Origin of the sequence: Nitratireductor kimnyeongensis, from assembly GCF_019891395.1 — a bacterium.
Classification (GTDB): domain Bacteria; phylum Pseudomonadota; class Alphaproteobacteria; order Rhizobiales; family Rhizobiaceae; genus Nitratireductor; species Nitratireductor kimnyeongensis.
Window position 1 is genome coordinate 2,504,714 of sequence record NZ_CP078143.1, and the last position, 55,767, is coordinate 2,560,480.

56 protein-coding genes and 2 tRNA genes (1 of these 58 running past the window's edge) are annotated in these 55,767 nt (G+C 60.0%); 24 read left to right on the top strand and 34 right to left on the bottom strand.

All coding sequences use genetic code 11. The features are described 5' to 3' along the window. Positions 1 to 85 precede the first annotated feature (85 nt). Both folD and KW403_RS11840 read left to right on the top strand, forming a co-directional pair. Positions 86 to 982, top strand: coding sequence for a bifunctional methylenetetrahydrofolate dehydrogenase/methenyltetrahydrofolate cyclohydrolase FolD (folD, locus tag KW403_RS11835; protein WP_223019684.1), 897 nt, complete (start codon positions 86 to 88; stop codon positions 980 to 982). 69 nt (positions 983 to 1,051) lie between these two features. Then, a complete protein-coding gene (locus KW403_RS11840) occupies positions 1,052 to 2,014 on the top strand; it encodes a GlxA family transcriptional regulator (RefSeq protein WP_223022542.1) in 963 nt (320 codons plus the stop codon). Here the strand turns inward: KW403_RS11840 and KW403_RS11845 are convergent. From KW403_RS11845 to zwf, 4 genes are read right to left on the bottom strand one after another with little or no spacing between them, the layout of a single operon-like run. Then, the gene (locus KW403_RS11845; protein WP_223019685.1) at positions 2,008 to 3,315 is read right to left on the bottom strand and encodes a DUF2254 domain-containing protein; all 1,308 of its coding nucleotides are present in this window, start codon (positions 3,313 to 3,315) and stop codon (positions 2,008 to 2,010) included. The genes KW403_RS11840 and KW403_RS11845 overlap by 7 nt on opposite strands. Before the next feature lie 51 nt (positions 3,316 to 3,366). Further along, positions 3,367 to 5,181 carry a phosphogluconate dehydratase gene (edd, locus tag KW403_RS11850; protein WP_223019686.1) on the bottom strand — a complete coding sequence of 605 codons (1,815 nt, stop codon included), beginning with the start codon at positions 5,179 to 5,181 and terminating at the stop codon, positions 3,367 to 3,369. A 36-nt stretch (positions 5,182 to 5,217) separates the two neighbouring features. Then, a complete protein-coding gene (gene pgl / locus KW403_RS11855; RefSeq protein WP_223019687.1) occupies positions 5,218 to 5,931 on the bottom strand; it encodes a 6-phosphogluconolactonase in 714 nt (237 codons plus the stop codon). A 2-nt stretch (positions 5,932 to 5,933) separates the two neighbouring features. After that, positions 5,934 to 7,406, bottom strand: coding sequence for a glucose-6-phosphate dehydrogenase (gene zwf / locus KW403_RS11860; protein WP_223019688.1), 1,473 nt, complete (start codon positions 7,404 to 7,406; stop codon positions 5,934 to 5,936). A 211-nt stretch (positions 7,407 to 7,617) separates the two neighbouring features. Here zwf and KW403_RS11865 point away from each other — a divergent pair, with 211 nt between their 5' ends. The 3 genes from KW403_RS11865 to KW403_RS11875 all read left to right on the top strand — a co-directional run bounded on the left by KW403_RS11865 (position 7,618) and on the right by KW403_RS11875 (position 11,763). After that, positions 7,618 to 9,093, top strand: a complete 1,476-nt coding sequence (locus tag KW403_RS11865; RefSeq protein WP_223019689.1) for an aldehyde dehydrogenase family protein — start codon at positions 7,618 to 7,620, stop codon at positions 9,091 to 9,093. Between the two features lie 20 nt (positions 9,094 to 9,113). Beyond that, complete coding sequence (locus KW403_RS11870; RefSeq protein ID WP_223019690.1) at positions 9,114 to 9,863, top strand: SDR family oxidoreductase; 750 nt, start codon at positions 9,114 to 9,116, stop codon at positions 9,861 to 9,863. Positions 9,864 to 9,990: 127 nt separating this feature from the next. After that, a complete protein-coding gene (locus KW403_RS11875) occupies positions 9,991 to 11,763 on the top strand; it encodes an SLC13 family permease (RefSeq protein WP_223019691.1) in 1,773 nt (590 codons plus the stop codon). Positions 11,764 to 11,934: 171 nt separating this feature from the next. Here the strand turns inward: KW403_RS11875 and KW403_RS11880 are convergent, their stop codons facing one another. The 5 genes from KW403_RS11880 to aceA form a co-directional block, all read right to left on the bottom strand. After that, on the bottom strand, positions 11,935 to 13,221 hold the full coding sequence (locus KW403_RS11880; protein ID WP_223019692.1) for an NAD(P)/FAD-dependent oxidoreductase: 1,287 nt from the start codon (positions 13,219 to 13,221) through the stop codon (positions 11,935 to 11,937). A 9-nt stretch (positions 13,222 to 13,230) separates the two neighbouring features. After that, on the bottom strand, positions 13,231 to 14,664 hold the full coding sequence (locus KW403_RS11885) for a glutamine synthetase family protein (protein ID WP_223019694.1): 1,434 nt from the start codon (positions 14,662 to 14,664) through the stop codon (positions 13,231 to 13,233). 72 nt (positions 14,665 to 14,736) lie between these two features. Further along, positions 14,737 to 15,195, bottom strand: a complete 459-nt coding sequence (locus KW403_RS11890; RefSeq protein ID WP_223019695.1) for a response regulator — start codon at positions 15,193 to 15,195, stop codon at positions 14,737 to 14,739. 281 nt (positions 15,196 to 15,476) lie between these two features. Then, positions 15,477 to 15,722 (bottom strand): SMc00767 family acetate metabolism repressor, encoded by a 246-nt coding sequence (locus KW403_RS11895; RefSeq protein ID WP_223019696.1) that lies wholly within the window; start codon positions 15,720 to 15,722, stop codon positions 15,477 to 15,479. 36 nt (positions 15,723 to 15,758) lie between these two features. Further along, positions 15,759 to 17,051, bottom strand: a complete 1,293-nt coding sequence (aceA, locus tag KW403_RS11900) for an isocitrate lyase (RefSeq protein WP_281425691.1) — start codon at positions 17,049 to 17,051, stop codon at positions 15,759 to 15,761. Between the two features lie 287 nt (positions 17,052 to 17,338). Here aceA and KW403_RS11905 point away from each other — a divergent pair, with 287 nt between their 5' ends. After that, complete coding sequence (locus tag KW403_RS11905) at positions 17,339 to 18,784, top strand: helix-turn-helix domain-containing protein (RefSeq protein ID WP_223019698.1); 1,446 nt, start codon at positions 17,339 to 17,341, stop codon at positions 18,782 to 18,784. Positions 18,785 to 18,789: 5 nt separating this feature from the next. On the opposite strand, the gene KW403_RS11910 is transcribed toward KW403_RS11905, so the two are convergent. After that, the gene (locus tag KW403_RS11910; protein WP_223019699.1) at positions 18,790 to 19,767 is read right to left on the bottom strand and encodes an NADPH:quinone reductase; all 978 of its coding nucleotides are present in this window, start codon (positions 19,765 to 19,767) and stop codon (positions 18,790 to 18,792) included. Between the two features lie 109 nt (positions 19,768 to 19,876). Here KW403_RS11910 and KW403_RS11915 point away from each other — a divergent pair, with 109 nt between their 5' ends. The 5 genes from KW403_RS11915 (at position 19,877) to KW403_RS11935 (ending at position 25,469) form a co-directional block, all read left to right on the top strand. Next, positions 19,877 to 21,343: a glutamine synthetase family protein gene (locus tag KW403_RS11915; protein ID WP_223019700.1), complete on the top strand. Its 1,467-nt coding sequence runs from the start codon at positions 19,877 to 19,879 to the stop codon at positions 21,341 to 21,343. A 104-nt stretch (positions 21,344 to 21,447) separates the two neighbouring features. Continuing rightward, on the top strand, positions 21,448 to 22,560 hold the full coding sequence (locus KW403_RS11920) for a polyamine ABC transporter substrate-binding protein (RefSeq protein ID WP_378596310.1): 1,113 nt from the start codon (positions 21,448 to 21,450) through the stop codon (positions 22,558 to 22,560). 24 nt (positions 22,561 to 22,584) lie between these two features. After that, entirely contained in the window at positions 22,585 to 23,724 is a 1,140-nt protein-coding gene (locus tag KW403_RS11925; RefSeq protein WP_223019702.1) for an ABC transporter ATP-binding protein, read from the top strand. 6 nt (positions 23,725 to 23,730) lie between these two features. Further along, positions 23,731 to 24,642 carry an ABC transporter permease subunit gene (locus KW403_RS11930; RefSeq protein WP_223019703.1) on the top strand — a complete coding sequence of 304 codons (912 nt, stop codon included), beginning with the start codon at positions 23,731 to 23,733 and terminating at the stop codon, positions 24,640 to 24,642. A 2-nt stretch (positions 24,643 to 24,644) separates the two neighbouring features. Then, the gene (locus KW403_RS11935; RefSeq protein WP_223019704.1) at positions 24,645 to 25,469 is read left to right on the top strand and encodes an ABC transporter permease; all 825 of its coding nucleotides are present in this window, start codon (positions 24,645 to 24,647) and stop codon (positions 25,467 to 25,469) included. A 17-nt stretch (positions 25,470 to 25,486) separates the two neighbouring features. Here the strand turns inward: KW403_RS11935 and KW403_RS11940 are convergent, their stop codons facing one another. Continuing rightward, entirely contained in the window at positions 25,487 to 27,334 is a 1,848-nt protein-coding gene (locus KW403_RS11940) for an AsmA family protein (protein ID WP_246637764.1), read from the bottom strand. 305 nt (positions 27,335 to 27,639) lie between these two features. Between KW403_RS11940 and KW403_RS11945 the strand changes: the two genes are divergently transcribed. Continuing rightward, positions 27,640 to 29,598, top strand: coding sequence for an acetoacetate--CoA ligase (locus KW403_RS11945; protein ID WP_223019705.1), 1,959 nt, complete (start codon positions 27,640 to 27,642; stop codon positions 29,596 to 29,598). 301 nt (positions 29,599 to 29,899) lie between these two features. Here KW403_RS11945 and KW403_RS11950 read toward each other — a convergent pair whose 3' ends face one another. The 3 genes from KW403_RS11950 to KW403_RS11960 form a co-directional block, all read right to left on the bottom strand. Continuing rightward, positions 29,900 to 31,597, bottom strand: a complete 1,698-nt coding sequence (locus KW403_RS11950) for an ABC transporter permease (protein ID WP_223019706.1) — start codon at positions 31,595 to 31,597, stop codon at positions 29,900 to 29,902. Between the two features lie 90 nt (positions 31,598 to 31,687). After that, complete coding sequence (locus KW403_RS11955) at positions 31,688 to 32,746, bottom strand: Fe(3+) ABC transporter substrate-binding protein (RefSeq protein ID WP_378596306.1); 1,059 nt, start codon at positions 32,744 to 32,746, stop codon at positions 31,688 to 31,690. A gap of 179 nt (positions 32,747 to 32,925) precedes the next feature. After that, a complete protein-coding gene (locus tag KW403_RS11960; protein WP_223019707.1) occupies positions 32,926 to 36,342 on the bottom strand; it encodes a PAS domain S-box protein in 3,417 nt (1,138 codons plus the stop codon). A 351-nt stretch (positions 36,343 to 36,693) separates the two neighbouring features. Between KW403_RS11960 and KW403_RS11965 the strand changes: the two genes are divergently transcribed. From KW403_RS11965 to KW403_RS11980, 4 genes are all read left to right on the top strand, one after another. Next, positions 36,694 to 37,149: a phasin gene (locus KW403_RS11965; RefSeq protein ID WP_223019708.1), complete on the top strand. Its 456-nt coding sequence runs from the start codon at positions 36,694 to 36,696 to the stop codon at positions 37,147 to 37,149. Between the two features lie 207 nt (positions 37,150 to 37,356). Continuing rightward, positions 37,357 to 37,433 (top strand) — tRNA-His (locus tag KW403_RS11970). Positions 37,434 to 37,576: 143 nt separating this feature from the next. Further along, positions 37,577 to 38,191, top strand: coding sequence for a hypothetical protein (locus tag KW403_RS11975; RefSeq protein ID WP_223019709.1), 615 nt, complete (start codon positions 37,577 to 37,579; stop codon positions 38,189 to 38,191). 74 nt (positions 38,192 to 38,265) lie between these two features. Beyond that, entirely contained in the window at positions 38,266 to 38,550 is a 285-nt protein-coding gene (locus KW403_RS11980; RefSeq protein WP_223019710.1) for a hypothetical protein, read from the top strand. Between the two features lie 21 nt (positions 38,551 to 38,571). On the opposite strand, the gene KW403_RS11985 is transcribed toward KW403_RS11980, so the two are convergent. From KW403_RS11985 to KW403_RS11995, 3 genes are all read right to left on the bottom strand, one after another. Further along, positions 38,572 to 39,675, bottom strand: a complete 1,104-nt coding sequence (locus tag KW403_RS11985) for a GGDEF domain-containing protein (RefSeq protein WP_246637765.1) — start codon at positions 39,673 to 39,675, stop codon at positions 38,572 to 38,574. Between the two features lie 86 nt (positions 39,676 to 39,761). After that, positions 39,762 to 41,333 carry an exodeoxyribonuclease VII large subunit gene (gene xseA / locus KW403_RS11990; RefSeq protein WP_223019711.1) on the bottom strand — a complete coding sequence of 524 codons (1,572 nt, stop codon included), beginning with the start codon at positions 41,331 to 41,333 and terminating at the stop codon, positions 39,762 to 39,764. Positions 41,334 to 41,402: 69 nt separating this feature from the next. Then, a complete protein-coding gene (locus KW403_RS11995) occupies positions 41,403 to 42,365 on the bottom strand; it encodes a LysR substrate-binding domain-containing protein (protein ID WP_223019712.1) in 963 nt (320 codons plus the stop codon). 163 nt (positions 42,366 to 42,528) lie between these two features. On the opposite strand from KW403_RS11995, the gene KW403_RS12000 reads away from it, so the two are divergent. Next, the gene (locus tag KW403_RS12000) at positions 42,529 to 42,831 is read left to right on the top strand and encodes a DUF1127 domain-containing protein (RefSeq protein ID WP_223019713.1); all 303 of its coding nucleotides are present in this window, start codon (positions 42,529 to 42,531) and stop codon (positions 42,829 to 42,831) included. A gap of 119 nt (positions 42,832 to 42,950) precedes the next feature. Here the strand turns inward: KW403_RS12000 and yacG are convergent, their stop codons facing one another. From yacG to KW403_RS12040, 8 genes are all read right to left on the bottom strand, one after another. Next, positions 42,951 to 43,148 carry a DNA gyrase inhibitor YacG gene (gene yacG / locus KW403_RS12005; RefSeq protein ID WP_223019714.1) on the bottom strand — a complete coding sequence of 66 codons (198 nt, stop codon included), beginning with the start codon at positions 43,146 to 43,148 and terminating at the stop codon, positions 42,951 to 42,953. Position 43,149: 1 nt separating this feature from the next. Further along, on the bottom strand, positions 43,150 to 43,782 hold the full coding sequence (locus tag KW403_RS12010; protein ID WP_223019715.1) for a Maf-like protein: 633 nt from the start codon (positions 43,780 to 43,782) through the stop codon (positions 43,150 to 43,152). A 26-nt stretch (positions 43,783 to 43,808) separates the two neighbouring features. Beyond that, on the bottom strand, positions 43,809 to 44,027 hold the full coding sequence (infA, locus tag KW403_RS12015; RefSeq protein ID WP_006200926.1) for a translation initiation factor IF-1: 219 nt from the start codon (positions 44,025 to 44,027) through the stop codon (positions 43,809 to 43,811). A 126-nt stretch (positions 44,028 to 44,153) separates the two neighbouring features. Next, positions 44,154 to 44,600, bottom strand: coding sequence for an arsenate-mycothiol transferase ArsC (locus KW403_RS12020; protein ID WP_223019716.1), 447 nt, complete (start codon positions 44,598 to 44,600; stop codon positions 44,154 to 44,156). A 37-nt stretch (positions 44,601 to 44,637) separates the two neighbouring features. Further along, positions 44,638 to 45,123, bottom strand: coding sequence for a UPF0262 family protein (locus KW403_RS12025; protein ID WP_223019717.1), 486 nt, complete (start codon positions 45,121 to 45,123; stop codon positions 44,638 to 44,640). Position 45,124: 1 nt separating this feature from the next. After that, a complete protein-coding gene (locus KW403_RS12030; protein ID WP_223019718.1) occupies positions 45,125 to 45,571 on the bottom strand; it encodes a DUF2948 family protein in 447 nt (148 codons plus the stop codon). Positions 45,572 to 45,590: 19 nt separating this feature from the next. Further along, entirely contained in the window at positions 45,591 to 46,880 is a 1,290-nt protein-coding gene (murA, locus tag KW403_RS12035) for a UDP-N-acetylglucosamine 1-carboxyvinyltransferase (RefSeq protein WP_223019719.1), read from the bottom strand. Between the two features lie 226 nt (positions 46,881 to 47,106). Beyond that, positions 47,107 to 47,310, bottom strand: coding sequence for a hypothetical protein (locus KW403_RS12040; RefSeq protein ID WP_223022546.1), 204 nt, complete (start codon positions 47,308 to 47,310; stop codon positions 47,107 to 47,109). A 242-nt stretch (positions 47,311 to 47,552) separates the two neighbouring features. Between KW403_RS12040 and KW403_RS12045 the strand changes: the two genes are divergently transcribed. Then, positions 47,553 to 47,627: transfer RNA gene (locus tag KW403_RS12045), tRNA-Thr, on the top strand. Between the two features lie 197 nt (positions 47,628 to 47,824). On the opposite strand, the gene KW403_RS12050 is transcribed toward KW403_RS12045, so the two are convergent. From KW403_RS12050 to KW403_RS12090, 9 genes are all read right to left on the bottom strand, one after another. Next, positions 47,825 to 48,055, bottom strand: coding sequence for a hypothetical protein (locus tag KW403_RS12050; protein WP_223019720.1), 231 nt, complete (start codon positions 48,053 to 48,055; stop codon positions 47,825 to 47,827). Then, positions 48,052 to 49,176 carry a tyrosine-type recombinase/integrase gene (locus tag KW403_RS12055; protein WP_223019721.1) on the bottom strand — a complete coding sequence of 375 codons (1,125 nt, stop codon included), beginning with the start codon at positions 49,174 to 49,176 and terminating at the stop codon, positions 48,052 to 48,054. The genes KW403_RS12050 and KW403_RS12055 overlap by 4 nt, the downstream gene beginning before the upstream one ends. A 175-nt stretch (positions 49,177 to 49,351) precedes the next feature. Then, complete coding sequence (locus tag KW403_RS12060; protein WP_223019722.1) at positions 49,352 to 49,774, bottom strand: GIY-YIG nuclease family protein; 423 nt, start codon at positions 49,772 to 49,774, stop codon at positions 49,352 to 49,354. Further along, positions 49,771 to 50,073 carry a hypothetical protein gene (locus KW403_RS12065; RefSeq protein ID WP_223019723.1) on the bottom strand — a complete coding sequence of 101 codons (303 nt, stop codon included), beginning with the start codon at positions 50,071 to 50,073 and terminating at the stop codon, positions 49,771 to 49,773. Before KW403_RS12065 ends, KW403_RS12060 begins: the two co-directional genes overlap by 4 nt. Further along, a complete protein-coding gene (locus KW403_RS12070) occupies positions 50,070 to 50,786 on the bottom strand; it encodes a hypothetical protein (RefSeq protein WP_223019724.1) in 717 nt (238 codons plus the stop codon). Before KW403_RS12070 ends, KW403_RS12065 begins: the two co-directional genes overlap by 4 nt. Next, positions 50,779 to 51,072 (bottom strand): hypothetical protein, encoded by a 294-nt coding sequence (locus tag KW403_RS12075; RefSeq protein ID WP_223019725.1) that lies wholly within the window; start codon positions 51,070 to 51,072, stop codon positions 50,779 to 50,781. Before KW403_RS12075 ends, KW403_RS12070 begins: the two co-directional genes overlap by 8 nt. Continuing rightward, on the bottom strand, positions 51,069 to 51,287 hold the full coding sequence (locus KW403_RS12080; protein WP_223019726.1) for a hypothetical protein: 219 nt from the start codon (positions 51,285 to 51,287) through the stop codon (positions 51,069 to 51,071). The genes KW403_RS12075 and KW403_RS12080 overlap by 4 nt, the downstream gene beginning before the upstream one ends. Before the next feature lie 137 nt (positions 51,288 to 51,424). Continuing rightward, positions 51,425 to 51,589 carry a hypothetical protein gene (locus tag KW403_RS12085; RefSeq protein ID WP_223019727.1) on the bottom strand — a complete coding sequence of 55 codons (165 nt, stop codon included), beginning with the start codon at positions 51,587 to 51,589 and terminating at the stop codon, positions 51,425 to 51,427. A 180-nt stretch (positions 51,590 to 51,769) separates the two neighbouring features. Next, entirely contained in the window at positions 51,770 to 52,432 is a 663-nt protein-coding gene (locus tag KW403_RS12090; protein WP_223019728.1) for an XRE family transcriptional regulator, read from the bottom strand. 431 nt (positions 52,433 to 52,863) lie between these two features. Between KW403_RS12090 and KW403_RS12095 the strand changes: the two genes are divergently transcribed. The 6 genes from KW403_RS12095 to KW403_RS12120 all read left to right on the top strand — a co-directional run. After that, positions 52,864 to 53,076, top strand: coding sequence for a hypothetical protein (locus KW403_RS12095; RefSeq protein ID WP_223019729.1), 213 nt, complete (start codon positions 52,864 to 52,866; stop codon positions 53,074 to 53,076). A 4-nt stretch (positions 53,077 to 53,080) separates the two neighbouring features. Further along, positions 53,081 to 53,260, top strand: a complete 180-nt coding sequence (locus KW403_RS12100; RefSeq protein WP_223019730.1) for a hypothetical protein — start codon at positions 53,081 to 53,083, stop codon at positions 53,258 to 53,260. Then, positions 53,250 to 53,513 (top strand): hypothetical protein, encoded by a 264-nt coding sequence (locus KW403_RS12105; RefSeq protein WP_223019731.1) that lies wholly within the window; start codon positions 53,250 to 53,252, stop codon positions 53,511 to 53,513. Before KW403_RS12100 ends, KW403_RS12105 begins: the two co-directional genes overlap by 11 nt. Then, positions 53,513 to 54,475 (top strand): hypothetical protein, encoded by a 963-nt coding sequence (locus KW403_RS12110; RefSeq protein ID WP_223019732.1) that lies wholly within the window; start codon positions 53,513 to 53,515, stop codon positions 54,473 to 54,475. The genes KW403_RS12105 and KW403_RS12110 overlap by 1 nt, the downstream gene beginning before the upstream one ends. A 180-nt stretch (positions 54,476 to 54,655) precedes the next feature. Next, the gene (locus tag KW403_RS12115) at positions 54,656 to 54,826 is read left to right on the top strand and encodes a hypothetical protein (RefSeq protein ID WP_223019733.1); all 171 of its coding nucleotides are present in this window, start codon (positions 54,656 to 54,658) and stop codon (positions 54,824 to 54,826) included. A 104-nt stretch (positions 54,827 to 54,930) separates the two neighbouring features. Further along, on the top strand, positions 54,931 to 55,767 hold the 5' portion of the coding sequence (locus KW403_RS12120; RefSeq protein WP_223019734.1) for an ATP-binding protein. 21 nt of this gene lie beyond the right edge of the window; only the first 837 of its 858 coding nucleotides appear in the window; its start codon is at positions 54,931 to 54,933; the stop codon falls past the right edge of the window.

A 55,767-nucleotide genomic window follows, 5' to 3' on the forward strand; every position in this document is an offset into this window, starting at 1 on the left:
TTTCCCCATTATGCGGACTCGTATGCGGTCCTCTTTCCGCAATGACAAACTTCGCATCCCTAGATAGCTGCAACCGGGGAAAGACATGGCCGAAATCATTGACGGAAAAGCCCTCGCGGAAGATGTGGTGGCGAAGGTCAAGACCGAGACCGCCAGGCTTGCTGAAAATGGTGTGACGCCGGGGCTCGCCGTGGTGATCGTTGGGGAAGATCCGGCCAGTCAGGTCTATGTCGCTTCCAAATCGCGCCGCGCGAAGGAATGCGGGTTTCATTCGGTGCAGCATTCCTTGCCGAAAGAGACCAGCGAGGAAGAGTTGGTGGCGCTGGTGGAGGACCTCAATGCCGATCAGGCGATCCACGGGATACTGGTGCAATTGCCTCTGCCCGAGCATATCGATGAGGGCCGTATCATTCAGGCCATCGATCCGGACAAGGACGTTGACGGCTTTCATTTCATCAATGTGGGCCGGCTAGGCACCGGCGCGCTGGGAAGCGCTTTCGTGCCGTGCACGCCTGCCGGTGCGATGCTGATGCTGGAACGGATGCGTGGCTGCGATCTTTCGGGGCTTTCGGCGGTGGTGATCGGTCGGTCCAACATTGTCGGAAAGCCGATGGCAAACCTGCTTCTGGCAGCGAATGCCACCGTGACGATTGCCCACAGCCGGACCAAAGACCTGCCCGCGCTTGCAAGGTCGGCCGACATTCTGGTGGCGGCGGTTGGCCGCCCTGAAATGATCAGGGGTGATTGGGTGAAACCGGGCGCGACGGTGATCGATGTTGGTATCAACCGCGTCCCCGCACCGGAAAAGGGTGAGGGGAAAACAAGGCTCGTCGGCGATGTGGCCTTTGCCGAGGCGCAGGAGAATGCCGGAGCGATCACGCCGGTGCCGGGAGGGGTAGGGCCGATGACCATCGCTATGTTGATGGCCAATACGCTGACATCAGCCTATCGCACTGCAGGACTTGAGCCGCCAGCCTTCTAACCCCTGAGACAAACTGGATCATCAGCCATGTCTTTCCTGCCCGACCAGCCTGCTTTACAACTATTGGCCATGGGCGAGGCGCGGCAGGATACCCGGCAGTTTGCCTTTCTGTTGGTAGACAGGTTTTCGATGTTTTCGCTGGCAGCGGCCATCGACACGGTGCGCTCGGCCAATCGTCTCCTGGGACGCGACGTCTACAGCTGGGTCACGGTTTCCGCTGACGGCGAAGCCGTGATGGCCTCCAATGGACTTCCGATCAAGATCGACTATGCGATCGCCGACCTGCCTCCAGTCGACATACTCTTCGTCTGCGTGGGCCTGACGACGGAATTCCCGGGAAAGAGCACTGTGCTGGCAGGTTTGCGTGCGCTTGGTCGTCGGGGCGCGGCCCTTGGGGCGCTGGCGGCCGGCTCATACCTTCTCGCGGAGGCGGGCCAGCTCGAAGGGCATCGTTGTACAATCCATTGGGAAAACCGCGCGTCCTTCATGGAGCGCTTTCCGGAGATCGAGTGCACCGGCAATGTCTATGAGATCGACCGGAAGCGCTACACCTGTGCAGGCGTGACCACATCCATCGATCTGATGCTGGAAATCGTGCGCAACGATCTGGGTGTGGAACTGGCCAACGAGGTGGCCAACCAGTTCCAGCACGAGCGCATCCGCTCGCCAGGCGATCGCCAGCGCACGGGGCCGGAGCGCGATCTCACCGGCAAATCGGAAAAGCTGAAGAAAATTGTCGAGCTGATGGCCGACAATCTGGACGAGCCCTATTCCGCGGTGCAGCTTGCAAGAGCGGCAAGCCTTTCGGTGCGACAGGTGGAACGGCTGTTTCTGCGGCATCTGGGCATGACGCCCGGGCGCTATTACATGCGCTTGAGGTTGGAGCGGGCGCGCGAGCTTTTGCGCCAGACCAATTTGCCGATACTCGACGTGGCGATTGCCACCGGCTTCACCTCGCACTCCTATTTTGCGCAGAGCTATCGCCAGCAATTCGGGCGCCCGCCCTCGGAAGAGCGGCGCACCACCTATTGAGATTGGTGTTCTGGCTCATTTTGATGGTTGTGCCAGGTGCCTTCGGTCAAGCCGGCTGCCAACTTTCGCAGAGCGACAATGTCGGGCTCGTGCGAACCTTCAGAGCCGGCGCGGGCCATGAAATCTTTCGCGAGGGTCGCTGCGGCCCTTTCGAACGCATCCGGTGCGACGCGGGCGAGCGAGGTCAGGCCGCGCAAAAGTGCCTCTTGAACATCGGGTGCAGCGGTCGCGGCTTCATAGGAGATCGGCCGAAAAGCCTCGTCCAGCAAACGCTCCGGGCTGACTGGCGCAAAACGAATGCGCGGATAAGGTGGGTCTTTCCGTTCCTCTTCCTTTTCCTTCAGCGCCCAGTTGGTCAGAAGACGCGTCTGCACGGTAAGCACGTGGTTGGCAGTCGACGGATCGTTGACGCCGGGCGACAAGGCCCGCCGCGCCACATCCGCCAGAACGAGAAAGCCGAAGCCGGGATCGGAATCGAAGGTGCGCTCCTCGCCGATGATGAAATCGCCACGGATGGCTTTCAGCACCGCCTCATCCGCTTCGCCGACGACCACAGCAATGGTCGTCGTATGGTCAACATAGTCTCCGGGCCGGACACGCACATGGATGACAAGCCCCTTCTCTTCCGCAATATCCTGAAGCGCGTGGGGGTCGAAATGCTGCACGAAGCCGACGCTGCCTGCCGCAACCTCGTGCCCGATGGGTGAACCTTCGCCCTCACTGCAGCCATAGAGACCGTCGCGGCCAAGCCGGTCGAGTGCCTGGCGGGTGGCATCTTCCAGGCGGCTCGTCATTTCCACCACGCGGCCCACGACGGAGATTTCGCGTACCCAGCGGATCAGCGCCCAGACAACGGCGAAGACGACAAGAAGGGTGGCGATGAACAGGATCAGGCGTCCGCCGAGTGTGTAGATGCCGCTCGACAGGCCGATAATGCCTATGATGGAAAAGAGAAAGGCGCCGATGAACACCGAAATCGTGGTGCGCGCGGCGCGATTGCCCGAAAAGAGCGGGACGGCACGGGGGGAGCCGGTCTGCGCCGCACTCGTGAGCAGGTTCACAAGGGTGGAGAGCGCAAACACCGCCACCGTGAGCATGCTTGACGCTACGATGCCCAGAATGTTGCGCAGCGCATCGGCCGAGACGGTGATCGGGATGGCGCTTTCCTCAAGCTCTTCAGGAAAGAAAGCGGCAGAAAGATAGGCGAGCGCCACCACGAGCACTGCCGACAGGCAAAACAGCGCAGGCAGAAACCAAAGGGCTCTCGAAACCCGTCTGAAAAGAAACCAATAGCCGTTCACAACCCCCTCCAATCAAACAGAGAATGCACGGTCAGGACGGTTGGTTCCAGATCAGAATACCGCTGCTCCCTGATCCGCACGCCCCGCAAGCTGGCGGAAGCCCGCAAAAAGCTCGCGCCCCATGCCGAACTGGTTGGCGGTGAGGTCGGGTGCAGCATTTTCGCGCGCGGCGAGTTCGTCCGCGTCGACCAGCACTTCGATCGTGCCTTTCTCGGCATCAAGGCGCATCGGATCGCCGTCACGCAGTTTGGCGATCATGCCGCCGTCGAGCGCCTCGGGGGTGACATGGATGGCTGCCGGCACCTTGCCGGAGGCGCCAGACATGCGCCCATCAGTGACCAGCGCGATGCGCCGGCCACGATCCTGCAGCACGCCAAGCGCAGGCGTGAGCTTGTGCAGCTCCGGCATGCCATTGGCCTTCGGCCCCTGGAAGCGGATGACAGCGATGAAATCGCGGTCAAGCTTGCCAGCCTTGAAAGCTTCCTGCATTTCATCCTGCGAATGGAAAATGACGGCGGGCGCCTCGATCAGCCGGTGCTCGGGTTTGACAGCGGAAATCTTGATGATGGATTTGCCCAGATTGCCCGACAGGACCCGTATGCCGCCGGTCTGCTGGAAGGGCTTGGCGGCGGTGGTAAGCACTTTTTCGTTGCCGCTGACTTCCGGCACGGGAATGCGTGCGACGGAACCATCATCGGCAAGCTTCGCCTCGACCGTGTAAGGCCGCAGGCCTTCGCCCCAGATGGTCCGCACATCCTCATGCAGATAACCGTCGTCGAGCAGTTCGCGAATCAGGAAGCCCATGCCGCCGGCGGCGTTGAAGTGGTTCACGTCCGCAAGCCCGTTGGGGTAGACGCGCGCGAGAAGCGGCACATGGTCGGAGATTTCGGCGATGTCGTCCCAGGTGAGCCTGATGCCGGCTGCCGCCGCCATGGCAACGAGGTGCATGGTGTGATTGGTGGAGCCGCCCGTGGCGTTCAGCCCCACGACGCCATTCACGATGGAGCGCTCGTCGATCATGCGGCCAACGGGCGTGAACTCGTTTCCGAGCGCCGTGATGGCAAGCGCGCGTTTGGCCGCCTCCTTCGTCAGGGCGTCGCGCAGGGGTGTGTTGGGGTTGATGAAGGAGGAGCCGGGCGTGTGCAGGCCCATGATCTCCATCAGCATCTGGTTGGAATTGGCCGTGCCGTAAAAGGTGCAGGTACCGGGTCCGTGATAGGACTTGGATTCCGCTTCAAGCAGGGCAGCGCGGTCCACCTTGCCCTCGGCATAAAGCTGGCGGATACGGGCCTTTTCGTCGTTCGGCAGGCCGGATGTCATGGGCCCGGCGGGGATGAAAACGGCAGGCAGATGGCCGAAGGTGAGTGCGGCGATCACAAGCCCCGGCACGATCTTGTCGCAGACGCCGAGATAGACGGCCGCATCGAACATGTTGTGCGACAGGCCGACTGCGGCAGCCATGGCGATGACGTCGCGCGAGAAGAGCGAGAGCTCCATGCCCGGCTGACCCTGCGTGACGCCGTCGCACATGGCGGGCACACCGCCTGCCACCTGTGCCACGCCGCCGGCTACGCGCGCGGCGTCCTTGATCATGTTGGGATAGGGCTCGAACGGCTGATGCGCCGAGAGCATGTCGTTATAGGCGGTGATGATGCCGAGATTGGGGACCCGGTCGCCTGAAAGCGCTGCCTTGTCGGTCGGGCCGCAGGCGGCGAACCCATGGGCGAGGTTTCCGCAGGAGAGAACGGAGCGGTGAACGGCCTGTCCGGCCGCATGGTCGAGACGCTCCAGATACGCTTCGCGGCTGGCGCGTGAGCGCTCGCGGATGCGGGCTGTGACGGCTTCGATTTCGGCTCTGGCGGTCATGGCGTGGCGTCCTGTTCTTGCAGTTGGTCCCGCGCCTCAGATCTGGCTGGCGGGCGCCCAAAAAATTCGGGCAGGGTGTTTTGCCCCGGCGAGCACCGCGGTGATGGGCGCGGTCGGGCCGGGCTGCATCGTCAGCGCTCCTTCAAGCGCCTTGCGCTTGTCGTCGCCCTCGATGTGGAGAGCGAGAAAACGCGCGCCGGCAATGCGGCTCATGGAGAGTGTGAGGCGGGGCTCTCCGGCACTCTCGGAGGAGACGGGAAGCACGTCCGGCCCTTCCGCCGGTTTGAGCAGCGTCTCGATGGTTGTGGCGTCGGGGAAAAAAGATGCGGTGTGCCGGTCGTTGCCCATGCCGAGCACCACGACATCCAGCGGTGCCGGAATTCCTGCGATCACGCCTGCCGCTTTCCCTGCCGCGTCGGTTATACTGTCTGCTGGCTGGTAAAGGCCGACAAAGGCGGCGCGGGCGGCCCTGTTTTGCAACAGGTGCTGAGCGACCAGCCGGGCATTGGAGCGCGGCGAATCCGCCGGAACGAAACGCTCGTCCACGAGGATGACGGTGATCTTGTTCCACGGGATGTCGCATCGTGACAGATGATCGAAGAACAGGGCAGGCGTGCGGCCGCCGGAGACGGCAATTGCTGCGCGACCCCGCTCCTTGACGGCAGCGGAGAGCCTTTCCGCGACGCTTGCCGACAGATCCTTCGCCAGAGCCTCTGGCGAAGCGAATTCATGCCATTTGCAGTCCACCATGGTCAGATGCTCTCATGCCAGGTGCGGCCGTCGCGCTCGATGAGCGCGATGGAGGAAGACGGTCCCCATGTGCCCGCCGTATAGCCTTGCGCCTGCTGTTCATTGTCTTCCCAGGCGGCAATGATCGGGTCGATCCAGCGCCATGCCGCTTCCACCTCGTCGCGGCGCATGAACAGGGTCTGGTTGCCACGGATCACATCCATGATGAGCCGCTCATAGGCATCCGGATTGCGCACGCTGAAGGATTCGGCAAAGCTCATGTCGAGCGGTACATGGCGCAGGCGCATGCCGCCGGGGCCGGGGTCCTTGATCATGATCCATTGCTTCACGCCTTCATCGGGCTGCAGGCGGATGACGAGCTGATTGGCAAAGACCTTGCCGGCACCATCCTCGAAGATGGAATGCGGGATCGGCTTGAACTCAATAACGATCTCAGAGACGCGGGTTGCAAGCCGCTTGCCGGTGCGCAGATAGAAGGGGACTCCGGCCCAGCGCCAGTTCTCGATCTCGGCCTTGATGGCGACGAAGGTTTCGGTGTTGCTCTCGCCGCTTTCAAGCTCGTCCGTATAACCCTTCACCGCGCCGCCGTTGGAAGCTCCGGCGCGATACTGGCCGCGCACCGTCGCCTTTTCGGCACTCGCAGCGGTGATGGGCTTCAGTGCGCGCAACACTTTCAGCTTCTCGTCACGCACTGTGTCGGCGTCCATCGAGGCGGGCGCTTCCATCGCAACGAGGCAGAGAAGCTGTAGGATGTGGTTCTGCACCATGTCGCGCAGCGCGCCGGCCTTGTCGTAATAGCCGGCACGGCCTTCCAGCCCGACGGATTCGGCCACCGTGATCTGCACATGGTCGATATGGGCGGAGTTCCAGAGCGGTTCGTAAAGCGCATTGGCAAAGCGCAGCGCCATCAGGTTCTGCACCGTCTCCTTACCCAGATAGTGGTCGATGCGGAAAACGTTCTGCTCATCGAAAACGCGGGCGATGGCGTCGTTCAATTCGTGCGCGGAGGCGAGTGAACGGCCGATCGGCTTTTCCACGATCACCCGGGCCGTGTCCGTCGACAGGCCATGTTTGTCCACCTGCCCGACAATGTCGTCGAAAAGGCTGGGGGCGACGGCCATGTAGAAGGCGCGTACGCTCTTGCTGTCACCGACTTCGGTTTTGAGGTCGGCAAAGCCTTCTCCCGATTTCGCATCCGCCGGCACATAGGAAAGACGAGCCAGAAAATGCTTCAGTTCCTTCGGCTCGATATCGTCCTTTGCGACATGCTCGCGGATCGCCTTTTCGGCAAAGGTGCGAAACTCTTCATCGGAGAGCTTGGTGCGTGAGGAACCGATAATACGGGTCGGATCGGTGAACTGTCCCGCCCGCTGGCGCTGATAGAGCGCCGGCAACAGCTTGCGTTCGGAGAGGTCGCCCGTGGCGCCGAACACCACGAGATCGAATGGATCGACCGGAATTGTCTGGCTGGTCATGGTTTCTCCGTCTGCGTCCGTACAGCTTGCCGTTGCTATAGTCTAATCGATTTAAGAAAGCCAGATGGGATTCCGTCGCACGCGCATATCGAGGCTGAGCCAAGCCGGCATGACCATTTGTGCCTTGACATGTCTTCGCATGGCGGGTTTCCCATGGTTCCCTTCGCGAGCATAGGCTCGCAGACAGACATTACAAACCGGAGCGGCAGGGATGGGAACCCATTTTTCGCGCAGCGTGGCTGAGGGCCGCGCTTTCATGCAGTTCATCGACGGACGGTCCGTCGATTCGCTCTCGGGCGAACGGATAGACGTTCGCTGCCCGTCCGACGGCAAGGTTTTCGCGTCCATCCCCGCATCGAATGAGGCGGATGTCGATCTGGCGGTGAAATCCGCCCGCAAGGCGTTTGACGAGGGGCCTTGGAGCCGCATGCCGGCGGTGGAGCGCGGGCGCTGCCTGACACGGCTTTTCCATCTGGTGGAGAAGCACGGCGAGGAACTGGCAGCACTCGAATCGCGCGACACCGGCAAGCCGATCCGCCAGGGCAAGGCCGATGTGACCGCCACCATGCGCTATTACGAGTTTTACGGCGGCGCGGCCGACAAGATTCACGGCGACACGATCCCGTTTCTCGACGGCTACACAGCGCTGACGCTGCGCGAGCCGCATGGCGTGGTGGTGGGCATCACGCCGTGGAACTACCCGATGCAGATTCTCGCCCGTGTTGTGGGCGCGGCGCTTGCCATGGGCAACACGCTGGTGGTGAAGCCCGCCGAGGACGCATCGCTGACCACGATCCGCATCGCCGAGCTGGCGCATGAGGCGGGCATTCCCGAAGGCGTGTTCAACGTGATCACCGGTTATGGCCGCAGCGCCGGTGCCGCGCTTTCCGCGCATCCGCTGGTGGATTACGTTACGTTCACCGGTTCGCCGATGACCGGCACGGCCATCCAGCAGGCAGCCGCCGTGAACAATCGCGGCGTGACCATGGAACTGGGCGGCAAGTCGCCCCAGATCGTGTTTGCCGATGCGGATATCGAGGCGGCGCTTCCGGTGCTCGTCAATGCCATCATCCAGAATGGCGGGCAGACCTGCTCTGCCGGCAGCCGCGTGCTGATCGAAAAGCCGATTTACGACAAGGTGGCTTCGGCTCTTGCGGAACGTTTCTCAAAGCTGGTGGCCGGCCCGCACGATGCCGATCTCGATATTGGCCCGCTGGTCAACCCGGCGCAGCGCGACAAGGTTTCAGGTTTCATCGCGGCGGCAATGGAAGCAGGCATCCCGCTTCTGGCCGAGGGCATGGTGCATCCGGACGCGCCGGAAGGCGGCTATTATCAGGCGCCGGCGCTTTTCGGTGCGGTCGACCCCAAGGCGGCACTTGCGCAGGAAGAGGTGTTCGGACCTGTTCTTTCGCTCTTTCCCTTCGAGGATGAGGCCGATGCCATCCGCCTTGCCAACGACACGGAGTTCGGCCTCGTGGCCGGCGTGTGGACACGCGACGGCGCGCGCCAGCACCGTGTGGCCAAGCGCGTGCGTGCCGGCCAGGTCTTCGTGAATGGCTACGGCGCGGGCGGCGGGATCGAGCTGCCCTTTGGCGGGTTCAAGAAATCCGGCCACGGGCGCGAAAAGGGCTTTGAAGCCCTGTTCGACATGTCCGCGACAAAGACAATCGTTTTCAACCACGGCTAACACTGACAGGAAATTTTGAAATGGCACGACTTGAAGGCAAGGTCGCCGTCATCACCGGCGCGGCGTCCGGTTTTGGCGCTGGAATGGCAAAGCGTTTCGCCGAGGAAGGCGCGAAGGTCATTGTTGCTGATCTCAATGCGAAGGGTGCGGAAAAGATCGCCGGCGAGATTGGTGAGGCTGCGCTGCCCGTCACCGCCGATGTTTCCATGAAGGCCGATGTGGACGCGATGGTGGATGCCGCCATGCAGGCGCATGGCCGGCTCGACATCATGGTCAACAATGCGGGTTATACGCATCGCAACGGCCCCATGCTGAATGTCGATGAGGAGACCTTCGATCTCATCACCGCCGTCAACATGAAGGCAATCTATCATGCTGCACAGGCCGTCGTGCCGATCATGGACAAGCAGGGCGGGGGCTCGATCATCACCACTGCATCGACGGCCGGCCTGCGCCCGCGTCCGGGTCTCACCTGGTACAATGCCTCAAAGGGCTGGGCGATTACCGCCACAAAGTCGATGGCGGTGGAACTCGCGCCACAGAACATTCGCGTGAATTGTCTTTGCCCGGTAGCGGGTGAGACCGGCATGCTCGATCAGTTCATGGGCGAGGACACGCCGGAGAAGCGCGCGCAGTTCCGTGCATCCATTCCGCTCGGCCGGCTTTCCACACCGCTCGACATCGCCAATGCGGCCCTGTGGCTCGCTTCCGATGAAGCGGAGTTCATCACCGGTGTCGCGCTGGAAGTGGATGGCGGGCGCTGCATCTGAACATGAAGGCTTGAAAAGGGATTTCGCAAACTGGGGAACCAGATATCAACTGCGGAATTCCTCATTGTCGGTTCATTCAACGGCGCGCGATTGAGACAATCAGCGACCGCAGGCAGGGGGCACATGCATGACCTATGAGCAGATCTTTCTTTTCAGTCTGCTGGCCGTCGTCTTTGCATTCCTTGTCTGGGGTCGCATTCGCTATGATCTGGTTGCTTTCGCCGCGCTGATCATTGCGGTAGCGGCGGGTGTCGTTGACGCGCATGACGCCTTTATCGGCTTCGGTCACGAGGCGGTGGTGATCATCGCGCTCGTGTTGATCGTCTCACGCGCAATGATGAACGCCGGTGCTGTGGAGCTGATCGCCCGCTTCGTGCTTTCTTCCGGGCGCGCACTTTCCACACATATCGGCTTCATGTCGGTGATCGGCGCGGGGCTTTCCGCCGTCATCAACAATGTGGCTGCATTGGTCATGTTGATGACGCTCGACATAGAGGCGGCGAAAAAGGCCAAACGCCCCGTCTCGCGGTCGCTGATGCCCCTTTCCTTTGCGACGATCCTCGGTGGCATGATCACGCTGATCGGCACGCCGCCCAACATCGTCATTGCCGAGTTTCGGGGGCGGGCGCTGGGCGAGTCTTTTTCCATGTTCGATTTTTCGCCAGTGGGCATCGTCTGCGCCATTGTTGGCATTGCCTTTGTCACCACGGTCGGATGGCGATTGATCCCCGATACAGGACAGGCCGCTTCTGTCGGTGAAGATGGTGCGGCAGGGTTGTTTGTCGCCGAGGCGGGGGTCAAGGAGAAATCAAGCTATATCGGCAAGGCGGTCAGCGAACTCTACCCACTTGCCGATGAACACGATGTGACCGTTCTCGGTATCGTGCGTCGCGGCAAGCGTCTGCCGGGATTTGCCGCCGGCGAGGAACTGCGCAAGAGCGATCACGTCATTCTTGAAGGCGATCCGAAATCCATTGAAGCGTTCATAGGTGCTGCCGGCCTGGATGCACCGGGGTCCGAGGAGCATGGCGGCATTCGCGGCAAGTCTCTCGTGCTGGTGGAGGCCATCGTACCTGACAATGCGCATATGGTCGGGCGCACCGCACTTGACCTGCGGCTTCTTTATCGCCGCGGCGTGACGCTTCTGGGTGTTTCGCGTCAGGGACGCCGGTTCCGCGAGCGGGTGCGCAAGCTCGTCATCAAGCCGGGCGACGTGGTGCTTCTTCTGGGGCCCGAAAGCCGCGTGAATGATGCAGCCGACTGGCTGGGCGTACTGCCGCTGGCTGAAAAGAGCCACACGGTGATCCAGCGCGGCAAGGCGTTGTTTGCCGTTGGCGTTTTTGCGGCTGCGGTGGCGCTTTCCGTGATGGGACTAATTCCGCTTGCCGTGGCGCTGGCCGGGGCAGTCGCCATCTATGCGCTGTTCAATGTGGTTGGCGCGCGCGAAGTTTATGAATCCGTTGAATGGCCGGTAATCGTGCTGCTGGCCTCGCTCATTCCGCTTGGGCTCGCGCTCGAGGATTCCGGCGGTACCAAGCTGATTGCCGATTCCATCCTCTCGCTGACGGGAGCGCTACCCGCCTGGGCGATCCTTGCGATCCTGATGATCGTGACGATGACGCTTTCGGATTTCTTGAACAATGTGGCGACGGCGCTGATTGCTGCTCCGGTGGGGCTTTCCATAGCGCAGGGTCTCGACGTTTCGCCGGACCCCTTCCTTATGGGTGTTGCCGTGGCGGCTTCCTGTGCCTTCCTGACGCCCATCGGTCACAAGAACAACACGATCATCATGGGGCCGGGTGGCTATCGCTTCGGCGATTACTGGCGCATGGGGTTGCCGCTGGAAGTGTTGATCATTGCGGTGTCGGTGCCGGCGATCTTGTTCTTCTGGCCATTGTAGGATGGTGACGGCGTTGTGGGGGGCGTGGTGCGTGGTTCGACAAGCTCACCATGAGGAATGTGCGCGTTTGCAAGTATGACGTGCTGCGCGATGCTATTAGCAGGTCTCCACCCTCCCTCATGGTGAGCTTGTCGAACCACGCACAGCGTCAAGGCCACGGAGGTTTCGACCCTAAAGCCGATCGCGCAGGGCGTACCAGTTGAGGGCCAGGAACATCAGGATCGGGCGCAGGCGCCGACCGCCGGGGAAGGGCGGTATCTTCAGCTCTTCGAAGAGACGTAAGCGGTTGCGGTTTCCACACACGGTTTCGGCATAGAGTTTGCCGACAAAATTCGACAGCATGACGCCATGGCCCGAATAGCCGCCGGCGGAAATCACGTTCGGCATGACCTCGCGCACATAGGGCTTTCGGGGCACGGTGATGCCCACATAACCACCCCATGCATGGGTGAGCTCCACATCGCTCAGCGCCGGGTAAAGTTCGGCGATCTGGCGGCGGATATGGTGGTGGATCGCCGTGTCTTCGCCCGGGGCATAGATTTCCCGCCCGCCAAAGAGAAGGCGACCGTCGGCAGAGCGCCGGAAATAACGCACCACGAACCGGGAATCGTCCACCGCCTCACCGCCCGGCAGCACCGGGCTGTCGTCGCCGAGCGGGGCTGTTGCGCCGATGAACGAGCCGATGGGCATGACGTGGGCCGCACTCTTCGCTTCCAGATTGCCGCCATAGGCATTGGTGGCGATGAGGCATTTTTCGGCGGTGATGGTGCCGCGCGGAGTCTCGATGCGAACGCCTCCGCGATCCGAGGCGATCTTCGTGGCGGGGGTGCCTTCAAAGAGCTGTGCGCCAGCCTCCGCGGCCACACGCGCGGTGCCGACCACCAGTTTGAGTGGGTGGATATGGCCGGTGCCGGTGTCGCGAATGCCCCCGTAATAGCGTGTCGAACCGAGGCGTTCTGCGGTTTCGGTAGCTTCCATGTAACGAATGTGCGGATAGTCGAAGCGGTCGCGCATGATGTCGGCATGCCGGCGATATTCGTCCAGATAGCGCTTCTTGTGAACCACCGACATCTGGCCGGGTCGATAGTCGATCTCGATGGCGTTGGCGGCGGCGAAATCGATGAGATGGGCCTTTGCCTCTTCGGCGAGGTCGAACAGGGCTTTGGCGCGGGTTAGGCCGAGTTCCGCTTCCAGCTCCTCCGCCCAAGCGCGCTGGCCCGTGCCAAGCTGCCCGCCATTGCGGCCTGATGCGCCGTCACCGAAACGATGCGCCTCGATCAGCGCGACATTGACGCCCGCCTTGGCCAGGTGTGCCGCTGCCGAAAGACCGGTGAACCCACCGCCGATGACAGCGACATCGACGCGGCAATCGTCATCAAGGGCTGGATATTCAGGACGCGCGCCAACGGTCGCTTCATACCAGGAGAGGCCGGGCGATACGGGCGACTGGTAGGGCATGGCGTGTGCCTAAACGTTGAGCAGCAGGTACTCGCGCTCCCACGGGCTGATGACCTTCATGAAGGTCTCGAATTCGGCCCGCTTGATCGCCGCGAAGGTGGAGACGAAGGGGGCGCCGAGCATCTCCTTGAGGCTCACATCATCCTCAAACAGGGCGACGGCTTCCAGAAGGCCGCGCGGTAGTTCGATCTCGTCCTGATTGACGGCGGTGCCGGCGGGGGCATCGGGATTGTTCTTTTCCAGAATGCCGACAAGGCCGCAGGCGAGCGAGGCGGCCAGCGCCAGATAGGGATTGGCGTCGGAGGACGGAATGCGGTTTTCAACGCGCCGCGCGGCGGGATCCGAACGCGGCACGCGGAAGGCCGTGGTGCGGTTGTCATAGCCCCAGCGCGTGTTGACGGGAACCGCGGTGCCCTGTGTGAGCCGGCGATAGGAATTTACATAGGGCGCCAGCATGATGAGCGCGTTGGGAATATGCCTTTGCAGACCGCCGATGAAATGGCGGAATGTGTCCGTCTCTTCACCCTTTTCATCGGAGAAGACGTTCTGGCCGTTTTTGAGCGACACCACAGACTGGTGGATGTGCATCGCGGAGCCCGGCTGGTTCTGGATCGGCTTGGCCATGAAGGTGGCGTAGGTATCGTGTTTCAGCGCCGCCTCACGGATCGTGCGCTTGAACATGAAGACCTGATCGGCAAGCTCGATCGGGTCGCCATGGCGCAGGTTGATCTCGAGCTGGCCTGCCCCTTCTTCATGGATCAACGTGTCGATCTCGAGCCCCTGGCCCTCGGAGAAATGGTAGATGTCGTCGATCAGCTCGTCGAACTCGTTGACGCCGGCAATGGAATAACCCTGACCGCCACCGATGGGCCGACCGGAGCGTCCGACCGGGGGTGTCAGTGGATAATCCGGATCCGGGTTCTTGTGGACGAGATAGAACTCGATTTCTGGCGCGACGATAGGCTTCAGGCCGTGTTTCGCATATTCGGCGACCACGCGCTTCAAGACGTTGCGCGGGCTGAACGCGACGTCGCGCCCATCCTGATGCACAAGGTCGCAGATCACCTGCGCGGTCGGATCGCTCTCCCACGGAACCGAAGAGAGCGTGGAAAGATCCGGCACAAGCTTGAGGTCGCCATCGTCTTCCGGATAAACGAAATCGCCGCTGTTTTCGGGGTATTCTCCTGAGATCGTGGTCATGAACACGGCCGAGGGCAGCGCCAGAGAGGTGTTGGACGTGAACTTCTTGGAGGGCATCATCTTGCCACGGGCAACGCCGGCCTGATCGGGCGTGATGCACTCAATGTCCTCGATGCCACGCCATTCCAGCCAGGCCGTGGCCTGCTTCCAGTCCTTCACACCGCGAAGATTCTTCAGAAATGCGGGCGCGCGAACGGATTCACCTCGACCGGCGCGGCGGGCTAGCTTCTTCCTGTCAGGCATCAATCACCAGGGATCATTGTTTGGATGCCGGAGTATAGACTTGGGGCCGGAGGAAAGGGAAGAGCCCAAGTTTCATGTCTGAAGGGCGGTCAACAGGCGCTGAATGACCGGCTGCAGGGCTTCTGGCGTTACCGGTCGGACCACGTGCGCATCCACATGCTCAGCCTGGGGAACCGCGCCGAGGCGGGAAGGGATGATCGTGATGACGAGAGGAAGCCGCCGCGGCGAGGCGTTTCTATGTTGTTCCAGGTGTAGGAAAAGCGTGTCCGAAGGCTGCACCTGGGCATCGATATCGACGATCACGAGACCCGGACGGGATCGCGGGGACGCCGATGACAAGATGCGTCGCGCTTCCTCCGGATCCATTGCCTGAACCCTGAGATAGGCGCGCTGGGCAATCCGCGAAAGCACGATCCGATTGACTGGAGAAGCTGCAATCACCAAGGCCTGCGTTGGGTCGGCAGCGCAGGTCGCTGTCACCGCACTCTCCGTGGCGGCTGCGAGCTGATCGATTGCATCTTTCTCTGCCATCAGGCGTTCGCCATCAACTGGAATGCGGGCTTCAATGCCCGGTTGAGCCATAACCGGATCATTATCACAGTAGTTGAGAAGTCAAGTTACAATTGCGTCAGAATCAACATGTTCTTCTGCTAATGTGTTCAGCCCCAGGATCTTCGGTGCCACGGCAAATATAATTCAAAATTGAATTACTGTGTTGCTTGAGTGCGGGTGGATGCAGCCATTGCCCTTTGAGAAAACGCCCGCGCGGGAGACCTTGCGCGGGCGCTCTACTGGAGGTCGTCAGGCCGGTGTCAGGATCCTGCCAGACGATTGGTGACGATAACCGGCACCAGGAGGTCGCCCCAGTTTCCCTCCCCGCCATGGTGGCGGGCTGAGCGGACCAATTCGACGGACACACCGGAATCGACCGCCTTCATGACTGCCTGGTTGAGCCTGTGCAGATCGTTTGCCACCATGCGGATCAGGGCCTGCTGGTCGGACGACATAGCGCTTGCCTGTTCCTCTGCTCTTTCCTTGACGCGGGTGTTCGGTGTCATTTCCATTCTCCTTTCCCGGCCGTTTTGGCCGTTGGGTTATTCCGCCGCCGGGCGGAATTGGGCAGTTTCAGTGGATTCCTTCATGGCAGTGGTCGAAGACTGTCCGCCGGTGATGGCCATGGACACGGCGTCGAAATAGCCGGTACCCACTTCGCGCTGGTGCTTGGTGGCCGTGTAGCCATTGGCTTCGGCCGCAAACTCGGCTTCCTGCAGCTCCGAATAGGCCGCCATCTGCCGGTCCTTGTAGCCGCGCGCCAGCTCGAACATGCCGAAGTTGAGCTGATGGAAGCCGGCAAGCGTGATGAACTGGAACTTGTAGCCCATGGCACCAAGCTCGCGCTGGAACCTGGCGATGGTCGCGTCGTCCAGGTTCTTCTTCCAGTTGAAGGAGGGCGAGCAATTGTAGGCAAGCAGCTTGCCCGGATAAGCTTTGTGAACGCCCTCGGCGAATTTGCGCGCCTGCTCCAGATCCGGTTTCGATGTTTCGCACCAAATGAGATCTGTGTGCGGCGCATAGGCGACAGCGCGGGCAATGCAGGCATCCAGCCCGTTCTTCACGCGGTAGAAGCCCTCGACCGTGCGGCCGGCCTCATAGTCGACGAAGGGCTGGTCGCGCTCGTCGATGTCGGAGGTGAGCAGCTTGGCGGCCTCGGCATCGGTGCGGGCGATGACCAGGCTCGGCACACCCATGACGTCGGCTGCAAGGCGAGCGGCATCCAGATTGCGGATGTGCTGCGCCGTGGGGATCAGCACCTTGCCGCCCAGATGACCGCACTTCTTTTCAGATGCAAGCTGGTCCTCGAAGTGGACGCCGGCCGCACCAGCCTCGATATAGGCCTTCATCAGTTCGAAGGCATTGAGCGGACCGCCGAAGCCGGCTTCCGCATCGGCAACGATGGGCGCGAACCACGTGTCGACCGATAGGCCATTGCCCTCCGCCGTCTCGATCTGGTCAGCGCGCTGGAGCGTGCGGTTGATGCGCTTGGCGAGTTCCGGGCCAGCATTGGACGGGTAGAGCGACTGGTCGGGATACATGGCTGAAGCCGTGTTGGCATCGGCTGCGACCTGCCAGCCGGAGAGGTAGATCGCTTTCAGCCCGGCGCGGACCATCTGCATGGCCTGATTGCCGGAGAGCGCGCCGAGCGCGTTGACGAAATCCTCTTCATGGATGAGCTTCCAAAGGCGCTTTGCGCCCTCTTCGGCCAATGTATGGTGGACCGAAATCGAGCCGCGAAGACGCTGGACGTCCTGCGCTGTGTAAGGACGTTCGATGCCATCGAAACGTCCTTCCGTTGCGCCCGGAACAAGATTGTAAAAATCCGTCATAATTTCCTCCACACGGGATGGTTTTTCGCTGGTGGAGCTATCTGGCGCGCTGCCCTTGTGCTCCAAGTTCGTTACAGAATTTACATTGCAATGCAGCGAAGGTAGAGAAAAATCAGCATTTCAAGGGAAGGTTTCGTGTCAGCATGTCTGGAATTTGACATGCAGGTCGTGTAAATTTGTAAATTATGTAAAGGCGAATTTATGCGACGGTTTTGTAAAATAATGTAAAGCGTCATCCAGGCCGGAGGGCGCGCGTGCCGCCGAGGGTGCAGAGAGCAACGGATTTCGATATGGCCAACCAGAAGATATTCGCCGGGCCGCGCATTAGGCGGATTCGCACAGCCAAGGGGTTGACCCAGACGGCCATGGCCGAAGGTCTGGGCATCTCGCCGTCCTATCTCAACCTGATCGAACGCAACCAGCGGCCGCTCACCGTTTCGCTCATTCTAAAGCTTGCTTCCGTCTACAAAGTGGATCCCGACGAATTGCAGGGCGAGGCAGGTCTCTCGCTGGCTGCACTGCGTGAGGTGTTTTCCGATCCGCTTCTGGCCGGCGAGTTGCCGGGCGAGCAGGAACTGGTGGATGTGGCCGAGGCTGCGCCCAATGCAGCCGCTGCGCTCGTAAAGCTCTATCGCGCCTACCGCGAACAGGCGGATCGCATGTCGGATCTGTCGGAGTTGCTTGCGCGGGAAGGGCGCGCCACGGCCATTTCCGCAACGCGCCTGCCAAGTGACGAGGTGCGCGAGACATTCGAACGGCACGCAAACCATTTCGCCTCTCTCGAAGAAGAGGTTGAAAGCTTCCACAAATTGATCGCGCCGGGTGAGGACCTCACTGGCGCAATCAGGAACTGGCTGAAACAGGAGCACGGGATCGTGGTGCGTCTGCTTCCGGTGGCCACCATGCCGAACTGGCGGCGGCGCTACGACCGGCACTCCCAGCGGCTGTTCATCTCCGAACGCCTCTCGCCGGCCGATCAGCTGCGCGAGATCGCCATGGAGGCGTGCCTGCTGCGCATGTCAGTCGCGATCGCGGCAGAAATCGAGGTGCTGAAGCTCTCAAGCAACGAGGCGCGCAGGCTTGCCCGGTTTGAACTCGGGCGCTATGCGGCACACGCGCTGATGATGCCTTATCAGGCATTCCTGTCGGCAGCTGAACGCGCACGATACGATGTCGATGTGCTGAAATCGCGCTTTGGCGTGTCATTCGAACAGGCGGCAAACCGGCTGACGTCGCTCGCCCGGCCGGGCGCTTCGGGCGTCCCCTTCTTCATGCTTGAGGTCGACCACGCGGGCAATCGCTTCCGCAAGGCTGGCGCCCAGGGGTTTCCACAGGCACGTTTTGGAGGCGGCTGCCCCAAGCTTGCGATCCATGCCGCCTTTGCCCAGCCGGGGCAGGTCTTGGTGGAGGCGGTGGAAATGCCCGATGGCGCTGAGTTCCTGACCGTGGCGCGCACCTTGGAGGGGCCGCAGGGTGCCTTTGCCGAGCGCCCGCGCCGCACCGCAATTCTGCTGGGATGCGACCTGGGGTTTCGGGAAAGCGTGGTTTATGGTGATGCGCTGCCGGGAACGCCTGGCAAGTCCGGCGCTGCGCCCACCTACGCTCTGACGCCGGTGGGCCCGGCCTGCCGTCTGTGCGAACGGACAGGTTGCCTCGCCCGTGCCGAGCCGCCCGTGACGCGGCCCCTGGGGCTTGACGAAATGGTGACGGGTTTGAGCGCCTTCGATTTTCAATGACGCGGTCAGGTGATATCCAGCACCACATTCCCGACGACGTCGCCGCGTTCTACAGCTTCATGCGCCTTGACGATATCGCGCAGGGCGAAGCGCTCGCCGATCGAATGCTTGAGCGCGTTCTTCTCAAGCATGGCGGTAAGTTGGCCGATCGCGGTCTCTCGCTCCCGGGCGAGCAGTTCATAGACCACAAAAACCTGGAGTGTCAGACTGTTCCACAGCAATGTGGGAAATGAAACGGGTATGTCGCCTGCCAGGCTGGAACCATAGCAGACGATCTTGCCGTGGGGCGCCAGCGCGCCATTCGAGATGATCGCGGTGGTGGAATAGAGGTCCATATCAATGAGACCGTCCACACCCTTGCCGGAGGTGAGGCCTTTCACCGTGGCGGCCACGTCTTTGGCCTTGTAATCGATCACGAAATCCGCCCCCGCAGCGCGGGCATGGGCGGCGCGGCTGGGCGAGGCGGTCGCAATAACCCGGGCGCCGCGGGCTTTTGCAATCTGCGTGGCATAATGCCCGACAGAAGAGCCGGCACCAGTGACCAGAATTGTCTTGCCGCCCACGGTCTCGAAGAGGTTGACGGCGTGCATGGCTGTCAACGCGGGAATGCCGAGGCATGCTCCCGTCGCGTAATCGACATTCGCAGGCAGGGGAACAGCCTGCGCTTCCGGCAACACGATCGCCTCGGCAGCGGTGCCGAAGGGGCGCCGCCACTGGCCATTCCACACCCAGACACGCTGTCCAACGCGACCATGATCCACGCCGGGCCCGACGGCATCGATATCGCCAGCACCATCGCTATGCGGAATGACACGCTCGGCATTTAGTGGCCGGCCGCGCCGTGCCTTTACATCGGAAGGGTTGACTCCCGAGGTAACAAGCCGGACACGCACCTCGCCGGGGCCGGGCGCGGGAAGGGGCATGTCGCCCAGTTCCAGAACATCGCGCGCCGTTCCGTTACGCTCATACCACGCTGCTCTCAATGCTTACTCCCGCCTCGTCTGCTAGTGCGGCACCAACTCTTCCAACCATTGACAAGGTTTGAAAATCCGGCGCAGGCTTTGTCATCCGCAATCATGAAACAGGCCAATCTTGAACCGCCCCGCAACGAATATCGATACAGACGTTAAGCCCAGTCCTGCCGTTTCGCCAGAAGCCGGCGACGAAATTTCAACAGAAGCTGATCCTGCCTGTGGAGATTTCATCTCCGCCGATCACGAGGCCGAATACCGCGCCTTTGTCGAACAGCACCCGGACCTGGAGGCGGTCGAATTTCTGATTGTCGATCCCAACGGCATCATCCGCGGCAAATGGGCGCCGGGCGACAGCCTCAAGAAGGCATTTCAGGAAGGGGTGAATTTTCCCATGTCGCTGCACGGCCTCGATGTCTGGGGTCGCGAAGTCGAGGAAACAGGGCTCCACATCGAAACCGGCGACAAGGACGGCTATTGCCGGGCAACGCGTGGGTCGCTTGCGATCGTGCCATGGGCACGGCGCAAGACGGCGCAGGTGCTGCTCCAGACCTTCACGCCTGAGGGAGAACCCTTCATGGCGGATTCACGCCAGGTGCTGAAGCACAAGGTGGCGGAAGCAAATGCGAAGGGGTTCTTTCCGGTCGCGGCATTTGAGCTGGAATTCTACCTGCTCGACCCTGAAAAGCAGGATCCGGCCGGCATGCCCACACCGCTTGGCGCGGGCGAAGGGCCGGACCGGCTGCGTATGTACGGGCTCGACGACCTCGCCGAGAACGCGGCACTTTTCGACATGATCCGCGATGCGGCGGACGCACAGAACCTGCCGATCGACACGATCATCAAGGAGGCAGCACCCGGCCAGTTCGAGGTCAATCTGAAACACCGGACGGACCCTTTGCGGGCGGCAGATGACGTGATCCTTCTGCGCCGCATCGTGATGGGTTGCGCGCGCGAGCATGGATTGACGGCCACGTTCATGGCCAAACCCTTCATCGATTATGCGGGCAACGGCATGCACGTGCACACATCCATGCTCGATGCAGACGGGCAAAACGTGTTTGCCGGCGAGACCGGGCGCGTACGATTATTGTCGGCGGTGGCCGGGTTGATCGACACGATGCCCGAATCGCTCATTCTCTACATCAATACCTGGAACGGATTCCGGCGCATCACGCCCGGCTCCTATGCGCCCACCCACGCAGTGTGGGCGGAAAACAACCGCTCTGTGGCACTGCGAATTCCCGTGTCAACCGAGGAGAACCGCCGTGTGGAGCATCGAATTTCAGGGGCAGATGCCAATCCCTATCTCGTCATGGCGGCGATCATCCAGGGCATGATCGAGGGCATTGAAGCGGGCGCGCAGCCGCCGCCACCGGTGGAAGGCAGTGCCTATGACGAGAGAGCGGATATCGGGAGAGAATTGCCCGACGACATGGATGACGCCCTGCAGCTTGCTTCAAGAAGCCGTTTCATCGACCGGGCGCTCGGGCAGCTGTTGGCGAAGGTCTATCGAGATCTGAAACGTGCTGAAATCATCGCCTTCTGGAGTGAGATAACACCGCTTGAACGCACCACTTATCTTTGAGCGCAAACAGAAATTTGGCGCTTGTCGCATCCCTGAAACGTCAATAGGGTTGATGAAAACATGCGGGTGTCGGCGGCGATCTGTGTGCCGGCAAAAACAGTCCCTTGGGGAGAATTTCCATGCTGCGTAAAACACTTCTAGCCTCCTGCGTTTCCCTTGCTGCGCTCTCGATCTCGATGGCGGCGAATGCACAGGATCGCGTCGTCAACGTCTACAATTGGTCGGACTATATCGATGACTCCATCCTTGAGGATTTCACCGAGGAAACAGGCATCAAGGTCGTCTATGACGTCTACGATTCCAACGAGATCCTGGAAACAAAGCTGCTCGCGGGCGGCTCGGGCTATGACGTGGTGGTGCCATCGGGCGAGTTTCTCGGCCGGCAGATCAGCGCAGGCGTCTTCCAGAAGCTCGACAAGGACAAGCTCTCCAACCTGTCCAACATGTGGGACATGATCAACGACCGCGTGGCGGTCTACGATCCCGGCAACGAATACTCGATCAATTACATGTGGGGCACGACAGGCGTCGGCTACAATGTCGGCAAGGCGGAAGAGATTCTCGGCACCTCCAAGGTCGATACCTGGGATGTGATGTTTACGCCGGAACTGGCGGCGAAGTTCAAGGATTGCGGCATCTACATGCTGGATTCAGCCAGCGAGGTGGTGCGTTCAGCACTCATCTATCTGGGCCTTGATCCGAACGCACCCTCTGCGGACGATCTCGCCAAGGCGGAAGAACTGCTTCTTTCGGTGCGTCCATACGTGCGCAAGTTCCATTCATCCGAATACATCAATGGTCTTGCCAATGGCGACATCTGCCTGGCGCTCGGCTATTCGGGTGACATTTTTCAGGCGCGCGACCGTGCGGCGGAAGCCGATCAGGGCGTAACCGTCGGCTATGCGATCCCCAAGGAAGGCGCGCTTCTCTGGTTTGACCAGATGGCTATTCCGGCTGATGCAAAGAATGTCGAGGAAGCGCACGAATTCCTCAACTACATCATGCGTCCGGATGTGATCGCCAAGGCGTCGAACTATGTCGTCTACGCCAATGGCAACAAGGCGGCCCAGGCGGAGATGGACGAAGAAGTGGTCGGCGACCCGGCTGTCTATCCCGACGAGGCCACGATGGAGAAACTGCAGGCGCCGCTCCCCTACGACATGCGCACGCAGCGCCAGGTGACGCGTATGTGGACCAAGGTGGTGACGGGCCAGTAGGTCGTTTCAGGGCAGGGGACGCCGATGAAATCGCTCGGCAGCACACGTCGCAGCTTTGCCCCCTGGGCCGATCCCCAGGCGAAGCCGTATATCTCGTTTGAGAATGTCACCAAAAGGTTCGGTGACTTCACGGCGGTTGATGACCTGTCCCTTGATATCTATGAGCGCGAGTTTTTCGCGCTCCTGGGCGCTTCTGGCTGTGGCAAGACCACGTTGCTGCGTATGCTGGCGGGATTCGAGCAGCCCACTTCCGGCCGCATCTTTCTCGACGGGCAGGATCTTTCGGGCATCCCCCCGCACAAGCGACCGGTCAACATGATGTTCCAGTCCTATGCGCTGTTTCCGCACATGTCGGTGGAAAAGAACATCGCCTTCGGCCTGAAGCAGGATCGCATGCCCGCAGACGAGATCGCCGACCGGGTGGCTGCCATGCTCAAACTGGTGAAGCTGGAGCCTTTTGCCAAGCGCAAGCCGCACCAGCTATCGGGCGGTCAGCGTCAGCGCGTCGCGCTCGCCCGCTCGCTCGCCAAACGGCCGAAGCTCTTATTGCTGGACGAGCCCCTGGGCGCGCTCGACAAGAAGCTGCGCGAGGAGACGCAGTTCGAACTGGTCGATCTGCAATATGATCTCGGCCTCACTTTCATGGTTGTGACCCACGATCAGGAAGAGGCCATGACCATGGCCGACCGCATTGCCGTGATGGACCGGGGCAAGGTCATTCAGGTGGCGACGCCAGCGGAAATCTACGAGGCACCGAACTCACGTTTCGTGGCCGATTTCGTCGGTTCCATCAATATGTTCGAGGGGCAGGTGACCGCTTCCGACAACGAGATGGCCAACATTGCCGACGCGTCCGGGTTCGAGCTTTCGGTGCTCAATGGCGCGGGCGCGGAGAAGGGGGCGAATGTTTGGTTCGCCGTGCGCCCCGAGAAGATCGATATTTCCCGCAACCGGCCGGAAGGTGCGGTCAACGCGGTTGAGGGAGAGGTCTGGGATATCGCCTATCTGGGGGACATGACCATCCACCATGTGAAGCTGGATGACGGCCGTATCGTGAAGGCCAGCAGCATCAACCGCCGCCGAGCGGCGGACGATGTGCTGACATGGCATGACCGGGCCTGGATCTCTTTTCCGGCGGATGCCGGCGTCGTTCTGACGCGGTAGCTGACGATGGCGCGTTTCATCTCAGCAATCGCCGCCCGTTTCGTTATCGCGCTGCCCTATCTGTGGCTGCTTGTCTTCTTCCTTGCGCCGTTTCTCATCGTCTTCAAGATTTCCCTTTCGGAACCGGCGCTTTCCATGCCGCCTTATCAACCGGTTTTCGATCTCTTTGCGGGATTTCCGGCGTTTTTTGAGAAACTGGGCGCGCTTTCGTTCAGCAATTATCTGTGGCTGTTCGATGACCCGCTCTATGTGAACGCCTATCTTTCGAGCATCTGGATTGCCGGCATCTCCACGCTGATCACACTGGCTGTGGGCTATCCCATCGCCTATGGCATGGCGCGGGCACCGGCCTCGATCAGGCCCACGCTTCTCATGCTGGTGATCCTGCCTTTCTGGACGAGCTTCCTGATCCGCGTTTATGCATGGATCGGCATCCTGAAGCCGGAGGGGTTGCTCAACCAGTTCCTGTTGTTCCTGGGAGTGATCGACGAGCCGCTCGTCATTCTCAACACAACCACCGCCATCTATATTGGCATCGTCTATTCCTATCTGCCCTTTATGGTTCTGCCGCTCTATTCGACGCTTGAAAAGATGGACGGATCGCTGATCGAGGCAGCGCGCGATCTGGGCTGTCCGCCCATCGCCGCGTTCTGGAAAGTGACGTTTCCCTTGTCGCTGCCCGGAGTGGTGGCCGGCTGCATGCTGGTGTTCATTCCGGCAGTGGGCGAATTCGTCATTCCCGATCTTCTGGGCGGGTCGCAGACCCTGATGATCGGCAAGACACTCTGGACCGAGTTCTTCAACAATCGTGATTGGCCGGTGTCGTCCGCCGTGGCGGTCATCCTGCTCCTGATCCTGATCATACCAATCATGCTTTTCCAGCGCTCGCAGGCGCGCTCACGCGAGGCGGGGAATTAGCCATGGCCGGAAGTTGGGGACGTTTCAACATTGTGTCACTGGTGCTGGGGTTTGCCTTCCTGTACCTGCCGATCCTTCTGCTGGTGATCTATTCCTTCAACGAGTCGCGACTGGTCACGGTATGGGCGGGCTTCTCGACAAAGTGGTATGTGGAGCTCTTCTCCAATCGTGGCCTGATGGATGCGGCCTGGGTGACGGCAAGGGTTGCCTTCCTGTCGGCCACGGTGGCAACCGTGCTCGGCACGATGGCGGCCATTGCGCTGACACGCTATACGCGGTTTCGGGGGCGGCTTCTGTTCTCTGGAATGGTCTTCGCGCCGCTCGTCATGCCGGAAGTCATCACCGGTCTGTCACTTCTGCTTTTGTTCGTGGCGATCAATTTCGACCGTGGATTCTTCACGGTCACCATCGCGCACATCACCTTTTCCATGTGTTTCGTGGCGGTGGTGGTTCAGTCCCGCCTGATGAGCTTCGATCAGTCGCTTGAAGAGGCTGCGCTCGATCTCGGCGCAACGCCGGTGAAGGCGTTTTTCCAGGTCACGCTGCCCGTGATTTTGCCGGCGGTGATTTCAGGCTGGATGCTGGCTTTCACCCTGTCACTCGATGATCTCGTGATTGCAAGCTTCACCTCAGGTCCCGGTGCAACGACGCTTCCCATGAAGATTTACAGCCAGGTGCGGCTCGGCGTGACGCCGGAAATCAATGCGGTCTGCACCATTTTGATCGGGATTGTGGCGCTGGGCGTCATCGCCGCTTCGATCGTTACCAAGCGGCAGGAAGTTCAGCGGCGTCGCGACGAGCAGGCAGCCATAAGAGTCGCAGCCTGAGCCAGACGCAGGCTCGGCTACTCGATCAGAAAGGGTGCGATGAAGGGCGCGTTCCAGGAACCGCCAACGAAGAAGGTTTCGCGCGGGCCCTGATCCGGAAGGTTTTCCTCCGCTGCAGTCTCCCCGCTGGAAGGTGTTTGCGGCGGCAGGATGCTGCCTGAAAGGGCAATGCCCCGGCCTGCAAACGGAACCAGCCCGCCAAGCGTGATCCTTTCTCCAGTGGAAAGACGGGCTTCCGCCGTGTCGATCCACGCAATGCCCCCTGCCAGAGTCGCCTTCAAGTCCGCACCCTCGATGGGGAGTTCGCCATCGGCGATGTCCTGCAAGGGGAAAAAGCTGCCCTTGTCATTATGCTCCCGAAAGGTTTCGAGATTGAGGCCGACAATGCTGCCCTTGCCGAAATTGGCCGAGATGGAACCATCGGATGTTTCCAGGATCTGGTTCAGTGTTTCGCCATGCCCTTTGAGAAACACTGAGAAGGAGCCTTTGGCTCTCGGCATGAAGGCGGTGAAATGGAGCTTCTCTCCCATCAGCCCGCCGTCAATGTTCTCGGCCGCAATGCGAAGTTCGGCATGATCACGGCCCTCGACATTGTCGAGTCGGACACCGAGCTGAAGCATACCTCCGAAAGCGGTGGCGTCGGAAATGTCGAGGCTCACCAGGCCGTCACGAACCTGCGCGGTCGCAGCCACATCGGTCATCGATACCGAACCTGCAGAAGCCTGCGTGGCCGAGAGGCGAAGGTCGAAGTTGAGATCATGCGCCCAGGAAGCCGCAACTGCCTGCGCCGGTGCGTCGGGTTCGGGGGCAAGGGTTTTCAGCAGAGTGCCAAGATCGAGCGCATTGAAGGCAAGCGTTCCGGAGATGGTCGGACGCGGATCGGTAAACGCCACGTCGAAGACGCCGGTTGCATTGCTGTCCCCGAGGCTGAATTCCGCGGTCTCGAATTTTACACGTTTGGCATCGCCGATGATTGTGCTGCGAAGCTTTGCAGGCTTGATCGTGCTGCCGGGCCAGTCCTCGAGCAGTGTCCATTCCAGTACACGCTGAAGGGAGGGGGCCGAGCTTTCCAGAGTGCCGTTGACGAAGGCATTGTCTACGAGATCGGCTTCACCTTTGAAAGACAGCGTCAGCGGCGCGCTCTTCAGTGAGAGCGAAAGAGCGGTCTTGCCGCCCGCGAGCAGAAAGAGCGGCTCGTCGGTCGAGGCATCAAAGGAGAGACTTTCGCCGTGCCAGATGCCTTTGACTGAAAGCGTGGCCGCGCGGTTGAGGGCAGGCCAGTTGAAGGTCCCCGTAAGGCCGCTGAGAAATGGCGGTTTGTTGTCCCCGTTGAGCGCGATAACCCGGCCATCCTCGACTTCGACTGCCGCGAAACTGTCGCTCGGCAATGCACTTTTGTCAGGCGATGCCGGATCCGCTGCAAGCAGCTCGCGGGCCGTATCAACCGATTGTGCGAGCTTGCCCCAATTGGGGATGGTCGGAATGCGCATGACACCGTCCGTCTCATCAAGCCGCAGAACCGGATGCACCAGCCGGATCTTAGTGAACACGACCTTGCCACGCAGGGCTGCGAGTGCGGAAAGGTCAATCTCGACACGCTCGGCTTCCATGACCGGTGCGCCATCGTCGTTCCAGTCGGACAGCACAACATCATTCAGCACTGCGCTGAAGGTAGGCCAGACACGGATTTGGGGGGCGTCGTCCAGGCGAATGCGATATCCGCTCCAGGCGCTGAGCTGCTGGGCCACGCTGTCGCGCACGATCTGCGTGGAAGCCAGGATCGGTAGGCAAACCACCACCAATGCCGCAAGCACGGCGGCGATCAACAGAGCCCAAATGCTTTTCTTCATTGCCGGCGAGGGCATGGAACCTCATCTTCGGCGTTCCGCCCGGCAAACTTGCGGCCAGAGTGAACGCGGTCAACTTGATGGCCGGAAATGCCACGACACAGCTGTGCCGGCAAACCGACTTCACAGCTCCTTACGGGTTTAAACATGACGTATGGCAATTCAAGGACTTGTCGCACCGTGAAGGGGTATTGCACCGCTTTCTGCAACAACCTGGCGGGTTTGATGCCGGAAACGGGAATTGATTCAAATGAAACCATTGCCGATGTGAGGCGGAATTGCATAAGAAGAGCATACGCCTGGAGGGCCGCGAGGAGGAAAGAATGAAGGCAACGGAGCCACTTTGGACCCCATCTCAGGGGCGGAAGACCGACGCGCCGATATCGGCTTTCGCCAGATGCGCAGAGAAGGTCGCTGGCCGTAGCCTACTTGACTATGATGCGCTTCACGCATGGTCGATCGAAGACCGTGAAGCGTTCTGGTCTCTCGTCTGGGACTTTTGCGATGTCATCGGCCACAAGGGCGCTCGCATCCTGGCAAATGGCGAGCAAATGCCGGGGGCTTCATTCTTCCCGGATGCGAGACTGAACTTCGCTGAGAATCTGCTGCGCAGGACCGGCAGCGACGATGCGGTGGTTTTCCGGGGCGAAGACAAGGTAGAGCGAAGGCTCTCCTGGGATGCGCTGCGTGCGCAGGTGTCGCGTCTGCAACAGCTCTTCCGCGATCGGGGCCTGAAGGCCGGCGACCGCGTGGCGGCGATGATGCCGAATATGCCCGAGACGCTCGCTGCAATGCTTGCGGCCACGTCGCTCGGTGCCGTCTGGTCGTCCTGTTCGCCCGATTTCGGCATTCAGGGGGTGCTCGATCGGTTCGGCCAGATCGAGCCGACAATTTTCATTGCGCCGGACGGCTATTGGTACGGCGGCAAATCCTTCGACGTTTCAGACAAGACCGCTGCCGTCCTCGATAAACTGCCGAGCGTGAAGCTGGCGTTGATTGTCGACTATCTCGGGCATGCTCAAGAGTCCGCTGCAAAGATCGGCAAGGCCGAGGCTTACGGTGAGGCGGCGGAGCGCTACGAGGAGGGGCAGCTTGTCTTTGAACGCCTTCCCTTTTCACATCCACTCTACGTCCTGTTTTCCTCCGGTACGACCGGTATTCCGAAATGCATAGTGCATTCGGCGGGCGGCACACTTCTCCAGCATGTGAAGGAGCACCGCCTCCATGCAGGTCTGAAGCCCGGCGACCGCCTGTTCTATTTCACCACCTGCGGCTGGATGATGTGGAATTGGCTGATGAGCGGGCTGGCGTCGGAAGCCACGCTGCTGCTCTATGACGGCTCTCCATTCCATCCTGACGGAAATGTGCTTTTCGATTATGCCGATGCCGAGCGCATGACATATTTCGGAACCTCGGCAAAGTTCATCGATGCGGTGCGCAAGGCCGGTTTGAAGCCCATGGAAAGCCACGACCTTTCTACGGTCGAGACATTATCCTCTACTGGCTCGCCGCTGGCGCCGGAGAATTTCGCCTTCGTTTATGAGGGGATCAAGAAAGACATCCATCTCGCCTCGATCTCAGGCGGGACGGACATTGTCTCCTGCTTTGTGCTCGGGGTGCCTACCTTGCCGGTCTGGGTCGGCGAGATTCAGGCGGCGGGACTCGGCATGGCGGTTGAAGTCTGGGACGATGAAGGGCGTCCTCTTGAAAAGGGTAAGGGCGAACTCGTGTGTACCCGCGCGTTTCCGGCCATGCCGATCGGGTTCTGGAACGATCTGGAAAACGAAAAATATCACACAGCCTATTTCGACCGGTTCGACAATGTCTGGTGTCACGGCGATTTTGCCGAATGGACGGAGCATGGCGGCATTGTCATCCATGGCCGTTCCGACGCGACGCTGAACCCCGGCGGCGTGCGCATCGGCACGGCGGAGATCTACAATCAGGTCGAGCAACTGCCGGAGATCCTCGAGGCGATCTGCATCGGACAGGAGTGGGAAGACGATGTGCGCGTTGTCCTTTTCGTGCGGCTGGCCGAAGGTGTGAGGCTCGACGAGGCGCTGGAAAAGACGATCCGCACCAAGATCAGAACAGGGGCAAGCCCGCGTCACGTGCCGGCGCGCATCGTGGCAGTGGCGGACATCCCGCGCACGAAATCCGGAAAAATAACCGAGCTTGCCGTGCGCGACATCGTTCATGGCCGCGCGGTGAAAAACAGGGAAGCGCTCGCCAACCCCGAGGCACTGGATCTCTATCGCGACATTCCCGAGCTTCGTCAGTGAAACCGGTTCGGCATGGTAAACAAATGATGAAGCTGAAATTTACCGAGACTTTACAAGTGGTACGGTTCGGTAAACTTCTCTGCGAACCGGTAAGGTTCTGTTAAGGGTTTGCGCGCGATAGTGCCGGCTAACTTGACGAGCCGGACACAGGTTCCGACTGTTCATGCAGATGTTCGCCAAGCCTCGTTTTTGACAGCATTCAAGATCCTTCAGGCGCCCTTTACGGGCGCTTTTTTTTGCCCGGATTTTTGGGCGCCCATGCGGTCGCATCAACGAGGCAAACCAGTGTCTCGATAGGGTGTCAGGTGTTGTGATCACGCATGAGCGGGCGCGACAGAAGAACGACCGGCACGATAGCCGTCGCGATGATGAGGAGCGCCGCCACGGCGCCGTCTTCCACCACACCGCGGGACGCGTTTTCATAAACATGCGTCGCGAGCGTGCGGAAGCCGAAGGGGCGCAGGAGAATGGTCGCCGAAAGCTCCTTCACGGTGTCCACAAAGACGAGGATGGCCGCCGTCAGGATGGCAGGTTTCAGAAGTGGCAGGAGAACGGCGAGCGCGCTCTGGTTTGCGGTTTTGCCGAGGCTACGGGCGGCCTGATCCAGATTGGGCGGTAGCTTTTCAAGCCCCGAGCGGACCGCGCTTTCGGCCAGCGCCAGAAAACGGATCGTGCAGGCTATAACAATGGAAGCTGCCGTGCCGGTCAGGAGAAGGCCGGTGGAAAAGCCGCCATAGGTGCGTGCAGCGCTGTCGACCGTGTTGTCGATGGCGGCGAGAGAGAGAAGCAGGCCAAGGCCGAGGATCGTGCCGGGCAGGGCATATCCGATGGAGGCAAGCCGCACGAGCGCCATGGTGTAGGGCGAGCGCGAGAGACGCATGGCATTGAGAAGCAGCAGCGCGATGACGACGGTCGCAATCGCGGTGATGCTGGCCACCGTAACGCTGGTCAGGAACGCCTGCAGAACCTGTGGATCCGCAAACTGGTAGAGCCGTTTCGAGACATAGCGGACGAACACGAAAAGCGGAATGCCGAAGCCTGACAGAATGGGCAGGCCGAGGGCGCCAGTTGCCAAGATGCCTTTGAAACCTCGGAGCGGCAGACGAGGCGGGCGCACGTGCATCTGGGTGCCACGGGCGCTGTGAAAACGTTGCTTGCGGCGCGCCCATTGCTCGGCTGTCAGAAGCAGGAACACGATCACCAGCATCACGGAAGCGATCTGTGCCGCCCCTTCGAGGCTCCCGCGATTGAGCCAGGTGGCGTAGACCGACAGAGTGAGCGTGCGAACGCCGAGATATTCCACCGCGCCGATGTCGTTGAGTGTCTCCATCATCACCAGCGCCAGGCCGGCGACGATGGCCGGGCGGGCGACAGGTAGAAGAATGCGGAAGAAGACGCGTGCCGGCCGCGCGCCCAGCGTGCGCGCCACATCGGCAATGTTTCGTCCCTGCATGAGAAAGACGACGCGGGCCGTGAGATAGACATAGGGGAACGTGACGGACGTGACCACGAGGGCTGCGCCCCAGGTGGAGCGGATGTCGGGAAACCAGTAGTCGCGCGCGCTTTCGAAGCCGAAGACGGCGCGGAGCGCTGTCTGCACGGGGCCGACATAGTGGAAGAATTCGCCAAAGGCATAAGCGGCCAGATAGGTGGGAACCGCGAGCGGCAGCACCAGTGCCCATGAGAGAAGCCGGCGCAGCGGGAACTCATAGCCCACCACCAGCCAGGCGGATCCGACACCGATGAATGCCGTACCCATGGCAACGAGGCCGAGCAGGATAAGCGTGGTGCCAAGCGACTGCGGCAGCACGTAGCGCAGGAGATGCGGCCAGGCTTCCCCCGTGCCGGAAAGCGCGACGAAAAGTATGGTGGCGACAGGAAGCATGACCGCCAGCGCGATTATGAGACTGCCGAGCCGCGCGGCACGGTGGCGCTCTCCCCGAACGCGGGGAAAACGGTGTTCACGAAGAGGTGCTGTCGGCGCTGGCTGGAGGGTCATGACAACTGAGGCGATATGGCGGCGGGTTTACCCGCAAAAGCAAAAAGCCGGGCCCTGCAAAGGACCCGGCTTTTGCGTCTTAAAGATGGATCAGCTGGCCGGGCCGTCATCGAGACCGACACGGTCAACCATTTCGGAGGCCGCCTTGCGGTTTTTTGCGATCTCGGCAAGCGGCAGGCTGTCCGGCTTGATCTGGCCGAAGGACTGCACGGTTTCCGACACCGTGGCACCCGGAAGAACCGGATACTCGTAATTGGTCTCGGCGTAGATCGACTGGGCCTCGGCGCTGCCCAGGAAGCGCATCAGCTCAAGCGCATTGTCACGGTTCGGCGCGTGCTTGGCCATTGCCATCCCCGAAATGTTGACATGGGTGCCGCGATCCTTGGAATTGGGGAACAGGACCTTCATCGAAGCGGCCCAGTCCTTCTGCTCCGGCTCTTTCTCATTGTTGATCATGAGACCAACATAATAGGTGTTGCCGATGCCCAGATCGCACTCACCGGCATAGATGGCCTGTGCCTGCGCCCGGTCGTTGCCGCTCGGCTTGCGTGCGAGATTGGCCTTGAGGCCCTTCATCCACTCTTCGGCCTTCTCCTCACCGTGATGGGCGATCATGGAGGCGAACAGAGCAATGTTGTAATTGTGCTGGCCACTGCGCATGCAGATCTTGCCCTTCCACTTGGGATCGGCGAGCTCTTCATAGGTGATCGTGTCCTGCTCGACGCGCTCCTTGGAGGCATAGACAACGCGGCCGCGCGTGGTGACACCGAACCAGTGGCCTTCCGGGTCGCGGAACTCGGACGGAATTTCGGAATTGACGGTCTCGTCCTCGACGGGCTGCGTGATGCTCTTTTCCTTGGCGTTCATTAGACGACCAATATCGACGGTCAGGATGACATCTGCAGGCGAGTTCGAGCCTTCCGCCGCAATGCGGTCCTCAAGGCCCTTGTCCAGGAACAGGACTTCGGTCGCAATTCCGGTCTTTTCGGTGAAAGCGTCGAGCAGCGGCTTGATGAGGAAAGGTTGGCGATAGGAATAGATGTTCACCGTTCCCTCTGCCTGAGCCGCAGGCAGGGTTGTGGCAAGCGTTCCCGCTGCAACAAGCGCGGCGAGACCGGCGCGGGCAGCGATCAATTTGTTTGTCAGCATTGGTGTCTCCAAACCTGTGGGATTAAAGGTCCCAGGGAATGCGCAGCTGTTGCTCCGCAATGCGGGGACATCTCGCGGAAAAAACACCGTGCGTCAAGAAAAATACAAATAATATCATTAGTTTAGAAGTATTCTAAACTACAAATGTCATCTTTTCTGACGTTGGTTTGAGCGAAGCCTTAGTCGGCGAGAACGCGCGTCGGTGGGAAGGAAACCTCAACCAGCGTTCCTTCGCCCGGAACCGAGTTGATGGCAAAGGCTGCACGATTGGCTTCCACCATGGCTCGGGTCAGTGGCAGGCCAAGACCCGTTCCATCCCCGCGCTTACGCTTCAAGCTGTTGATTTGCTTGAAAGGTTTCAGCGCTTCCTCGACCTCTGCTGGGCTCATGCCGATGCCGGTGTCGCGCACGCGCATGATGACCGAGCCGTCCGCGCTATAGGCCGTCGATATGATCACTTGTCCGCCGGCGGGCGTATAGCGCACCGCATTGGACAGAAGATTGAGCGCGATCTGGCGAACGCTGCGCGGATCGGCGACCACATCCGGCAGATTGGAAGCGAAGCTCGAACGAATGATGACGCGCTCGCGATTGGCCTGCGGCTGCATCATGGCGACGGTTTCGCCCAGGACATCATTCAGGGACACGGCTTCGTAGTGCATCTCCTGCTCACCGGCTTCGATCTTGGAAATGTCGAGCAGATCGTTGACGAGATCGAGCACGTGATTGCCCGAACGGTTGATGTCCTGCAGGTAGTCGCGATAGCGGTCATTGCCGATGGGGCCGAATTTTTCATCGAGCATCAACTCGGAAAAGCCGATAATCGCGTTCAGCGGTGTGCGAACCTCATGGCTGACGCGGGCCAGAAATTCGGTTTTCTGCGAGGAGGCGCGTTCGGCTTCGGCGCGCGCCTGCGTCAATTCCTCGGCCGCGCGCTTCCACTGTGTGACGTCGCGGAGAACGGCGCAGAACCCGCTGCTGTGAGGAAGGCGTCCGATCGTCATGAAGAGCGGAATGAAGCGCCCCTGAGCCTCGCGTCCGATGACCTCAAGGCCATCATTGAGCACGCTGGCGACGCCGTTGTCGGAAAGGCTTTCCAGATGGGCGCGCACCGCTCCCTGGCTTTCAATGGCAAACAATGCGGTAAAGGGTTTGCCGGTCACGTCCTGGGCGTCGAAGCCGAAAAGAGCTTCCGCCGGCCGGTTGGTCGAACGGACATTGCCGTCATTGTCGATGATAACCACACCGTCTGTCGCGGTGTCGACAATCGCGCGCATCTCGGCCAGATGCATCTGGAGCTCGGCGGTCTGCGCCTCCAGTTCGGCGTCGTTCACCGCTTCGGCCTGGGTATCAGCAGCGCCGGTCTCTGCTGTTATGGCAGCGCCGTTCATCTCGTTTTCGATAGGCTGCAGTGCCAGAAGAAGCGCCTTACCATCGCGCCAGGGAACGGATTGCAGATGCGCATGAACGTCGTGCTCGTCCCCTTGGGCGGTGCGGATCGTCAACGCTTGGGTATCGGCGGGAGCTTGCGAAGCCTCGTAGCTTTCCGGAAAAAGCACGTCGAGGCCGCCGCTTTCCTCAAGCGCTTTCAAATCCGCATAGCCGGTCAGATCAAAAAACGCCTTGTTGGCGTAATGGAGCCTGTCTCCCGCATGAATGAGGATCGGCAACGGTAGCCCGGCCAGCAAACCGGGGCTGTTCTCGTCGCTGCCTGCGGGCATGCTGTAAAATGCCGAGGGTACGATTGCCGGTGACGCCGTTGGAGCAGGCACCGGATCGTCGGCCTCCATGGCCGGCAGATCGGTTCGATCATCGGTCGCCGCTGCCTCGGGCTCTTGCTCAGCTGGTGATGCGTCTTCACTGCGCGCACTGTCAGCGGCAGAAGCCGGCTCGTCCGATGCGCTTTCCAACGCCTGTTCACGCACCTGCGAGGATGTATCGTTTGCGATCGTATCGCGCTTCCCCACTTCGTCTTCCGGATGATTCTCCTGGCGCAGACGCGCTCCGATCTCACGGAAGGCGGTTGCTTCCGTCGGAGAGAGACCGCCTTCAGAGGTCAGCGGGGTGCGGTGCTCCGCAAGGCGGATGATCTTGACCTGCTCGGATGGGGGGCCGTCTGTTTCCTGAGAAGGCTGGGGCGTTGCGGGGATTTCGACTTCCGCATCTGAACCGGCTGGATCTGAACCGGCTGGCGGTTGTGTCGGTTCCGTCGCCGGGTCCTCCACATCGTGCGGCTGGGATTCCAGGCGCTCCTCCGGCGCGGCAGGCTCAGTCGCTGTAAATTCCGTCTCATCGCGCGAGGGCAGGGCGCCGCCGGGTGCGAGCACGAGACCGATGCCCTCGGGGTCTGTCACAGCGTCGTTCATACGCGCCAGACCGAATCCGTGAAAGCCTTCGAAAATACGGCCTCGGCCATAAATGGGAAGGGCGGCAAGATCGACGGGAACCTTCAGATCAGTTCCTTCGATAGGCCACATGACCGTGCGACCGGACCACGTGTCACGACGCTCCAACAGCGCCGAAATACGGCCTTCGGGATCAAGTCCGAACGCGTTGGACACTTCGCGGAACCGGCGACCCATAACATCGGCTGCCGCTGGGCCGACGGCCTCGGCGAAAGCATCGGACAACGCGGTAAAGCGGCCCTCCGCGTCGGTACGCCAGGCAAAGCGGACAGTGCCTCTGGGGCGCTCTACCGGAGCCGATGAGGCGCATTCTTCCGTAACATGTGCAGCGGTTCGGGCAGGTGGGGTTTCCTTCATGACCTGCGGGTCGTCTGTCGCGGCTTCCGGGACGTCCACGTCTGAAACACGCTCGGGCGTCTCGGTCAGCGGGGCCTCGACAAGCGTTCGATCCGTCGGTGACGATGCGGTGTCTGCGGCCGCGAGAACCGCCTCCGGGCCCGGATGCTCGTCTTGCTGGAGCGGCGCGTTCTGCTCGTCGACCACCACGAGCAGATGCCAGGCGGGGTCGTCAGTCAGCCTTGCGAAGGCAGCGGGACGGCGGCGCCCCCCACCTTCTACCATGCGCTTGACCAACCGGTCCTTCTCTTCGCGCACTTCTTGGACCAGCGTGCGCAGCGTGTCGCGTTCGATGCCCAGCGCTTCAAAATTGTTGGAAGCCGCTGCAATGGAGCCATTCTCGTCCACAAGGGCGGCAAACTGGTCAGCTGCGTCGAAGCCCTGGACCGCGGCTGTTGCGCGATAGCTGTCCTCGCGCATGCGCGTCGAAGTCGCCTTGGATGCGAGCAATATAGCCGCCTCGCCGCCGGGCAACACAATCGTCGATGCACTCAGATTGACGATCGGAGATCTGACACCGCGTCCAAGTCGGGTGGCGACACCGCGTTCCCCGGAAATTCTCGGAAAGCCCGGCGTGGCGGAAATCTGGCGCCGGGTTGTCATGGACAGGCCGCTCTCGGCGCCAATGGCCTCATCGATGTTGCCATGGCCGATCAGCGCCGCGCCGGGGCCGTTCGCCCAGATCACAGTGTCGAGCGCGGTGGTGAGGATGAGCAGTGCATCGCCAGCGGCAAAGCGCTCCCGCACCTGATCCAGAACCGCAATGTCAACAAAGGAGTATGAGACAGACGCCATTCAAACGAGCCAAACACTTTTCTTCACGCGGGCCGGCCGGAGATTCGCAGGGCACGGCAATCGCAACGGTTCAAACAGCATCGGGCTGCCATCCTCAACCGCAGAACGCGGCATCCCGACAACGACGTTAACACCTTATTAATAAAAGCATGTGGCCGCGAGGTCCACAAATGCCTATCGCCGATGACCCTGAATTCTCGTTGATTGGTTAATCGCGTGGAGGTGGAAATGCTGCATCGCAACAAAAATGTTGCAATGCACAATACGTGATGCTATATACGCACCATGAATTGTCGGGCGGGTGTCAACCAGACGGAGACCGCCGTGAACGAGAACCAAAGGACCTTGGATATGACCAAGACCACGCAGAAAGACAACGGAACCGTTGAGTTCCCAACGTTTGACGCGACGCAGGCGAGCGAACAGTTTCGCGCTTTCGCCGAGAAGAGCGCCGAGCAGACGAAAGAAGTCTATGCCCGCATGAAGGTGAATGCTGAAGAGACCCAGAAGGCTCTCGAGGCGACCTTTGAAAATGCCAAATCGGCTAGCAACGAGTTCACCACGAAGTCGATTGCTGCGCTGCGCGAGGGCACCGAAGCCAATCTCGCTCATCTTGAGGCTCTGGCTGGCGCCCGTTCGTTTGCCGAGTTGATCGAGATGCAGAGCAACTTCATGCGCAAGCGCATGGAAGTGGCTGTGGACCAGATGAAGGACTTCCAGGCTACCTCGCAGAAGTCGGCCGAAACGGTTGGGAAGCCGATGAAGGACGTCTTCGAGAAAACGGTCAAGGAACTTCGCGTCGCCTGAGGCGTTTAGCGCTTAAAGAAAGTCCGGCAGCGCACTCCTCCTCCCGTCGCTGCCGAGTGGGTCCGAAACCTCCTCCCTTCGGTCCCTTGTGAAAAAGACCGGGATCCTCCCCCCGGTCTTTTTTCTTTTGTTCTTTTGGCTTGAAAAAGCGATCATTTGCCCGTATTGACGCGGACGCCGGTCACGGGTCGTGTGCGCCGGCCGTGTGCGGTTGTAGCTCAGTTGGTTAGAGCGCAGGATTGTGGCTCCTGAGGTCGGTGGTTCGAATCCACCCAACCGTACCATTTCTCCAAAAATCTTCCGGATTTCTTCCTTCATTGCAGCGGTGCCGTAAATCGGTCCCTTCTGGCGGCCTACGCCTTTTTATCATTTGCCGATAGCGGATCATTCTCCCAGACTGGTCAATGCCTGTAGCAGGGAGGTCGAGATGGGCGTTCTGGTCGACGAGAAATTCTGGACAATGGCCACGAACCGGATGTGGTTGAGTTTCCCGCCACCCGACCGGCCGATTTCGAACCAGGAGCTAGCGGAAATTCTGGAGATCGGCTGTCGAACCTTCTCGGAGGTTCTGTCTGATCCGGACTACGCCCGAGATCTGGAAGAAGTGATCGCCCTGCGTGACACGGTGGACACAGACGCGCCGGGATGGCTTGAGGACTTCCGAGGGTTCTTTGAGAGATTTGCTCAGCGTGAACGCGCGCTCCTCGTCCAGTCCCAGATGGATGAACAGGCGGCGGTCACACTTCTTGCGGCGCTGCGCGAGATCGTCACGCATGCCGCTGAAGTGGAGCGGTGGATCGCGGAAACCGAGGACCTCAATCGATTGTTCCAGGTCTCGAGAGAGATCTGTTGCGGCTATGCTGAGAGGGCACGGAATGAAGCGGTCCATGCCTCGCCGGAAGAACGCAGAAAACTGCTGCATGATGCGCTGGAACTGGTCGGGGCCGGCGCCATGATCGCGATCAACACGGCGGCATGGGAAGCGACATCCGTGATCGGCGGCAGCCTGATGATCATCGGCGTCGTGCGCCGGCGCTTCTAAGGAGGGACCATTCCGGCCTTTCGGTCAGCAGAGCCGTGTAACGCGTGCGGCGGATGGAGAACCCGGAGACAAGCATGAAGGATCTGCTTCGATTGTCGCGTTACCACTGGTCGGTTCTGTTCTTGGTGATGTCCCTCTGTGCCTTCGCCACAGCCTTTTTGTCGTTTCAGCTTGTCAACATCGCATTGGCGAATCTTGAATTCATCCTGAAGCACGGCCTCATGGGCATTGCCGATGGCGGGCTCGTGCAGTTCCTGTCGATCCTTGCAAAGGGATTGCTGATCGTGGCGTTCTATTTCTGCTTCAAGGGTATTGAAGCCGAGTTGCTGCATAGATGGCGGAACATCGACCATCGATGAGGGAGGCGCAGATCGGCGCTATCAGGCTGCCAAGGCGATCTCGACCCGGTTGCGACCTGCTTTCTTGGCACGGTAGAGCGCCATGTCTGCGCGTTTGAAAACAGTCGTGAAGGCTTCGGATTCCGTGGCGCCATCGTTTGCGTAAAGGCCGATACTCACACTGAGTGTGACGTCCAGCTTTCCTTCATGGCGATAGGGCGTTCCGGCGATGGCCTTGCGAAGCCGTTCGCCGAGGCTGAACGCACGTTTGACGTCATGCGAGGGCAAAACAAGGGCAATTTCCTCGCCGCCGTAACGCGCCACCAGATCTGTCTTGCGGACATTGGATCGAACAAGAACGGCCAGGTGCTGCAAAACCTTGTCGCCGACATCGTGTCCGTGGGCATCGTTGATCTGCTTGAAGTGATCGATGTCGATAAGCATCAGTGCACAGGCATCGCCCTGCTGGTTGGCGGTTTCCATCAGGTCGGGGCCTCGCAGGTCGAAGGCGCGCCTGTTCGCCAGACGCGTCAGCGAATCCGTGGAGGCTTCCTGAGTAAGGACACTCTCACGCTCAAACTGTCGCTTTTGCCGATCAACGATGCCACCGACGATCATCGTGCCCAGAATGTTCATGACCAGCATGACAGGACCGACGTTCTTCAATATGCCCATCGCTGTTTCAAACGGGAGAAGAAACATCGAGACCAGCGAACCAGCGCAGAACACACCGAGTAGGGCGAAAGAAACCAGACCAGTGCGCCGGCCCTTGAAATACAGGGCAAAAGCGATGCCGGCACTCGCGCACACCAATATGCCGACCCCACCGGGAAGCGCGCCGGCTCCACCCAGCCACAACCGGTAGGTAAAAGCCGCAAGTGTCGTAACGGCGACGGCTAGCCAGCCACCAAAGGTCATCGCGAGAATGACAAAAGCATTGCGCAGATCGAAAATGATACCCGGCGCGACTTCTACCGGCAGCATCATTGAACCCACGGCGCCGGCACCGAAAACAATCGCGACCAGCGTGTGACGCACGCTCGGTGTGGGGCAACTGCGCAGGACGATATCGTAAAACAGCGCGGCAATCGCCGCGATCCCCAAATTCTGCAAAACGCCGGAAACCAGCAGCGCGTACGTCATCATACTGCCCCCACTCTGCCGGGACGGTAGGCCCTCAAGGTTTCCATGGGGTAAAGGAAGCGATCTGTCACGGCTTCCTGCGGGACTTGCTAGAAGAGGCTTCCCTGGCCCTTCGGCCCATCCTCGGAAGCTTTGCCTTTCTTTACGCTGGCAGCGACCTTGCGGCCATCGCTGGCGGCGACGGCACGCGCCATACCATCGGCGAATTGAATTTGCAGCTCGAGACCGGGTTGAATGTCGCCCGCGCGTTTCAGCGGCAGGTCGTCGGGCCCGCGCACCAGCGCGAATCCGCGCTCCAGAACTGCTTCGTGAGAAAGCGACTTGGCAAGCCGCATGGCCTGATCAGCGCTGGCGTGGCCCTGTTTCAACAGGAGATCGACCTGTGTGTCCGCGCGCCTCCCTCTCTGAGCAAGGCGATCACGCCAATGGGTGATGCGCTGGTTGAGTGCAACGGGAGTCACGCGGGCCGCATCGCGGTCGAAGCGCGTCCGCTGGGCGCGGACAAGTGCGAGAAACACGCCCGGCAGCCGCTCGCCGGAAACACTCGTGCGGCGTCTGGCCTCGGTCAACCGGCGTTCTAACGTCGCTGGCGAAAGGCGCAGACTGTTGAAGGCGATGCGCTTGCGCTGTGTCGCAGCAGACAGAGCGCGACCGAGGCGCCCCGCCGCCTCGTCAAAGCGCCGCCGAGGCAGGGCAAGAAGCTGATCGGGCGATGGCAGCGCTCGTGAAAGCGCCCGCAAAGCCTGACGCTTGCGATCTCCTTCGCGGGAAATCGCACCTTTGAGACGAGCCGACAGCCGCGCAAGAGAGGCTTCCATTTCCGCCTTGACCGGTACTGCCATTTCCGCAGCACCCGTGGGGGTAGGCGCGCGTCGATCGGCAACGAGGTCAATTAGCGTCCAGTCGGTTTCATGACCGACAGCGGAGATGACCGGGATATCGGATGCCGCAACGGCTCGCACCACCGCTTCGTCGTTGAAGCCCCACAGATCTTCAAGACTGCCGCCGCCGCGTGCCACGATCAGAAGGTCGGGTCGGGGCAGGGGGCCCTCTTCAGGCAGTGCGTTAAAGCCGGCTACGGCGTTCGACACCTCTTCCCCCGTGGTCTCGCCCTGCACACGCACGGGCCATACCATCACGTGGACGGGAAAACGGTCGGAAATCCGGTGAATGATGTCGCGGATGACAGCACCGGTGGGCGAGGTGACCACGCCGATGACGCGCGGCATGAACGGTAGCGGCTTCTTGCGAGCGTCCTCGAAGAGGCCTTCGGCGGCGAGCTTTTTCTTGCGTTCTTCCAGAAGCGCCATCAGCGCGCCGGCACCGGCCGGCTCGATGCTGTCGATGACAATCTGATATTTCGAGGAGCCCGGATAGGTGGTCAGTTTGCCGGTGGCGATGATCTCCAAACCTTCCTGCGGGAGGAATTTGAGCTTGGAGAACACGCCGCGCCAGATCACGGCTTCGATCCGCGCGCGGTCGTCCTTTAGGGCGAAATAGGCGTGGCCGGAGGAATGGGGACCGCGATAGCCGGAGACTTCTCCGCGCACGCGCACATGGCCGAACGCGTCTTCCACGGTGCGCTTCAGCGCACCGGAAATCTCACTGACGGAAAACTCCGCAACGTTGCTTTGCGAATCGGCTGGGCGGGATGTGTTCATGGCAAGGGATTGAGACGGGCCGCACCCGCAGGGTCAAGCCCGCGAGGCAAATCCATCCACATGGCTCTCCTACCAGCCATTCATCACCTGACCGGGCCGCAGCCGCTTGGCGCGTGAATTGAGAAAGGCGCTCTGAAAGTCGAGATTACCGCTTTCCTCCATGAATGCAGGGACGGAGAGGTTGTCCAGACTTTCGCTGATATGCCGAGCAAGCGCATCGATGATCTCCACCTGCCCGGTGTGTCCGCGCATCAGACCGATATGGCAATCGGGCAGGGGCTTAAAACCGTCGGCCTCGCCGAGAACCCGCATACCAGGCCGCAAAGCACATTCCGGCAGGACAGAGACGGCCAGACCGGACAGAACAGCAGTGGCGATGACTGTGGCCGAAAAACTGGTGAAGAGAACACGATACTGCCGGCCTTCCTCTTCCAGCGCTGCGCAGGCGGTGCGTCGCCACAGGCAGTTGGGCCGTCCGAACGCCATGGGCAGCACCTCACGTTCGTGCACGGTGTGGTTTGCCGAACTCACCCAAAGCACCGGCTCTCGCCGAACGGGCTCCGAACCACCTTTGGAATCATCATGGGTAACAAGCGCGAGATCGAGGTTTCCCCGCCTGATGTGTTCGACAAGATTGGTCGTGGGCTCGCACGCAACAGAAAGTTCGACACGGGGATTGGAGCGGGAAAAGCGCGCCATGATCTCGGGCAGGAAGCGGTCGGCGTAATCGTCCGGCGTGCCGATCCGGATATGGCCCTCAAGGCTGGCATCGTCGAAGGCCGCCAGCGTCTCGCGGTTGAGACGCAACATGCGGCGCGCATAGGTCAGGAGCCGCTCGCCTTCCTCTGTCAGCCGGTTGGTTCGGCCATCCTTCTGAAAAAGGGCCTTGCCGATCCGCTCTTCAAGACGGCGCATCTGCATGGAGACGGCCGACTGGGTGCGGTGCACTTCCTCGGCCGCCCGCGTGAAGCTTCCCGTGTCGGCAATTGCAATAAAGGTCGTGAGCTGGTCGAGGTCGAGGGGGGCGGCCATGGCAAAACCTATCATAGATGTTGATGACAGAGATTAAAAACATTCGTTCGACTAATCAATAACAGTTTGTCACTCTGCCATCATTCACGAGACGGGCCCTTCGGATCCACCGGATGGGGTGCCCGCTCATCACTTTCGTTCAAGACACAAAAGGATCAGAACGATGACCCGCGCCGCGACCCAGCCCTTCGCCATGACCGCTGCTTCACAGCCGGCCGGCGTGGTGCGCGCGATTGCGGCGTCAATTCTGGCCAAGGCAAAGAATTACCGCCAGACGCGAACCGCAATGCGCCATCTCTCCGAAATGTCCGACTGGCAACTCGCCGACATCGGGCTGACGCGAAGCGATGTGGACATGGTGGCCTTACGGGGCCCGCGAAAGCTCGCAACGCAAGCCCTACAGGAAATCGCACATGAACGCACACGCATGAGCGCGCTCCACGGCGGGGCGACGCTGCGCATCTGACATCAAAGAGGTTTGTCTCCCTATGCAGGCATGACTCCCGCTAGGCCGGCTTCCCCCCGGCAGCCTGCACATTGCCCGGTCCTCTGGACCGGGCTTTTTTTTGGAACGGAAAGCGCCGGTCAGGCGGGGTCGCCATCTTCCTCGTCGACCGCGCGGCCGGGGATCGCATAGCTGCCCGAAAGCCAGCGATTGAGGTCCACATCCTTGCAGCGTTTCGAACAGAACGGATAGAATGCTCGTTCCGAAGGCTTTCCGCATTCAGGACAGGGGCGTTTTGGACGCAGTGGCGTGACATTTTCAGGCGAATTCTGGTTCATTCTAACGTGCCCCGGCACCTGACAGCCAGTTGAAATGAACCTTGTATCCTTCCGCCACAAGCAAGTTGACCGTCTCGTAGAGGGGCAGACCCACGACGTTGGTGTAGGAGCCCACAAGCTTGACCACGAAAGTCCCGGCAAGACCTTGAATGGCATACCCGCCTGCCTTGCCGCGCCACTCTCCGGACGCCAGGTAGCTTTCAAGCTCCTCATGCGAGAGACGCTTGAAGCGGACGCGCGATTCGACGAGGCGCTGGCGCACCTTTCCCGAAGGGGTAATCACACAAAGACCGGTGTAGACCCTATGGGTGCGCCCGGAGAGGAGTTGCAGGCAGTTGGAGGCCTCATCCACCATCTCGGCCTTGGGCAGAATGCGACGCCCGACAGCAACCACCGTGTCGGCAGCCAGCAAATAGCAGCCTTCTGCCTCTCCGTCCTTTTTCAGTCGTTCGTGTGCCTTCTCTGCCTTGCCGAGCGACAGGCGTTTGGCAAGCGAGCGCGGATGTTCGCTCTTGAGCGGCGTTTCATCGATGTTTGCAGGCGCCAGGCGATCAGGCTCGATACCCGCCTGCTGCAGAAGCTCGACGCGGCGGGGTGAGCCGGAAGCCAGCACGAGTTTGTGCAGTGCGCTCATTGCAAGTTCACCAGCCGCGACTGTGCTTACTTGAAGCGATAGGTGATGCGACCCTTGGTCAGGTCGTAGGGCGTCATTTCAACGAGCACCTTGTCGCCCGTGAGAACGCGAATGCGGTTCTTGCGCATGCGACCGGCCGTATGGGCGATAATCTCGTGTTCGTTTTCCAGTTTGACGCGAAACATCGCGTTGGGCAGCAGTTCGGTGACCACGCCTGGAAACTCCAGGACTTCTTCCTTTGGCATCCGTTACCTTCGGTTTTTAAAGAATTTCCCGACCGACGGCCGGAATTTGGCGCGGAACCTAGCTCATTCATCACTCTTTGTGAACAAGCCAAAGCTCGGCAAGCGTCAATTTGTGTCGGTTTTGTTTCATGTTTCAAAGCGCTGCGCAATGGCAGCGGCCAACCGGTCGCGCACATCGCGGTAGGCAGCGATGATCTGATCGCGCGTGCCGCTGACGACAGTGGGGTCCATGGTCGGCCAGTATTCGACATCCGTCGCGATTGTCCGGGTCATGTCGAGTGCGCGGTGATGGGCTTCCGGCGAAAGGGTAATGATGAGGTCGAAATTGGTGTCGGCCAGCTCCTCAATGGATTGCGGCTGACGCTCTCCAAGCGAAAGACCCTTTTCATCCAGAACCGCATCGACAAAAGGATCGCGTTCGCCGGCGCGCAGGCCGGCGGAGGCCAGAAAGACGCTGCGGGGCAGCAACTGACGGGCAAGCACCTCAGCCATGGGCGAACGAATGGCATTCATGCCGCATAAAAACAGCACCGACTGCGGCGCCGGCTGTCTGCCTGTTGCGCCGGGAGTCATGGCCGCGCTCCTATGGGGGCGGCGTTCTTGACGCGTATCAGCCCCGCCAATGCAGTACGCAAACCAGTGTGAATAGCCGCCGAGCGGTGTCGAAATCCACCTCGATCTTGTCCTTCAGGCGGTCCATCAGCGTCTGCGATCCCTCATTGTGCAAGCCGCGTCGTCCCATATCGATCGCCTCGATCTGACTGGGCGTCGCGCTGCGAATGGCATCGTAATAGCTTTCGCAGATCAGGAAATAGTCTTTCACGATGCGGCGAAAAGGGGTGAGAGAAAGGATATGTGTCACCACGGACTCACCATTTTCCCGTGAAATGGCGAAAACGAGCCGGGCTTCAACGAGCGACAACCTCAATTTGTAAGGCCCCTGACCCGTGTCGCCGACAGGCCTGAAGCTGTTTTCCTCGACCAGGTCGAAAATGGCCACCGCGCGCTCATGCTCAATGTCCGGGGTCCCGCGGCCTACGGACTCATCGAGTTCGACATCGATCAAACGTGCCGTATCGGAGCCCTGGTCGGTCATCTCAAACGTCGTGTCTTGGTCGGCTTGGTGTCTCCCAGGCCGCGCCGAGGTCGGTCAGTCGTGCCTCGATGCATTCGACATCAAGCCGCAATGCGGCGTCACCGGAGAAGATCAGCTCGACAACCCCTGCGGGAACCTCCGCAGATGGTGTAAACTTGACCGCCAGAAGCGACAGAACGTCTTCCGTGCGGCCACGGTCAATGCCCGCTGCACGCACATGCAGCACCCGGTCGAAGTGGACGATGCACCGGCGGCGCTCATGAGGCGTCTTGCGCATGAAGCTGCGTTTGGTTTCGTTTTCCCAGACAAATCGGTTGCAGGCGACAGCAAACCGCCGGTTCGAGGGCTCGAAAGCCAGATCGCCGACCTTGATCACCGCATCCTGCAAATGCGCGGACAGGATACCGAGATCGATATCATCGAGCGCTACGAGCTTGAGAAAATCCATGACCATTGGCTCGTCAAGTTCAGCCTGAAATACGCTCGACCGCAGCGCCGCAAGCGGTGAGCTTTTCTTCGAGTCGCTCGAAACCGCGATCCAGATGATAAACGCGGTTCACTTCCGTCTGCCCTTCCGCCGCAAGTGCGGCGATCACGAGCGACACCGAGGCGCGCAGATCGGTCGCCATCACCGGAGCGCCGCGCAGTTGCGACACGCCGTCCACGACAGCGGTCTGGCCGGAGAGCGAGATCTTAGCGCCGAGGCGTGCCAGCTCCTGCACATGCATGAACCGGTTCTCGAAAATGGTCTCGGTGATGTGCGAGCGCCCCTTCGCCATGGTCATGAGCCCCATGAATTGCGCTTGCAGATCGGTGGGAAAACCGGGGAAGGGCTGGGTGGTGATGTCGACGGGGTTGATGCCGCCACCATTGCGGCGCACGCGAATACCGGTATTGGCGCGTGTGATCTCGGCGCCGGTCTGCTCCAGAATGCCAAGCGCTGATTCCAGGAGATCCGCCTGCGCGCCCTCCAGCATCACGTCGCCGCCGGTCATAGCCACGGCCATCGCATAGGTGCCGGCCTCGATCCGGTCGGGAATGACCCGGTGCCGCGCACCTGAAAGGCTCGTCACCCCATCGATCCTGATCGTGTCGGTCCCCGCGCCGGAAACTTTCGCTCCCATGGCATTGAGGCAGTCGGCAAGGTTGACGATCTCCGGCTCGCGCGCCGCATTTTCCAGAACGGTCTCGCCCTTTGCAAGCGATGCGGCCATCATCAGGACATGCGTCGCGCCCACAGAAACCTTGGGGAACACATATCGATTGCCGATCAGACCGTTTCTTGCTTTCGCGTTCACGTAGCCCTGTTCGATCTCGATCTCCGCACCGAGCGCGCGCAGACCGTCGATGAAGAGATCGACGGGGCGTGTTCCGATGGCGCAGCCGCCGGGCAGCGAAACACGTGCCTCGCCCATGCGCGCCAAAAGCGGCCCGATGACCCAGAAGCTCGCCCGCATTTTGGAGACAAGTTCATAAGGCGCGAGCGTGTCCACAATGCTGCGGGCGGTGAAATGAATGGTGCGCGAATAACCTTTCTGCTGGTTTTCGCGGCGGCCATTCACCGAATAGTCGACCCCGTGATTGCCGAGAATACGGATCAGGCTTTCCACATCCGCCAGATGCGGGACATTGTCGAGCGTCAGCGTGTCATCGGTCAGCAATGACGCGATCATGAGCGGCAGGGCGGCATTCTTGGCGCCCGAAATGGGCAATGTGCCGTTAAGCGCGTTGCCGCCGGTTATGCGTATGCGATCCATCCGTTCTCACTTTCCGGGCGCATTTCCCGCTGTCGATCGTCAATTTCGGATTGTCCCCGACTTGCCAGAATGCGCCGATTGCCTTGCGGTATCGTAAAGGCCGCTTCTGATGCGATAGGCGGTGGATGCGATACCGCGAAGCAGTTGTTGCAAGATGTATTCGTTTCAAATGGTCCTAAAACATGGCCGCGCGCCGCGCAAGGCGGTGATTGCAGGGGCGTATAGGCTATTCGTCGGTATCCGTTGCGTTCGCGCCCAGTCCATCGGGACGCTCGTCGGCCTCTCCCTGACGCCGCGACCGTGCCTGCGCCTTTCGGCGGGCGAGATTGGCCCGCAGTTGGGCGGCAAGTCGCTTCTTTCGCTCCTCGTCACCTTTTTCTCCGGCAGATGAAGCGTCTGACTTTCTGACTTTGCTCAAGTGAAACTCCATGGACAAGCGGACAACGATCCTACCCCTCAGCCGTGACGCTGCAAGCGGCGGATCAATGAGGGCCGTGACGATTTTCACAGGCATGTATCAAACTGAGCAAATGAATGCGAATGTGTGCTTGCGCAATGCCGATCATTGTGGCAGAAGTCCGCCGCATCACAAGGGCGGGCAGCGACGCTGTCTTCCCGTGACCGGGACGCAAGCGGATCGCCCGCTCTTCAGGCGTCCTTCGTTATGGCGCTGCTGCCGTAGCTCAGGGGTAGAGCACTCCCTTGGTAAGGGAGAGGTCGAGAGTTCGAATCTCTCCGGCAGCACCATTAAAAACTAATAAAATCAACGACTTACAAGATTGGCGCCAAACATAAGAATGCGCAATCGCACATAGAATGTACAGAACAAAGCGTGAAACTGTACGCCATTGCGTACAAATTCTGTACAGTACATAAGAACGCATGTTCTCGGTGTGTTTTGCGTTTGTGCTAAAGAAAAACCCCGCTCCGGCGGGGTTGAGTAGCTACAGGACATCGATCGGGTGATCGCTGATGTAGGGTCCGTAGGATATGAGTCGCCCCTCTTGAAGCAATTCATCGACCAGCGATGATGTTCGCACTCTGCCAATGGTCTCTGCCGTCCATGTGGAAAGGATGTCCTCCACGGTCGGAAGTTTGTGCTGACTGCTAACATCGCATCTGGTGGAAAGGTATCCCAAAATGCCCTTCTTGGCTCCTTCGTCAGAAATTTTCATCCTGCCATCCTTTCACCCCGCATCTCGCCCCACTTCACAAACTCCGCGCGCCGCTTGATGGGATCATCCCACCACCACAGCGAGCGCCAGGTATCCGGAACGGGTAGCGTGTTGATGGCCTCAAGCAGCGGCGCTTGCGGAACATTGGTGTAATGGCGACTCATGGAATCGACGGCATGGCCAAGGATCTGGTCTTTGACATGCGGATGCACGCCATTGACAACCAACTGCGTCGAAACCGTGTGGCGACCGGTATACGGGCTGACATTGCGAATGCCGGTTCGCTTGCGCGCGCCGTTGATCGCGCCCTTGATCTGGCCGCCTGCACCTTCCACGAGCTCATAAGGCTCACCCTTGTGCGTCAGGAACAAAGCCGCCCCACCCTCACGCCCAGCACAAAGCGCTGCAAACAGCGGCACAAGGAAATCATGCATGGGCACGCCGCGCGGCTCGCCGGTCTTGGTCGACTGCAGCACGATCCACTTGCCGCCAACGTTCACGTCAGCGACGGTCAGCGAAAACAATTCAATCGGCCGCATGCCGGTATAGAATAAAGCCGTCATGACCATGGCAGGCGCTGGCGACATCGCCGCAACAAACCGCGCTGCCGTGTCGTAATCAACCGGGGCAGTACCGCTGCGGCCCGTCTTGATGCGCCGGACGTTAGTGCCCTTCGGCTTACGCGGGCGCTGCCACTTACGCATGTCCGCCCACTCATTCTTTACCGCATGATTCCAGACCGCAATGAACGGCGTGTAACACTGCCGGTTGCGCGTTTCAGGCTGCGCCGTAGGGTAGAGGATAGCGGCCGCCTTATCCAAGTCGTTCTGCTTGATGTCGGTCAGACGCCGTCCGTAGAAGTGGCCTAGAAGCCCGCTATTCGGCGTCCCTATAAAGCGCTTATCGCCGCCGGATTTCAGATAAGACTCCACCGCCTCGGCAAAGGTGCGTGTGGCCTTCGCACCGTAAATGGCGTCATTTACGAGGCGCGCCTCAAGGGCGATGCGTTGCGCTTCCGCGACTTCTTCGTCGTGAGTTCCTGCAGACTTGCGGACAGTTTGTCCATGGACGGTGCCGCTGATCCACCAGACTTTACCACGCTTGTAGAGTTTGAGGGGCATCGCAATGCATCCTTTATGCCTTCAATGTCTTTTGCCGTAAGTGTAATCTGTCTCCCATGCACCATGCAAAGCCCATGGCGCTTTGCGATCTTCGCAACGCCGCGCTTGGTCATGCGCAGATGCTCAGCCGCTTCTGCCAGAGTGTACACCGGATCCAGGTTATCGTTGTCTGGTTTCATGCTGCCGCTTCCTTGCACATGTGCCTGTAGCAGTTGACACCCTTGCGGGTTGCCCGCTTGGCTTCTTCTGCTGATAGTGGTCGGTCTTCACGGTCGGATTCTATGGTGGCATCAAGAATGTCCCACAGAATGGTGTCCAATAGTTGCGTCTCTCTGAACCATTCACCGCGGATCCTGTAATCAGAAAGCTCACGATGAATGGCCGCCTCCACATCGCGACCACCATTGATTTCACGTACCAATGTTAGCTTATCGGGGTTGCCAGTCTGCAGGTTCTCTATGCGTGGCGCGGATCCCCTGAAGCCAACCTTGAAGGCGTTTTGCTTCTCAGACACAACAAAGTAGACGAACTCAGGCTTTCGTCCGGCCGCCTCCTGCCGTGACAGGAGGCGCGGTGTGTTATCGTTGTCTGGTTTCATGTCTGCTTGCCTCCTAATGCGCGGATAGCGGCGGCGATGTCGTCGGCATCGCTTTCCATTTCCCGATGCGTCATCTCGCCATGGCAGACCACGGCACCGCTGATAGCGTTGAACGCTTCTTTCCGTGCCACCTTCGCCGCAGCTTCCAGCGTCTCCCTGTCCATCTCTCCGGGCGCAAGGATGCGGTAGCCGGAAGAGGTGAGGGCTTTTTCTACATGCTCTGGGAACCTTAAGCTTAACTCGCCTTGGTCAAGATCGAATGTCTTGCAGGCAGATAAGATGACGTCTCTCGCGCTCATTCTCCCTCTCCCTTGCTGGGGAAGGCGGCGAGGAGGGCGGCGCGCATAATCTCGGCAGGTTCGCGTTTGTCGTTTGGCTTCGACCATTCCGCCAAAGCCCGCTCCACCGCCTCGTCGGTGAGGGCGGGGACGGGGACGGGGGAGGTGGGAACAGAATCCAAAACGCGAATTTCGTGATCGCGCTGCGCTGCATCCATAGCCTCCGCAGGAGACACGAATTCATCTTCGAGAAGATGCCCGCGAACCCTAAGCCGCCAGTCGTCGCCAACGGGGTTTTTGTCAACCACATAGTCACTGACGCCCCAGTCCCCGGCATCTTTTGAATACCATTCGTCAATGTCAGTATGCTTGTCCCATCGGATTTGCTTCACTGTCACCGCCGCTGCTTTGGGGGCGACATGTGGAAACGTGTCAATCGGCCCGTCCACCGGCTCGCCGGTTTTCAGATCGACGGCCGGGCTTCCCGCAAGGCATTCGGCATGGCATTTGCCAAGCTCGATATCGGTGGCGCATGTGTCGCCGGCTGCAAACGGCTTGGTGCAGACAGGGCAAGGTTCTTCCGCCGCTGCTTTTGGGGCAGGCGCGGCGGCGAGATAAGCCATGACTGCCGCTATTATGCATGGGGCGTGCGCTTTCCCGGTTGGCGACACCTTGTCGGCGGCATCGAAGGCGGCTTGTATCGCATTCGCGTCAAGCTTCTGCTCTCTATTCATCGCCCTTCTCCATCCATTCGGCAGCGGCGCGGAGGTGGCCGACTGTGATCACGTCACCAATCGAGGCGCACGGGTCTAGGTCAGGGGCTGTGAGCACATTCGCGAACGGCTCAATCACCTTCTCAGCTTCCGCCAGCTTGGCGCGCAGGCGTTCGATCTCAGCGGCGGCTTCAAATGGCGCGTCGTCTCGAATAAGTTCTTCTGTCGCGCTTGAGGCGATAATATCGTCCGCGTGGCGCGCCCATGTTCCCGGCCTTTTCAGCCGTTCAATCAGGTCAGCCATCACGCAGCCCTCCGCTTCGCGCTGTCGTTCCGGCGCGCGCTACCGCGTCGCGGGCGCACCGGCATGCCTGTAATTTCGGCAACCTCGCGCGCAACCTGGCGCAGCTTGCGATCGGCCGGCGTTCCTGCATTCGCCTTGGCAACGGAAAGGACGCCCGCGTAAGACGTGCCCTGCGCGATGAACTCTGCAGCTGTAAGGATGGGATAAATCGTCGTCATGTGGTGCTCCTGTGGTGTGGTGTGTGGTTAGGCGTAGAGGCAAAGCAACCCATAAGCAGCCGTGCAAAACGCGGCCATTGCGATTGCTGCGGCGATGTCCTGCAATAAGCAGATCGCCGCTTCCCATTTGTCGGTGATCACAGCCCCACCTCCTCAACGAAGCCGGCGAGGCGGCTATCGGCGCACGTGGCGCTCATGCGGCTGGCGGGCATGCCTTGTGCGGCAAGGTCGTCGAAAAGCTGCTCCATGGCCTGCTGGCAGCTGTGCTCAGTGACATACTGCCCGGCCAGCAACTTCGGCACTAACGTCTGGCTGTCCCGCCAGAAAAACGACTAGGAAAATCTTGGTCATTGGTTCTTCCTCGGTGGTGGTGTGGTTGTAGGTAGATATATGCGTTTTCGCATATCAAGTCAATCAAAAAAATGCGCATTCGAATATCCGAATGCGCATCTATGCGTTTTAGCGTTTTTCTGTGTGCTCGATTATGGAGCCTGCGTCACCGCAAACCTTACAATTCCAGTGACCGTAACTTCCTCAGATTCTCCGTTATCAAGCGCCAACGGTGCCTGATGCTTGGGATCGTATGAACGCGGCCAGAGCCAGCGCCTTCCTTCTCCGTCGACTACAAACTCTTTTAGTGTGGCTTCGTATAGGCCATCACGGTTGCGTCTGTTCACCAATACATACTGTCCGTTCTTGGGCTCTATGCCATTCAGGATGGTTGGCTGAACGTATACAACCGTACCCTCGCCATAAATTTTATTCATTGACGACCCGCGGACACGAAATCCTTTCACATCTACATTCTCCAGACCCAATGGCGGCGTCAAAGCCACTTCGATTTGATCATCGTGTTCCCATTCTATCGCTTCCATCCAGACACCTGCTTGAACTTCCCCAACAATACGGTACGTCCGCGGCGGCGATCCTCCAGCCCCTAGAGGAACCACTTCTTCGAGGCCACGTCCGGCCGTTCCCGCCAGTTTGTTTATTCGGTCCCAATGTTCGCCGGAAGGCACGTTTTCTCCGCGCTCCCATTTTGATACCCGCCCCTGGCTTGCCTTTATTGCGTTGGCAAACTGAACCTGTGTCAAGCCGAGCGCTTCCCTGATCTTTTTTACGCGATCCGCGTAGTCATTCTTCATATCTGAACTCCTTGCTTTATGCGGGTTCGTATATCGCGATATGCGTTTACGGCCTGCTGTGGATAAAGTCAAAATGCGATATAGCATATTTCCGCTTGACAAAATAGGCGAAAACGCATAATCCTAATGGCGTAGTTAACGAACTGTACCACACACCATTACCACCACTGAGGAGAGTTCAAGGTGAGAACCAAGGACGCGGTCCGCGCAATGCGGGCAAACGGCAAGCCATTTGCCGCTATTGCCGAAAGCCTCGGCATCAGCCTACAGCACGCATATAAATGCGCCTCCGACATCATTCCAGGGCCGGCTATCGGTCCAACAAGGCGAACGGTTGTTCGCTACGGAGCACACAACGGCGGCTGCTCAACTCTTTCCGGGATGATCCCAGTCAGTCTTCCCCGCATTTCAGCAATCGATGGAGCCGCATGATGGACGGTATGATTCCAAACGGCACCGAAGTTGTCGTGTATTTCCGCGGCAGAATTGCTGGTCGAAGCGATTTCGAGAATGGCGGAGAAAGTTATCTCATAGAACACACGAGGAAGGGCAAAACGGTGCGCGAATGGGTTGTCGCCGACAAGGTTTCGCTGGCCGCAGTGGAGCAGGCAGCCGCCGAAACGAAGGAGCGCAAGGATGGCTAACCCGATGGCATACGCAACAAAGATGACGCGCACCGGAGAGCGCGACATGTCAAACCGCAAGCCGTACCGCACGGCGAAGCAGAAGGCCGAAGCAAAGCGCACCGCTGTACGCGGAGAGGATGGAGTTTACCGCTCCGGAGCGCCGGTTTCGTTCCATCGGGGAGGGCGCGGCAATGCACGGTGATTTTGCGGATCTGGGCTGCCTGGTGCGGCACGTTATGAACCCGGCAATCGTCGGTGTCGTGATCGGTTACGAGGGATCACTGGTGCTTGTTCGTCTGGCCAGCATGCAGGTCATCAAGCTGCACGAATACGAACTTACGGCGGCCGGTGATGATGGCGAAGGTGAGCCGGCGTTGGTCGATGAAGACGACAACGTCATCGATTTTACGAAAGCGCGCGATCTGCGCACTGCAAAAACGCGAGGAGCTGCGTGATGGCAAAGTTCAAGGTTGGAGACAAGGTGCGGTTCACGGACAAGTGCTGCCGGTCATGGTGGTTCGGGCCGCATACGGCGCACAAGGAAGGCGTGATTTCAGGACTCAATGGGCTGGGAACCTATGAATACCAGGTTTGTGTCGATGTGGAGCAAAGAGTAGGCAATGTCGACGACGAGCACATCGAACTGATTGTGCCGTCCTTCAAGGTTGGGGATCGCGTCGTGCCGTCAGACAAAGCCGGGACCGACCTGATCGATCACTGGAATGAATACTGGAGTGAATTCGGCGAATACGAGGGCGCGTTCTTCGTTACGGAGATCAACTCCAGAGGTGACATCAAATACAGTAGCAAGCCGGGTGGCGATGGTCCCCACTTCATCCCCGCCGACTGGATGACTCCCGCGCCGCTCAAGCTTGAGGCCGGCAAGTATTATCGAACGCGCAACGGCAAGCGTGTCGGGCCGCTTATGAAAGGCTGGGCGCCGCACCTGTTCGGCTCGCAGGGCTACAGCCTAACTTCAGAGTGGTACAGCGACGGGCGGCGCAATAGCGGATGGGAAACCGACCTCGACATCGTCGCGGAGTGGCCGTCCGACAGTGACGATACCAACAACGGTGTGTGGCGGTCGGCCGGATTCTTCCTCGATGCACCAGAATCGACCACCAACTGCATCGTTGCGCTGATCGAGAACGGCCAGCCCAAACCTGCGACCCATCCATACGTCCATCCAAGCCGCAATAAGGCAGAGACGGAAGCGGGCCGCCTTGCGCGCAAGCACAAGGGGCGCGAGTTCGGAGTTTACGAGCTCGTTGTCACGAAGCAGGAGCAGGCGAAGCACGAGTGGCAGCGGCTCGCTTTGGATGGGCAGACCATTGATGCAATCAAGAAGCTGCGCGAGATTGCCGGCATGTCCTTGAGGGCCGCCAAGGCAGCCGTTACCGATTGCCGCGCCGCCTAACCAACCACACACACCACAACCGAAACCACCCGCTTGCGCCATGCGCAGGCGGGAAAGGGGAGAAACCATGCAGACTGAGGTAAAAGTGTTCATGGCCATCATGACGATCTGGTTTGTTGCCTGCGGAACCGGTGGCGCTTTCATCATTTACGGCGTCGGTCGCTTTGCCGGGGTCTGGTAATGGCCAATTACCACGACGAGTACGACCCCGAACTTCACGGGGAGCTAGAGGCACCAGCTGCGCAGCCGGTCATGGCTGCAATCATCGCGATCGTCATTGCAATGTCGCTACTTGGCGGCGCGATGTGGATCATGGAGGCGGCGGCATGGCTGACGACCCCAACCCCCTGACCGTGGCCGTCTGGGCCACATCCGCAGCGCTGATCGTTTTGTTGGCTATCCGCTTCGTCGGGTAGGCACACCACCACCACACAACCACAACACCGGAGGATAGCTTGAGCATTCCGTTAAAAAATCTGACCACCACGAAACGCAAGCATCCGCCTCTGCTTTCCGTGTACGGCACGGCAGGCATCGGCAAGACTACGCTCGCCGCGGAGTTTCCTTCGCCGCTTTACCTTTTTACGGAGGGTGAGGAGCCGCCAACGGATATCGAGCTTACCACGCTCACTAATGAGAATGGCGAACCCAAGCCGATAGAGTCTTATACAGAAATACTCGACGTCTTCGAGCAATTGCTGACCGAAGATCACGATTTCAAGACTGTAATTATCGACAGCTTGGATTCATTCGAGAAAATGGTTTGGGCCTATACATGCGAGCAGAAAGGCGGCGCGCGAGAGGGTTGGGACACCATCGACAGCAACGACAAGGGGTCTCCGACAGCTTTCGGCAAGGGCTACCTGGCAGCCGATGAATACTGGAACGACTACATATCGGCGGTTAGGGCGCTGGCACGGAACGGCATTCATGTTGTGCAGCTTATCCACAGTGAGGCAAAGAAGTGGGAAGATCCGGTTGTGGACGCATACATGCGTTACAAGCCAAACCTTCAGGATCGCGCCATGAAGCTCATCAAGGACAAGAGCGACGCGCTCCTGTTCATTTCCAAGCGCACTTCCGTCAAGCAAGTGGACAAAGGCTTTGGCAAAAAGGAGTCAAAGGTTGAGGGGATGTCTGGATCGGAGCGCGTAATTTTCACGGATGAGCGCGCCGGATTCCATGCCAAAAACCGCCTCAATATGCCGCCGTCAATTCCCTATCGCAAGGGCTCTGGCTTCGATGAGTTGTCCAAATACTTCTACTCTCCCAACAACGACAACTCGTCATTG

What these genes read in the sequence shown, in the direction of transcription:
- folD (WP_223019684.1), top strand. Translation starts at nt 86, where the DNA reads ATGGCCGAAATCATTGACGGAAAAGCCCTCGCGGAAGATGTGGTGGCG.
- KW403_RS11840 (WP_223022542.1), top strand. Translation starts at nt 1,052, where the DNA reads ATGGGCGAGGCGCGGCAGGATACCCGGCAGTTTGCCTTTCTGTTGGTA.
- edd (WP_223019686.1), bottom strand. Translation starts at nt 5,181, where the DNA reads ATGACCGCCAGAGCCGAAATCGAAGCCGTCACAGCCCGCATCCGCGAG.
- pgl (WP_223019687.1), bottom strand. Translation starts at nt 5,931, where the DNA reads ATGGTGGACTGCAAATGGCATGAATTCGCTTCGCCAGAGGCTCTGGCG.
- zwf (WP_223019688.1), bottom strand. Translation starts at nt 7,406, where the DNA reads ATGACCAGCCAGACAATTCCGGTCGATCCATTCGATCTCGTGGTGTTC.
- KW403_RS11865 (WP_223019689.1), top strand. Translation starts at nt 7,618, where the DNA reads ATGGGAACCCATTTTTCGCGCAGCGTGGCTGAGGGCCGCGCTTTCATG.
- KW403_RS11870 (WP_223019690.1), top strand. Translation starts at nt 9,114, where the DNA reads ATGGCACGACTTGAAGGCAAGGTCGCCGTCATCACCGGCGCGGCGTCC.
- KW403_RS11875 (WP_223019691.1), top strand. Translation starts at nt 9,991, where the DNA reads ATGACCTATGAGCAGATCTTTCTTTTCAGTCTGCTGGCCGTCGTCTTT.
- KW403_RS11880 (WP_223019692.1), bottom strand. Translation starts at nt 13,221, where the DNA reads ATGCCCTACCAGTCGCCCGTATCGCCCGGCCTCTCCTGGTATGAAGCG.
- KW403_RS11885 (WP_223019694.1), bottom strand. Translation starts at nt 14,664, where the DNA reads ATGCCTGACAGGAAGAAGCTAGCCCGCCGCGCCGGTCGAGGTGAATCC.
- KW403_RS11890 (WP_223019695.1), bottom strand. Translation starts at nt 15,195, where the DNA reads ATGGCAGAGAAAGATGCAATCGATCAGCTCGCAGCCGCCACGGAGAGT.
- KW403_RS11895 (WP_223019696.1), bottom strand. Translation starts at nt 15,722, where the DNA reads ATGACACCGAACACCCGCGTCAAGGAAAGAGCAGAGGAACAGGCAAGC.
- KW403_RS11905 (WP_223019698.1), top strand. Translation starts at nt 17,339, where the DNA reads ATGGCCAACCAGAAGATATTCGCCGGGCCGCGCATTAGGCGGATTCGC.
- KW403_RS11925 (WP_223019702.1), top strand. Translation starts at nt 22,585, where the DNA reads ATGAAATCGCTCGGCAGCACACGTCGCAGCTTTGCCCCCTGGGCCGAT.
- KW403_RS11930 (WP_223019703.1), top strand. Translation starts at nt 23,731, where the DNA reads ATGGCGCGTTTCATCTCAGCAATCGCCGCCCGTTTCGTTATCGCGCTG.
- KW403_RS11935 (WP_223019704.1), top strand. Translation starts at nt 24,645, where the DNA reads ATGGCCGGAAGTTGGGGACGTTTCAACATTGTGTCACTGGTGCTGGGG.
- KW403_RS11940 (WP_246637764.1), bottom strand. Translation starts at nt 27,334, where the DNA reads ATGCCCTCGCCGGCAATGAAGAAAAGCATTTGGGCTCTGTTGATCGCC.
- KW403_RS11945 (WP_223019705.1), top strand. Translation starts at nt 27,640, where the DNA reads ATGAAGGCAACGGAGCCACTTTGGACCCCATCTCAGGGGCGGAAGACC.
- KW403_RS11950 (WP_223019706.1), bottom strand. Translation starts at nt 31,597, where the DNA reads ATGACCCTCCAGCCAGCGCCGACAGCACCTCTTCGTGAACACCGTTTT.
- KW403_RS11955 (WP_378596306.1), bottom strand. Translation starts at nt 32,746, where the DNA reads ATGCTGACAAACAAATTGATCGCTGCCCGCGCCGGTCTCGCCGCGCTT.
- KW403_RS11960 (WP_223019707.1), bottom strand. Translation starts at nt 36,342, where the DNA reads ATGGCGTCTGTCTCATACTCCTTTGTTGACATTGCGGTTCTGGATCAG.
- KW403_RS11965 (WP_223019708.1), top strand. Translation starts at nt 36,694, where the DNA reads ATGACCAAGACCACGCAGAAAGACAACGGAACCGTTGAGTTCCCAACG.
- KW403_RS11975 (WP_223019709.1), top strand. Translation starts at nt 37,577, where the DNA reads ATGGGCGTTCTGGTCGACGAGAAATTCTGGACAATGGCCACGAACCGG.
- KW403_RS11980 (WP_223019710.1), top strand. Translation starts at nt 38,266, where the DNA reads ATGAAGGATCTGCTTCGATTGTCGCGTTACCACTGGTCGGTTCTGTTC.
- KW403_RS11985 (WP_246637765.1), bottom strand. Translation starts at nt 39,675, where the DNA reads ATGATGACGTACGCGCTGCTGGTTTCCGGCGTTTTGCAGAATTTGGGG.
- xseA (WP_223019711.1), bottom strand. Translation starts at nt 41,333, where the DNA reads ATGAACACATCCCGCCCAGCCGATTCGCAAAGCAACGTTGCGGAGTTT.
- KW403_RS11995 (WP_223019712.1), bottom strand. Translation starts at nt 42,365, where the DNA reads ATGGCCGCCCCCCTCGACCTCGACCAGCTCACGACCTTTATTGCAATT.
- KW403_RS12000 (WP_223019713.1), top strand. Translation starts at nt 42,529, where the DNA reads ATGACCCGCGCCGCGACCCAGCCCTTCGCCATGACCGCTGCTTCACAG.
- yacG (WP_223019714.1), bottom strand. Translation starts at nt 43,148, where the DNA reads ATGAACCAGAATTCGCCTGAAAATGTCACGCCACTGCGTCCAAAACGC.
- KW403_RS12010 (WP_223019715.1), bottom strand. Translation starts at nt 43,782, where the DNA reads ATGAGCGCACTGCACAAACTCGTGCTGGCTTCCGGCTCACCCCGCCGC.
- infA (WP_006200926.1), bottom strand. Translation starts at nt 44,027, where the DNA reads ATGCCAAAGGAAGAAGTCCTGGAGTTTCCAGGCGTGGTCACCGAACTG.
- KW403_RS12020 (WP_223019716.1), bottom strand. Translation starts at nt 44,600, where the DNA reads ATGACTCCCGGCGCAACAGGCAGACAGCCGGCGCCGCAGTCGGTGCTG.
- KW403_RS12025 (WP_223019717.1), bottom strand. Translation starts at nt 45,123, where the DNA reads ATGACCGACCAGGGCTCCGATACGGCACGTTTGATCGATGTCGAACTC.
- KW403_RS12030 (WP_223019718.1), bottom strand. Translation starts at nt 45,571, where the DNA reads ATGGATTTTCTCAAGCTCGTAGCGCTCGATGATATCGATCTCGGTATC.
- murA (WP_223019719.1), bottom strand. Translation starts at nt 46,880, where the DNA reads ATGGATCGCATACGCATAACCGGCGGCAACGCGCTTAACGGCACATTG.
- KW403_RS12040 (WP_223022546.1), bottom strand. Translation starts at nt 47,310, where the DNA reads ATGGAGTTTCACTTGAGCAAAGTCAGAAAGTCAGACGCTTCATCTGCC.
- KW403_RS12050 (WP_223019720.1), bottom strand. Translation starts at nt 48,055, where the DNA reads ATGAAAATTTCTGACGAAGGAGCCAAGAAGGGCATTTTGGGATACCTT.
- KW403_RS12055 (WP_223019721.1), bottom strand. Translation starts at nt 49,176, where the DNA reads ATGCCCCTCAAACTCTACAAGCGTGGTAAAGTCTGGTGGATCAGCGGC.
- KW403_RS12060 (WP_223019722.1), bottom strand. Translation starts at nt 49,774, where the DNA reads ATGAAACCAGACAACGATAACACACCGCGCCTCCTGTCACGGCAGGAG.
- KW403_RS12065 (WP_223019723.1), bottom strand. Translation starts at nt 50,073, where the DNA reads ATGAGCGCGAGAGACGTCATCTTATCTGCCTGCAAGACATTCGATCTT.
- KW403_RS12070 (WP_223019724.1), bottom strand. Translation starts at nt 50,786, where the DNA reads ATGAATAGAGAGCAGAAGCTTGACGCGAATGCGATACAAGCCGCCTTC.
- KW403_RS12080 (WP_223019726.1), bottom strand. Translation starts at nt 51,287, where the DNA reads ATGACGACGATTTATCCCATCCTTACAGCTGCAGAGTTCATCGCGCAG.
- KW403_RS12090 (WP_223019728.1), bottom strand. Translation starts at nt 52,432, where the DNA reads ATGAAGAATGACTACGCGGATCGCGTAAAAAAGATCAGGGAAGCGCTC.
- KW403_RS12095 (WP_223019729.1), top strand. Translation starts at nt 52,864, where the DNA reads ATGGACGGTATGATTCCAAACGGCACCGAAGTTGTCGTGTATTTCCGC.
- KW403_RS12100 (WP_223019730.1), top strand. Translation starts at nt 53,081, where the DNA reads ATGGCATACGCAACAAAGATGACGCGCACCGGAGAGCGCGACATGTCA.
- KW403_RS12105 (WP_223019731.1), top strand. Translation starts at nt 53,250, where the DNA reads ATGCACGGTGATTTTGCGGATCTGGGCTGCCTGGTGCGGCACGTTATG.
- KW403_RS12110 (WP_223019732.1), top strand. Translation starts at nt 53,513, where the DNA reads ATGGCAAAGTTCAAGGTTGGAGACAAGGTGCGGTTCACGGACAAGTGC.
- KW403_RS12115 (WP_223019733.1), top strand. Translation starts at nt 54,656, where the DNA reads ATGGCCAATTACCACGACGAGTACGACCCCGAACTTCACGGGGAGCTA.